Below are 57671 nucleotides of genomic sequence, written 5' to 3' on the forward strand. Positions count from 1 at the left end.
GACTTTCGGGTGAGCCATCACCACGTCTTCGATCTCGTTCGGGTACACGTTGAAACCCGAGACGATGATCATGTCTTTCTTGCGATCGACGATGCGCACAAAACCGTCCGGGTCGATCACAGCAATGTCGCCGGACTTGAACCAGCCTTCGGCATCCAGCACTTCGGCGGTGGCTTCGGGTTTCTGCCAGTAGCCCTTCATGATCTGCGGGCCCTTGATGCACAGTTCGCCGCGCTCGCCCAACGGTTGCTCGACGCCCTCGTCGTTGATGACTTTCAGCGTGGTGCCCGGCACCGGCAGGCCGACCGTGCCGATCCGCGATTTGTCGCCGTACGGGTTGGTGCACGCCACCGGCGAGGTTTCGGTCAGGCCGTAACCTTCGGTGATGCGGCAACCGGTCAGTTGCTCCCAGCGCTCGGCGGTGGCCTTGACCAGCGCGGTGCCGCCGGAGTTGGTGAGCTTGAGGCTGGAGAAATCCAGGGTCTTGAAGTCCGGGTGGTCCATCAACGCGACGAACAGCGTGTTGAGCCCCAGCAACGCCGAGAACCGCCAGTTTTTCAGCTCCTTGATGAAGCCCTTGATGTCTCGTGGGTTGGTGATCAGCACGTTGTGGTTGCCGGTCACCATCATGCACATGCAATTCGCCGTGAATGCATAGATGTGGTACAGCGGCAGCGGCGCGATCATCACTTCCTGCCCTTCGCGCAACAACGGCTGGCCGTCAGCGCCGAACTGGCCGAGGCAGGCGCGTGCCTGCTGCATGTTCGCCACCAGGTTGCCGTGGGTCAGCATCGCGCCCTTGGCCAGCCCGGTGGTGCCGCCGGTGTATTGCAGCACGGCGATATCGTTGAGGCCGGCGTTCAACGGCTTGATGCCCAGGCCCCGGCCCAGACGCAGCGCGCTCCTGAAGGAGATCGCCTGCGGCAAAGCGTAGTCCGGGACCATTTTCTTGACCTTGCTGACCAGCGTGTTGACCAGCCAGCCCTTGGCGGCAGGCATCAGGTCGCCCATCTTCGCTTCGATCAGGTACTGGATGTCGGTGTCGGCCAGCACTTCCTGGACCTTCTGCCCGAACACGTTCAGGTAAACCAGTGCCCGGGCACCGGAGTCCTTGAACTGATGACGCATTTCCCGCGCGGTGTACAGCGGGTTGGTGTTGACCACGATCAGCCCGGCGCGCAACGCACCGAACACGGCAATCGGGTAATGCAGGACGTTGGGCATCTGCACCGCGATGCGATCGCCGGGCTCCAGGTCGGTGTGGGCTTGCAGGTAACCGGCGAACGCGGCGCTGTAGCGTTCCAGTTCGGCGTAGGTCAGGGTGACGCCCATGTTGCTGAAGGCCGGGCGGTCAGCAAATTTTTTGCAGGAACGCTCGAACACCTCGATCACCGACTTGTAAGCCCCTTGTTCGATGTCCAGGGGTACGCCGGCCGGGCGTTTGTCATTCCAGAAATCAGGTTGCATTGTTCTTGTCCTCTTTACCTGAACCTATCCGGGGCCGCTTTTGTGTCACCTTTGAAAAAGCGGAGCTTCACGGACACTAGCAGCTATGGCGAATCAGGCAAATATGCCAACAACCGTCATTGACCGTGTGAATCTCGGTGCCGTGGTGCGGCCTGATCAGACGGCAAGCGCAGGATGCGCTATACAATGGGCCGAGCCCATGCAAAGGAATCGCCATGATCCACGACACCTTCTGGCTGACCGCGAGTGACCGCAGCCGCCTCTTCGTCAACCAGTGGCTGCCCGCAGCGCCGTTGAAAGCGGTGATCCTGCTGGCCCACGGCATGGCCGAACACAGCGGTCGCTATGCGCGCCTGGCAGAAAAGTGCTGCGCACAGGACTACGGTGTGTACGCGCCGGACCTGCGTGGACATGGCAAAACTGCCGAAAACGGGACACTCGGTCATTTCGCCGACGACGATGGCTGGTGCAAGGTGGTCGGCGACCTCGCCAGCCTCAATCAGCACATTGGCCAGCATCATCCCGGCGTGCCGATCGTGCTGCTCGGCCACAGCATGGGCAGCTACATCGCCCAGGCTTATCTGCTGCATCACAGCGCCAGCCTGCACGGCGCGGTGCTCAGCGGTTCGAACTTCCAGCCCGTGGCGCTTTATCGCGCGGCGCGGCAGATTGCCCGCCTGGAACGACTGCGCCAAGGGCCGAAGGGCCGTAGTGCGCTGATCGAATGGCTGTCGTTCGGCTCGTTCAACAAGGCCTTCAAACCGGCCCGCACCCGGTTCGACTGGCTCAGCCGCGACCCGGCGGAGGTCGATCTGTACGCCAACGACCCGCTCTGCGGCTTCCGCTGCACCAACCAACTGTGGATCGATTTGCTCGGCGGCTTGCAGCAAATCAGCAAAGCGTCCAATCTCGCTCAGATCGATCCGGGCCTGCCGTTGCTGGTGATAGGCGGTGAATGTGATCCGGTGAGCGAAGGCAAGCGTCTGAAAGATCTGGCCGATGCGCTACGCGCCGCGGGCAGCCAGAGCCTGCAACTGACGATTTACCCGCAGGCACGGCACGAACTGTTCAACGAGAGCAACCGCGATGAGGTGACGGCCGATGTGCTGGGCTGGATCGCACAAGCCCTGAGCCACCGCCGCCCGCCCCGATCCGAATAGTTTTTTTGTGGTTTTTTTATTTGTCACAGGAATTGAAACAGATGACCCAGGTTACCAACACCCCGTACGAAGCCCTCGAAGTCGGCCAGACCGCCAGCTACAGCAAGACGGTCGAAGAACGTGACATTCAGCTGTTCGCCGCCATGTCGGGTGACCACAACCCGGTGCATCTGGACGCCGAATTCGCCGCCGGCACCATGTTCAAGGAACGCATCGCGCACGGCATGTTCAGTGGCGCGTTGATCAGTGCTGCGGTTGCCTGCGAGTTGCCTGGGCCGGGGACTATTTATATCGGTCAGCAGATGAGCTTTCAGAAGCCGGTGAAGCTTGGCGACACGCTGACGGTGCGCCTGGAGATTCTGGAGAAGTTGCCGAAATTCCGTGTGCGCATTGCCACCCGCGTGTTCAACCAGCGCGATGAGTTGGTGGTGGATGGCGAGGCGGAGATTCTGGCACCGCGCAAACAGCAGACCGTGACGTTGACTAGTCTGCCGGCGATCAGCATCGGCTAAGTACGGCGCTCAACTGTAGGAGCCGGCTTGCTGGCGATGCGTACGCCTCGGTATCTCAAGGAAACCGCGTTGATCCCATCGCCAGCAAACCGGCTCCTACAGTGGCTGCGATCTTTTGATCTTATGGTCCTTCCTGCACCTGCACACTCGCCGTCATCCCCGAACTCAAATTGATCCCCTCGGGCACCTTGTCCAGTTTGATTCGCACCGGAATCCGCTGCGCCAGTCTCACCCAGTTGAATGTCGGTTCCACCTCCGCCAACAACTGTCCATCCGGTGTGGTGTTGCGATCGGTAATGCCGCGACTGATGCTTTCCACCTGCCCTTCCAGCACCTCGCCCGCGCTCATCAACCAGACCTTCACCGGATCGCCGACGCGAATCCGCGGCAGTTTGGTTTCTTCGAAATACGCCTGCACATAAAACGTTGAATCATCGATCAACGCCATCACCGGTTGCCCGGCATTCACGTAATTGCCCTGGGCCAAGCGCAGGTTGGTGATGTGGCCGCTGCGGGGCGCGTGGACCTGACTGCGGGCGAGGTTGAGTTCGGCGACCTTGGCTTCGGCCTGGGCTTCACGCAGTTCGCCACGAGCGATGCCGGCGTTGATTTGCGCATTCTCGCGCAGCTCGGCACTGATCGCTTGCGGGCCGAGGCTGGCGCGGCGGCTGGCTTCGCGCTCACGCAGGTTGAGTTGCTGTTGACGGGTCTGCACCACCGCTTGCGCCTTCTCCAGCGCCGCTTCGAAACGGTCGCGGTCAATGCTCAGCAACAGATCGCCGGCCTTCACCGGCTGGTTGTCGAAGGCCTTGAGTTCACGCACCCAGCCCGACACATCCGGGGCGATGACCACCACGTCGGCACGAATCCGCGCGTCCCGGGTCCACGGCGTGAGCATGTAGTACTGCCACAAATGGAAACCGGCAAAAATCGCCAGCGCCACCAGGCACAGGGTTACCGCGACACGCACGGGTGTACGCATGTTCAACTCCTTATAAAGGTCCGAGGACGACGGTGATCAGGGTCAATACACAGACGTACAAGGCGCAATCGAATAACGCTTCGTGCCAGATCCAGCGACCGGCCGGGGTCAGGCGCAACAGCAGGCGCAAGCCCCCGGTGACCAGCAGCGCCAGCACCACATAAATCAAAAACGGACTGAGCAGCACACCGCCCACCGACCATTCACGCAAGCCCATGGCTTTGCTCCTGTTGATGGCACCAGGCGCGCCAGCTGTTCTGCAATTGCAGCACCGCGCCCTGGGCCAGTTTCACCGGGTCGCTGGGTGGCAACGCGTACAAGGTTTTCAGGAATTCTTCGCTGGGTTGTTCCAACGCATCCGCGCAGTGGCCGGCCGGGCCTTGTTCGAGGATGTTTTCCAGTTGTTCGAGATAACGCCGCTGCGCGGCATTGACCGGTGCCTGCGCCGCCGCCAGGCTCAAGCGCAAATGCAGCAGCTCGTCACCAATATCGAGACCGAGCAAGCCGTCGTCCCAGCGGCTGCGCGCCGGTTCCGGCAGCTCCGGGTAGTGCCGCGCCAGTTGCAGCAAGCGGTCGGCCATGCGTCCGCCGAACCAGCTTTCGGCACCGCGCAGGTTGCGCCGGGTCAGGCGCACCAGGTCGTTGAGGGTCGCCGCCAGCAAACGCCGACCGTGCCACGTCGGGTTGCGCAGGATCAACAAGTGGAAGGCCAGCACCGCCGCACCGACGCCCACCACCATGGCTTGAGCGCTGTTGAAGAACGTCGCGACATCAAACTTCATCGCGTTGAGCGGTGACACCAGCACAATGAAATGCAGACAGAACGACGTGGCCGTGGCGCCGATCTGCGGCCTGGCCATGCCCAGCGCACCGAAAAACAATGGCACGCCCATGCCCATGCAGAGCAGCGCAAAACCACTCCATTGCGGCAGCAGAATCTGCCCGACGAAAAACGCCGCCGGGATCGCCAGGAAAATCCCGCGCATGAAACTCATGCCGATTTGCGCGCCGTTTTCGCGACTGGCGAACAGGCTGCACACCACACACGTCAGCACTAATGCGCCCGATGCGGCGGGCCATGCAGTGGCCAGCCAGAAACACGACACCACCAGAAACGCCAAGGCACTGCGCGCGCCGAACACCAGCGCCAACGACAGGTCGCGGTGCGGTGTCAGGGTGCGCGGCGGGTCGACGGTTTCCTTGCCCTCCTCCACCGCCGTCAATGCCGCGCTCGCCGCCATCGCGGTATCCATCAGCAAGGTAAAACGGACCAGACAGTAACTCTGCGCAGAGCTGATCTGCGGGTCATGGCTGGCGTCGAGCAAGCGCGGGCGCAAGGTTTGCAACATTGCGGTGTCCGGGCTGGCGAGCGCTTGCTGAACCTCGCTCATCCACGGCATCAATTGCTCGGCTTCCTGCGGTTCAAGCTGCTTCCACTGCCGGCGCACCGAGCGCGCAATGCGCAGCAACATCAACAGTTTCTGGCTCAATCCGCTGATGGCCCGCGCACGTTGCCGGCCCAGCCCGCCTTCGAACCAGGCATGTTCGCGCTGGGCATCCACCGCGACGATGCGGCCGAGGATTTCCAGCAGCCCCTTGCGCGCCTGACCGTCGCCGGCCAGGGTTGCGCGTGCGGCACTCATCCCACTCTGCCACGCCGTTCGCGCCTGATCCGCCAGTTGCCGTTCGACGCGCATCGGCCATAGCAGCGCGCTGGCGGCGGTGGCGCAGAGAATGCCCAGACAGATTTCCGTGCAGCGCGCCACGGCTTGGTCAAACACCGTCAGCGGGTGGCTGATGGCGGGCAATGCGATGATCGCCACCGTGTAACCAGCCAGCACAAACGAATAGGACCAGGCACTGCGCAGCAGCGTCGAACTCGCCGTACACAACCCGAGCCACAACGCCAATGCCAGCAGAAACAGCCACGGCGTCTGGGCGAACAGGCCCATGAACACCACCGACATGAACGTCCCGATCAGCGTCCCCAGCAGCCGCGCCAAACCCTTTTGCACCACCATCCCGGACAACGGCTGAGCGACGATGAACGCTGTCATCAACGCCCAGGCCGGTTGCTCAAGGCCCCAGCGCAATGCCAGCCAAAGTGCCAGGCCGCCACCGAGTAACGTCTTGATCGCGAACTGCAAGGCGCGGCGGTCAGGCGCGAATAAAGCCTGCAAAGTGATAGGCACGTAAAGCACTCTTGAAAGGACGATTTAACGATAGTCGGGTTCATCGAAGTGACCGGTAAATCAAATTATTAGCTGGCTATCTATCAGGCGTCCAGCGCTAAAACCCAGGCACAAAAAAACGCCAGGCTGGCTGGCGTTTTTGACAGGCTTTGCGTGCTTACGAGCGTGCGCGAGCCTGGTTGCGCAGGGCTTTCACCTGATCGTGATTGCGTTGCACGCCGTGATACTGACGTTCAACCAGGTCACGAATACCCACCAGGTTGTGCTTGTTGATTTTCTCGATGGCTTCTCGGTAAGCCTTCAGTGCATGGTCTTCACCGCGTTCGGCTTCGTTCAGCACGGCCTCTTCGTCCTTGCCGGTGAATACTGATTTCACGTCGACCCAGCGGCGGTGCAGGTCACCACTGACGCTGGTGGAAGTTTCCGGATCGCCGCCCATCGAACGCACCGCAGCCTGCAGTTCGGAAGCCGCAGTGGCGCAGTCGGTCGAGCGAGTGATGAACAGTGTTTTCAGTTCTGGATGCTTGATGTCTTCAGCGCAGGTCTTGAACCCTTCCTGACCGTCTTTGCTGGTTTCAATCAGGTCGTTGAGTACAGAGATCGCTTCTTTATTAATGTCGGTCATTTTTCAATTCCTTGCGGGTTGATGAAAGATGCAATAGGTATTGCACCCTGCATGCCAGCCTTGAACTGATAATTTATTTGTTAATTTTCAACAACTTAGTTTTAAAGAGAAAATCTGTATCCGTTTTTTTTGCATGATCTGTCAATTGGCCTGCATGCAGAATGCCTGTATTTTCCAAGGCTGTTGAATCAAGACGATCGATTGATGAACCCTGAAAAACTCGAACTGCTGATTACCCGCGAAATGCCCTTCGGCAAATACAAGGGCCGCATCATTGCCGACCTGCCCGGCCCCTACCTGAACTGGTTTGCCCGGGAAGGTTTCCCCCATGGCGAACTGGGTGGGCTGCTGGCCCTGATGCAGGAAATCGATCACAACGGCTTGTCGGAACTGCTTGAACCGCTGCGCGCCAAACACGGCAAACCCGCCCCTCGCCACTGAGCCGTCCCCATGCCCGATAACACCCGCCGTGCCCGTGATGAAATGTTCTGGCAAACCTTTGCCGACCGCTATGCCGTCGAACCCGGCCCGATCAACCTCGAGAACGGTTACTTCGGCCGCATGTCGCGCACGGTGATCGAGGAATACCAGCGCAACATCGAACTCATCAACCGCGGCAACTCGGTGCATGTGCGCCAGCGTTTCGAACAGGGTGAAAACCTGGCGATCGTGGGACGTCTCGCCGACCTGATGGGCGTAACAACCGAATCCGTCGCCTTCACCCGCAACGCCTCGGACGGCTTGCAATCGCTGATCCGCAATTACAATCGCCTGCAACCCGGTGACCAGGTGCTGATCTGCGACCTGGAATACGACACGGTCAAAGGCGCCATGCGTTGGCTGGCCCGGCATCGCGGCGTGGAAGTGATCGAGATCGAGCACGCCCACCCCGCCAGTTTCGACAGCCTGCTGGCGACTTACCGCGACGCCTTCGTGCGTTACCCAAAGCTCAAATTGATGGCCCTGACTCACGTCACTCACCGCACCGGCCTGGTGATGCCGGTGCAGGCGATTGCGGCCGCCGCCAGGGAACACGGGATCGACGTGATCCTCGACGGCGCCCATGCGCTCGGCCAGATCGAGTTCAGCCTCGATGACCTCGGCATCGCGTTCGCCGGTTTCAACCTGCACAAGTGGATCGGTGCGCCGCTGACCCTGGGCTTCATCTACATCGCCCCGGAGCGCCTTGCCGACATCGACCCGGACATGGGCGAGATGCATTTCCCGATCACCGACATTCGCGCCCGCACGCCGTACAGCACACCCAACATCCCGGCGTTGCTGACCCTGCCGCTGGTGTTCGAAGAACATCGGGCGATGGGCGGTTCTGCCGCCAAGGGCGCCCGGCTCAATTACCTGCGCAACCGCTGGGTCAACGCCGTACGTGACTTGCCGGGCATCGACGTCATGACCCCGGACGATCCGCGACTGTATTGCGGCATCACGTCGATGCGCTTTACCCGGCATGCCGACCAACAAGCAATGGCCGGGCGGCTGCTCAAGGACTTCAACCTGTTTACCGTGGTGCGCAGCGGCGCAGCGAGTGGCCCGTGCATCCGCATCACGCCGGGGCTGACCACCACTGCAGCAGACATGGATGCGCTGAGCGAGGCACTGAACGAGCTGCGCTGACGTCACACGGTGTACTTGTCAAAGTCCTCCGGCTTGAGCTGTGATGAAATCGCGAACGTGTCGATGCCAATGGTCATCTGCCCGAAAAAACCGTCTTCTTTCGAATCTCGACCGAGGGCGTGAATGTTCAGGGTCGAGGCTTCGCCACCCATGGTGGTGTAGAAATGGTCCTCGTCGTTGGTCAGCGCGGTGACGGTTCGGCCGCTGTATTCCCTGGCATTGAGCACCGAACGCGAAGCCACTTCGGGGAAGTACAGCTGGCCGACCCAGGCAACGTGGCGCTCTTCGAGATAGTTGTTGCCGGCGGTCACGCGAATCGCGACGTGTATGTGCAGCGCGCGACCGGCATAGAACCCAGGATAGATCGTGGTGAAACGCACGATGCCCTTCTGGTCGGTGAATTGCCCGCCGCGCAGATACGTTTCGTCGTCGGTACGCGGGATCGCGCCGATATCGCCGACATCGACTTCCTTGTCCGGGTTGACCTTGCTCCACCCCGAATAGGCGCCGCGGGCATTGCAATGCCAGATATCGACGATGGCCCCGTTGACGGGCTCACGGGTCATTGCATCGATGATCGTCAATCGCAGCACCAGCGGAATACCGTCCAGGCCTTCGCTGATGTTTCGTCTGATCAGTTTCGGGTTGCGAAAATACGGACCGGCGATCTGTTCGGGTGACAGCAGGTAAGCCGGTTGTGCGGATGTCACTGAGGTGTTGTCGTCCATGACGTTCTCTCTTCCATAAGATGAACGCAGGTTAACGCGGGACCGGCGGCGAGATGCGGTAACTATGTATCGCATGATGTCCTTGTAGGAGCGAGGCTTGCCCGCGAAGGCGTCGATACAGTCAGCATCGGATGTGACTGGACTGACGCCTTCGCAAGCAAGCTTTGCTCCTACGGGGGCTTTCTTTGGGCAAAAAAAAAACGGTGCACCGACCAAGCGCACCGTAAAGCCGTAGAACACACAACGAAGTGTTGGGTAAAAGCAGGTCAGTCCAGCAGCGCCAAGGCCTCGGCAGTGCATTCCTGAATGCGGGCCCAGTCGCCGTTCTTGATCCACTCCGGATCAAGCATCCAGCTACCGCCCACGCACATCACGTTTTTCAACGCCATGTAGCTCTTGATATTGGCCGGGCCGACGCCGCCAGTCGGGCAGAATTTCACTTCGCCAAACGGGCCGCCCAAGGCTTTGATTGCCGCAACGCCGCCGCTGACTTCCGCCGGGAACAGCTTGAAGCGGCGATAGCCCAGACCGTAGCCTTCCATGATGCCCGAGGCGTTGCTGATCCCTGGCAGCAGTGGAATCGGGCTGGCGACACTGGCTTCGAGCAGGTCACGGGTGATGCCCGGCGTCACGATGAATTGCGAACCGGCGGCTTCGGCAGCGGCCAGCATCTGGCGATCGAGCACGGTACCGGCACCGGTCACCAGTTCCGGACGCTGCTCGCGCAGGATCTGGATGGCCTTGAGGCCGAACTGCGAACGCAGGGTCACTTCCAGGGCTGTAAGACCACCGGCAGCCAGGGCGTCGGCCAATGGCAGCACGTCCTGTTCGCGAGCGATGGTGATCACCGGCAGAATCCGCGCCTTGGCGCAGAGGCTGTCGATCAGGGCAACTTTGTCCGCCATGGAAACGGTCGGGGATGGGGTTGTCATAGCGGCTGTTCCTTGGCTCATGGGCACCAGTAAATCTCTAACGTGGGTTGCAGAAACGCGCGGATCGGCATTTCGGCGACATCGTCACCGGCCAGCGCGAAACTCAGGGTGGTCAGCTTGGACTGACCGGAAATCGACAGAATCTTGTGTTTGGCCGAGGCCAGCAGCGCACGACTCATGGTCAGGCGCTGATGCGGCACGGTTGGCGCCAGCATCGGGTAGCAACGACGCTTGCCGTCGGTTTTCAAGGCATCGGCCAGGTTCGGGCTGTTCGGGAACAGCGACGCGGTGTGGCCGTCATCGCCCATGCCCAGCACCAGCACGTCAATCGTCGGCAGCTCGGCGAGCAGGCGATCAGCCTGTTCGGCCGCTTGCTCCAGGTTCGCGGTGGCGCTGTACAGGCTCAGGAACTGAGCCTTGGCCGCCGGGCCTTGCAACAGGTAACGCTTGAGCAGCCCGGCATTGCTGTCGGCATGTTCAACCGGCACCCAACGCTCGTCCGCCAGGCTGACCACCACGTTCGACCAGTCCAGCGTCTGCTTGGCCAGGTGCTGGAAAAACGCCACCGGACTGCGCCCGCCGGACACCACCAGCGTGGCCGTCCCTCGAGCATCGATCGCCTCGCTCAGTTGCCTGGCCACCTGCAGTGCCAGGCCTTCGGCCAGCAGCACCGGGCTTTTGAACGCATGGGCGCTGACGCCCTGCGGCAATTGCAAATTAGATATCGCCATACCACGACCTCCCGTCCCGCGTGATCAGAGCAATGGAGCTCATTGGTCCCCAGGACCCGGCCGCGTACGGCTTGGGCGCATCACCGGATTTTTTCCACCCGGCGATCAACTGGTCACACCACTTCCACGCGGCTTCGATTTCATCTTTACGGACAAACAGGTTCTGATTGCCACGCATCACTTCCAGCAACAACCGCTCGTAGGCATCGGGGATCCGTGCGCTGCGCCAGGTGTCGGAAAAATTCAGCTGCAACGGACCGCTGCGCAGCTGCATGCCCTTGTCCAGGCCTTGTTCTTTGGTCATCACACGCAAGGAAATGCCTTCGTCCGGTTGCAGGCGGATAATCAGCTTGTTGCTGATCTGCAGGCGCTGCTCCGGGGCGAAGATGTAGTGCGACGGTTCCTTGAAGTGGATAACGATCTGCGACAGCTTTTGCGGCATGCGCTTGCCGGTACGCAGGTAGAACGGCACGCCGGCCCAACGCCAGTTGCGGATGTCGGCACGCAGGGCGACGAAGGTTTCGGTGTCGCTCTGGGTGTTGGAATTCGGTTCTTCCAGATAGCCGGGAACTGATTTGCCTTCGCTGTAACCGGCGATGTACTGACCGCGCACCACTTGCGTGGTCAGGCCTTCCGGGCTGATCGGCGCCAGCGCCTTGAGCACTTTGACTTTCTCGTCACGGATGCTGTCGGCGGACAGGTCGGCCGGCGGGTCCATGGCGATCAGGCAGAGCAGTTGCAACAGGTGATTCTGGATCATATCCCGCAGCTGACCGGCCTTGTCGAAGTAGCCCCAGCGGCCTTCGATCCCGACCTTCTCGGCCACGGTGATTTCCACGTGGGAAATGTAATTCTGGTTCCACTGGGTTTCGAACAGGCTGTTGGCGAAACGCAGGGCGATGAGGTTTTGAACGGTCTCTTTGCCCAGGTAGTGGTCGATGCGGTAGGTGCGGTTCTCCGGGAAGAACTGCGCCACGGCGTCGTTGACCTTGCGCGAGGATTCGAGGTCCGAACCGATAGGCTTTTCCAGCACTACGCGGGTGTTCTCGGCCAGACCGACCTTCGCCAGGTTCTCGCAGATCGCGCCGTAAACGGCGGCCGGCGTGGCGAAATAGGCAATCACCCGCTGGGCGCTGCCGGCCAGTTCGGCCAGGGCGAGGTAATCGTCAGCCTTGAGGAAATCGACGTGCAGGTAGCTCAAACGAGACAGGAAGCGCTCGACCACCGCCTCGTCCAGCTCTTTGGCACCGACGTAGCGGCGCAGCTCGGACGCGATGAACGCCAGATGCTCCTGTTCGCTACCGGGCTCACGGGCCAGCGCGATGATGCGCGTGTCCTCATGCAGCAGGCCTGCGCCATCGAGTTGATAGAGGGCAGGAAACAGCTTGCGCAGGGCCAGATCGCCAAGCGCGCCGAACAAGGCAAAGGTGCACGGTTCAACCGTAATCGAAGGCATGATGTTTGTTCTTTTATCAAGTTAAGCTACAAATACCTTTTTTCAAGGCATCGCTCAAGAGAAAATGTAGTAATAACCACAACATTTTCGCAAAATACAGATTCCGAGTGGTGGTCGGTTGGAGCCATCAGTAGGATAGGCCACCGCTTGGGGCCCTATCAAAGGCCCAATTTGCATAGCAACACCCTTATTTGCATCGCAGTGCACTCTTGTAGGTGCACCAAGGAAATCATATGGACCGCGTGCGAAATTTACTGGAACAGATCCAGAATCGCCTTGAAGACCTGAACAAGGCGGAACGCAAAGTCGCCGAAGTGATCCTGCTCAACCCACAGCAGGCCACCCGGTTCAGCATCGCCGCCCTCGCCCAGGCCTCCAAGGTCAGCGAGCCGACGGTCAACCGTTTCTGCCGTTCGTTCGGCGTCAGCGGCTACCCGGAACTCAAGCTTCAGCTCGCCCAGAGCCTGGCCAGTGGCGCGGCGTATGTCAGCCGTGCGGTCGAGGCCGACGACAATCCGGAAGCCTATACCAAGAAGATTTTCGGCAGCGCCATCGCGTCGCTGGACAGTGCCTTGCAGGCGCTGGACCCGAACCTGATCAGCCGCGCCGTCGACTTGCTGATCCAGGCCCGGCAGATCCACTTCTTCGGCCTCGGCGCCTCAGCCCCGGTGGCGCTGGATGCGCAGCACAAATTCTTCCGCTTCAACCTGGCCGTCACCGCCCATGCGGACGTGCTGATGCAGCGCATGATTGCCTCGGTGGCCCACACGGGCGAGTTGTTCGTGATCATTTCCTACACCGGCCGCACCCGCGAGCTGGTGGAAGTGGCGCGTATCGCCCGGGAAAACGGTGCATCGGTGCTCGGCTTGACCGCCGAAGGTTCGCCGCTGGCCAAGGCCAGTACCTTGAGCCTGAACATTCCACTGCCGGAAGACACCGACATCTACATGCCGATGACTTCGCGGATCATTCAGCTCACCGTGCTGGACGTGCTGGCGACCGGCATGACGTTGCGCCGTGGCGTGGATTTCCAGCCGCATTTGCGCAAGATCAAAGAAAGTTTGAATGCGAGCCGGTATCCGATTGGGGATGAGTTTAATTAATCAGGTTTGAGTAGTTTGTCGGCTGATAGTCCGTCTTCGCGGGCAAGCCTCGCTCCTACAGGTTCAGGGTGACCTGTAGGAGCGAGGCTTGCCCGCGAAGAGGCCAGCGGCAACACCGCGAACCCTGAACTAAACCCCCACCCGCGCCTGCAAACTCAAATGCGCCTTCTGCCCCGGTGCCAGGCTCAGGCTATCGGTCCCGCCGCTCGCCGCTTCCACACACACAAACTCGGAAATCTCGTTCCAGCTCACGCCCAATAGCGGACGCGTCCCCGGATGCCAGACCACTGTGTCCGCATCATCCCCGGTATCGATGCACAACTGCCGCTGCCAGGCGTGGTCCTTGAGCTGCAATTCGCCGTCATGCTGGAACACCCGCTGACAGCCACCCTCTACCCGCAACTCGCCTTCCTGCTGACAAACCTGGCGGTTCAACTGATCGTAACCTTGCGCCCCGTCGAGCCCAGACAGCGCTATCTCACCGACATCACCAATACGCCAATAGGCGTGCAATGCCTGACTCAATTGGCACGGCAGGCTGTCCTGATGCTCGGTGCTCAGGCGCAACTCCATGCGTTCGCCAAGGTGCGCATGCAGGTCCACTTGCCAGTCGCACAACTGCAATTGCCAGTGCAGGCGCACGCCGTCATCGTCATGACGGCTGTCGAGCAGCTTCCAGTCCAGCAAGCGTGCCCAACCATGGGACGGCCAGGCGTTTTCGCTCGGATGGCGGCCATACCACGGCCAGCACACCGGCACGCCGCCGCGAATCGCACCGACATGCGGCCACTTCGCCGCGCACCAGAGCCAGGGCTTCTGGCCCTTGGGCTGAAAGTGCAGCAACTGCGCGCCCTGACGACTGAACACCGCCTGACACAGCGGGTGATCGATCACCAGAACGTCGCGCATCTGATAGCGCTCCCACGCAAACACCGGACGTTCGCGCAAGGATTTGAAGAAGCGTTGTAGCGGATGCTCATGCATGTGCCACGGTCCTGAAAATCAGCTGTCACCGGGGTGCGCCGCCCCCAAAAAAAAGCGGACAGCCTGGGCTGTCCGCAAAAATGCGCACATAGAGAGGAGCTTATCGCAACAGCGTTAGAACACCGACTGAATTTTCAGGCCGGCGACCAGCGCGTTATCGACTTCATCCACACCGCCCGGGTGAGTGATGTATTGCAGGTTGGGACGCACGGTCAGCCAGTTGGTAACGTGGAAGCCGTAGTTGATCTCGTAGTTGTATTCGGTGGTACGCAGTGGCGAGAACCGTGGATCGTTGTAGTCCGTGACATTGTTGGCGGCGTTGACCAGCTCGGCGTTTTTCTTCACGTCATCGTTGACATGAATACGCGCGAAACCGATACCGACGTCATCTTTCGGACGGGCATCGAACGGGCCTTTGTACACAAACATCAACGACTGGTAGTTGTCGACGAAGTTGGTGTCCTTGTCGTGGAACGTGGCGTTGGCCGAAACGGTCAGGCCGCGGCTCTTGTCACCGTTGTGGTCGGTCAGCTGTTGCTGCGCCACGAACCAGTAGCCGGACTTGCTGTCGTGGCTGCGGTAAGCGTTGCCGCTGGTGGCAGCATCAGCACCGTTGTCGTCTTCACGAACGTCATCGGCATCGGCCGTGCTTTTGTAGTAACCGACACGGTATTCGCCCGGCAGGTTGTTAGGGTTAGGCAACCAGACCAGTTCGACCGGCAGGACGGTGCCGTTGGTACCACTGCCGCTGAGCTTGAAGCCGTTACCGTGCTCCAGTTGCGACGTGTTCTGGTTGTACGCGCCGATCTGCGCATAGAACTCAGGCGAGATGTTGTACTTCACGCGGACCGCAGCCTGCATGACCGGCCAGTTGTACCAGATGTTGGTCGCCCAGTTACCCACCTGGGAACCGCAGAACGCCAGGTTCTGGAACTCGCAAGGGAAGGTGTTGAAGTCTTCGCCTTCGCCGAAGTAACCGGCCTTGACGTCCAGTTTGCCGTCGAGAAACTGGTGCTTGATCCACAACTGGGTCAGACGGACCATATGGCCGCGACCGTAGACTTCCTGGGAGGAACTCAAGGTGCCGGCACGCGGGTCGCCGACACGGTCATTGGAGATGTTTTCGCCGTTACGGTTGGTCAGCTGGATCTTCGCCTGGGTGTTATCCCAGCCCCACAGTTTTTGCAGGTCCAGTGCCACGCCCAAACCAAACTGGTCGGCATAACGCGCTGTCTTGTCGTCGTTGAAGCCGCCGTGAAGGTTGCTGCCCACTTCACCGACGTAGTCCATTTTGATGTCGATGCCTTGCTCGATCAGCTTGGTCCGCTCACCACCCCAATCACCGGTCATCCATTCGGAATCGGCGCTGAACGCGTCAGCCGCGTGCACACTACCGGCCAACATCATTGCCGCAATTGCCGACAACTGGCAGATAAGCTGAGCGTTGTTGTTCTTCTTCATCCCTACATCCTCGTTTTATTGTTATTAACTGTTTTTATCTAACGCGGTTACATCGGTTGCGATGCGCGACAGGCCGCCCACCGCATATCCCCCCTGTAGGAGCCAGGCTTGCCGGCGAAGGCGTCACTGAAATCGCTTTCGCTGGCAAGCCTGGCTCCTACAGTTTTTGATCTTCAGCGGTTTTTGAACTGGGTGACGTTGGCGCTGTGAACTTCGGTTTTTGGCAGACCGGCCACCCCCAGGCGCTCCCCGGTCTTGGCATCGAACAGCAGCACTTTCGATGGATCGAATTGCAGGGTCAGTGTCTCGCCCACGGCCGGCGCAACGTCCGGTGCCAGGCGGCAGCAGACTTTGGTGTCGTTGAGATTGACGAATACCAGCGTGTCCGGACCGGTCGGTTCGGTGACCTGCACTTCGGCGCGAATGGTCGGCAAACCATTGGCCTCGCTGCCCGCCAGCACGATCTGCTCAGGGCGCATGCCGAGGATCACTTCGCGATCTTCCAGACCGGCGTCCTGCATGCCCAACGGCAATTCGCAGCGCGCCTGACCGCTGTCGAGCAGCGCCAACAGACGACCGTCCTTGCGTTGCAAACGCAGGGGAATGAAGTTCATCGGCGGCGAACCAATGAAGCTCGCCACGAACAGGTTGGCCGGGTTGTTGTAGATGTCTTTCGGCGTGCCGAACTGCTGAATGATCCCGTCCTTCATCACCGCCACTTTGTCGCCCAGCGTCATCGCTTCGATCTGGTCGTGGGTCACGTAGACCGTGGTGGTTTTCAGGCGCTGGTGCATCAGTTTCATTTCGGTGCGCATCTCGACGCGCAGCTTGGCGTCGAGGTTGGACAGCGGTTCGTCGAACAGGTAAATCTTCGGCCGACGCGCCAGGGCACGGCCCATCGCCACACGCTGTTGCTGACCACCGGAGAGCTGGCCGGGCTTGCGGCTCAGCAGGTGCTCGATCTGCAATAGCTTGGAGACGCGAGCGACTTCTTCGTCGATTTCGGCGGCGGGCATTTTGCGAATCTTCAGGCCGAAGGCGATGTTGTCGCGCACGCTCATGGTCGGGTACAGCGCGTAGGACTGGAACACCATGGCGATGTCGCGATCCTTCGGGCTCATGCCGCTGATGTCGGCGTCATCCACCAGGATCGCGCCGCCGCTGATGGTTTCCAGGCCGGCGATGCAGTTCATCAGCGTGGATTTACCGCAGCCCGACGGACCGACCAGGATCAGGAATTCCCCGTCATCGATCTTCAGTTCGATGTTTTTCAGGGTGTCCGGCAAACCGGCGCCGTAGGTCTTGTTGACGTTGCGTAATTCGAGAGTTGCCATGTTTCTACCCCTTGACCGCGCCGGACGTCAGCCCACGCAGGAAATACTTGCCAGCGAATATGTAGACCAGCAGTGTCGGCAGCCCGGCGATCATCGCGGCGGCCATATCAACGTTGTATTCCTTGGCCCCGGTGCTGGTGTTGACCAGGTTGTTCAGGGCCACGGTAATTGGCTGGGCATCGCCACTGGCGAAGACCACGCCGAACAGGAAGTCATTCCAGATCTGGGTGAACTGCCAGATCAGGCAGACCATCACGATCGGGATCGACATCGGCAGCAGGATCTTCCAGAAAATCGTGAAGAAGCCTGCGCCGTCCAGGCGTGCAGCCTTGACCAGCGCATCCGGGATGCTCACGTAGTAGTTACGGAAGAACAGCGTGGTGAACGCCAGCCCGTAGACCACGTGCACCAGCACCAGACCGGTGGTGGTGTTGGCCAGGCCGAACTTGCCGAGGGTGAACGAAGCCGGCAGCAGCACGGTCTGGAACGGCAGGAAGCAGCCGAACAGCAGCAGGCCGAAGAACAACTGCGAGCCACGGAAGCGCCACATCGACAGCACGTAGCCGTTCATGGCACCGATGAAGGTCGAGATAAAAACCGCCGGCACGGTGATTTTCACCGAGTTCCAGAAGTACCCGCCGACCACGTCCCAGGCCTTGATCCAGCCGATGCCGTCAATGACGGTCGGCCAGCTCAGCAGGTTGCCGGTACGGATGTCTTCCGGGGATTTGAAGCTGGTCAGCAGCATCACGATCAGCGGAATCAGGTACACCGCAGCGGCCAGCAGAAGCGTGGCGTAAATCGCGATGCGGCTGAAACTCAGCGTTGGTTTTCCGAGTTGATTAGTCATGGCGTTTGCCTCGCAGCTCGGAGTACAGGTACGGCACGAGGATGGTCAGCACGGCACCGAGCATCAGCATGGCGCTGGCCGAACCGATGCCCATCTGGCCACGGCTGAAGGTGAAGGAATACATGAACATCGCCGGCAGGTCGGACGAGTAGCCGGGACCGCCCGCCGTCATCGCCGCCACCAGGTCGAAGCTCTTGATCGCGATGTGCGCGAGGATCATGAAGGCGCTGAAAAACACCGGGCGCAGGCTCGGCAGGACGATCTTCAAATAGATGGTCGGCAGGCTCGCACCGTCGACTTGCGCGGCACGGATGATCGATTGATCGACACCGCGCAGACCGGCCAGGAACATCGCCATCACAAACCCGGAGGCTTGCCACACGGCAGCGATCACCAGGCAGTACACCACGCGATCCTGATCCACCAGCCAGTCGAGACGGAAGCCTTCCCAGCCCCAGTCACGCAGCATCTTGTCCAGGCCCAGGCCAGGGTTGAGCAGCCATTTCCAGGCCGTACCGGTGACGATCATCGACAGCGCCATCGGGTACAGGTAAACGGTGCGAATGAAGCCTTCCTTGCGAATGCGCTGGTCCAGCAGCACCGCGAGGAACACGCCCAATACCAGGCTGATGCCGATGAACATGCCACCGAAGAGCGCGAGGTTCTTGCTCGCGACCCACCAGCGATCGTTGTCCATCAGGCGCATGTATTGCTGCAGGCCGACCCATTTGTAGCTCGGCATGAAGCTGGAATTGGTGAAGGACAGTATGAATGTCCAAATGATGTAACCGTAGAAACCAACCAACACGATGAGCATGCTTGGCGCGAGTACCAACTTGGGTAACCAGCGTTGCAGCGCATCGAACGGTGAGGCTTTGCTGAAAACCGCCACAGAGCTCATCGGGATAATCCATTGGAGAAGTGAGTATCTGTAGGAGCGAGGCTTGCCCGCGAAGGCGGCGTAACTGTCGACAACTCTGTTGAATGTCAGACTGCTTTCGCGGGCAAGCCTCGCTCCTACAAGGGGAACGGTCCCAGAAAATTGCCGCAGGCGAGCCTGCGGCCTCAGGGATTACTGGGCGGCTTTGACAGCCGATGCCAGTTGGGCGCTGGCCTTGGCCGGGTCAGCGTCCTTGTCGTTCATGAAGTTGGTGACCACGTCGAAGATCGCGCCTTGCACGGCCAGGGAAGTGGCCATGTTGTGCGCCATGCTTGGTTGCAGGCCGCCGGTCTTCTCGTCCGCCAGGAAGTCCTTGGCGGCGGTTTGAGCGCAGGCGTCGAAACCGAGCTTGTCCATCTCGTTCAGCATGTCGGTACGGACCGGGATCGAACCCTTGTTGATGCTGAAGACTTTCTGGAAATCGGTACCCAGAGCAACCTTGGCCAGGTCTTGCTGGGCGGCGATGTCACCCTTGCGATCAGCTTTCAGCTTGAATACAGCCATCGAGTCGATGTTGTAGGTGAAGGCTTTTTCGGTGCCCGGGAACGGCACGCACTGGTAGTCCTTGCCGGCGACTTTCTTCGCCGCAGTCCATTCGCTTTTCGCCCAGTCGCCCATCATCTGCATACCGGCCTTGCCGTTGATGACCTCGGCGGCAGCGATGTTCCAGTCACGACCGGCGCGGTTCGGGTCCATGTAGCCGGTGAGTTTTTTCAGCTCGGTGAACGACTTGGTCATTTCCGGCCCGGACAGGGTTTTCTGATCCAGGTCTACCAACGCTTTTTTGTAACCGTCGGCGCCCATGACCGAGAGCACCACGTCTTCAAACACGGTGCTGTCTTGCCAAGGCTGACCACCGTGGGCGAGCGCGATGAAGCCGGCGGCTTTGAGCTTGTCGCCGGCGGCGTAGAATTCTTCGAGGGTGGTCGGGGCTTTGTCGATCCCGGCTTTCTTGAACACTTCCGGGTTGATCCACAGCCAGTTCACACGGTGAATGTTCACCGGAACGGCCACGTAGTCGCCTTCGTATTTGACGGTGTCGGAGACTTTCTTGATCAGCAGGTTATCCCAGCCTTCGGACTTGGAAACGTCTTTCAGGGTGTCGGTGCTGAGCAGGCCAGTGCTGCCCCACTCCTGGATGTCCGGCCCCTTGATCTGGGCAACGCCCGGCGGGTTACCGGCGACTGCGCGGCTTTTCAGTACGGTCATGGCCGTGGAACCGCCACCACCGGCGACTGCGCCGTCCTTCCAGGTGAAGCCGTCTTTTTCGACTTGAGCCTTGAGGACATCGACCGCTGCTTTTTCACCACCCGACGTCCACCAGTGAACAACTTCCACCGAACCTTTGGAATCGGCGGCAAGGCCACTGAGAGGAAATGCACTGAGGGGAAGCAGCGACGCGAGAGAAATGACAGTAGCGAGGCGAGAAATCGCATTCATCTAGTAGTACCTTTCTTGTTGTTATGCATGCAAGTCTGGTGCTTGCGCTGCATAGGATTTTAAACAGGAGTCATCCCCTCGCAGGTAACGAAGGGACGCGTGAATGTCACCGCATGGTTACATAGAACCGCTCTGGGACAGACTCGCCAAGGCACTGGCCATGCTCGGCGCCAGCGGCAGGCGCGGAATCAACACGGCTTGCCAGGCGTGATAGAGATCGGGTTTGCCGGCCCAGATATCGGCGCTCGGACGGTTCTGCGGATCGAGCTCGTGATACCAACTGCCCTCGCAGCGGTCGATGAAATGACTGTCACAAAATTCCCAGAACAGTCGGTACCAGGTTTCATATTGCTCATCGCCCGTGCGTTTAAGCAGCGCGCTGGCGGCGGCGCTGGCTTCGCAATGGGTCCAGTGCAAGCGATGGCGAACCACCGCGCGGTTATCCCAATCGAGGGTGTAGACAATCCCGGGTAGCCCATCGACATCCCAGCCATGGCGGCAGTTGTGCTCGAAGAGTTTTTGCGCGTCAGTGGCGAGCCAACCGGGCGTCAGCATCCCGGCCTGTACTCGCGCAGCTTCGAGGTGCAGCAACAGCCGGGCCCATTCGAAGCCGTGTCCCGGCGTGGTGCCGTAAGGACGGAAACCGTCGGCCGGGTTGTCGTGGTTGTAGTCGCGCAACGGCTGCCAGTCGCGGTCGAAATGTTCGACCACCAGGTAATCGTTGGCGGCGGCGTGACCATGGATCACGCGCTCGACGATCCGTTGCGCGCGGCACAACCAGCGATTGTCTTGCGTGACATCGGCCAGCGCGAGGAAGGCTTCGGTGGCGTGCATGTTGCTGTTGGCGCCGCGATAACGTTCCTCTTCACGCCAGTCGCGATTGAAGGATTCGCGCATTGCGCCCTCCTCCTCGCTCCAGAAATACGTGTCGATGATGTGGATCGCGTCATCGAGCAAGGCCTGTGCACCGGGACGCTGCGCCACCACGGCGGAACTGGCGGCCAGGGCAACGAAGGCGTGCAGGTAAGCGGCCTTGCCGGTGTTGTCGTCAAGGGGATGCGCGGTGGCGAACCAGCCACCATGCTCGGCATCGCGCAACGGCCCGCGAAGGGCATTGATGCCGTGATCCACCAGCTCGGCGAAACCCGGCAGGCCCTGGATGTGCGCCATGGCGAAGCTGTGGGTCATGCGCGCGGTGTTCATGGTTTCGGCATGGGCGTTGGTCGGGAGACAGCCCTTTTCGTCGAGATTGCCGAAGCCCTCGGGGAGCTTCGATGCCTTGGCGAATGCCAGCAGGCGCAGGCCTTCGGCGGCGAGCCATTGCTGATGGGCCGGTGCGTTCAGCCAACTGCTGAAAGCGGGTTGGAAGGTGTCCATGGGGTGCCTTTTTTGTTGTTATGACTGCGGGCAGTCTAAACAACGGGCGGTGGCGGGCTTGTAACGAAGGGGGCGAGTTATGTCACCGAATGGTGACATTTTGTAGGAGCCAGCTTGCTGGCGATGGCGTTTTCAATGACGCTATCGCCAGCAAGCTGGCTCCTACAGGGATTTGTGTTTTTTCAGTCGATTGATCGAGGCAATTGGAGCGTCACCCGCAACCCACCTTCACGCAGGTTTTGCAGGCTGACTTCCCCGCCATGGCTATGGGCAATGTTGCGCGCAATGCCCAATCCCAACCCATAACCCTGCTGCTGCCCGGCCAGACGAAAGTGCGGCTCGAACACCTGCTCCAGCCGCTGCTCCGGCACACCCGGCCCTTCGTCATCGACATGCAGGACAAACGCGTTCTCGTCGTCATCGATGTGTAGGTGCGCGTTCTGACCGTACTTCAAGGCGTTGTCGATCAGGTTGCCGATGCAGCGCTTGAGCGCCAGCGGTTTACCCGGATACGCCGCCAGCGCCCGCCCCTGCTGGGTCACGCGACCATTGCCGTTAGGCGCCAGATACGGTTCCACCAGGCAATCGAGCACATGGTTGAGGTCCACCTGTTCGATGTTTTCGTGGATGTCAGTGTCTTTCACGCATTGCAGCGCGCCTTTGACCAGCAGCTCCAGCTCATCGAGATCTCGTCCGAATTTGGCTTGCAGCTTTTCGTCTTCCAGCAATTCGACACGCAGGCGCAAGCGGGTAATCGGCGTGCGCAAATCATGGGAAATCGCGCTGAACAACTGGCTGCGTTCAGTCAGGTAACGGCTGATACGTTCGCGCATCGCATTGAAGGCGCGCCCCACTTCCACCACTTCACTGCCGCCGCCTTCGGCCACCGGCTCGACTTCCGCCCCGAGGGACATGTCCCGCGCAGCCCGTGCCAAACGCTTGAGCGGCCGGCTCTGCCAGTGCACCAGCAGGCCGATGAACAACAGCAAAAAGCCGCTGGTGAGGACGATGAACCAGACTTGCTGCGCCGGCAGGCCTTGCTCTTCAAGGCTGGTGTAGGGCTCGGGCAACAGCGAGGCGATGTACAGCCACTCGCCCGGCGCCATCTGGATTTGCGTGACCAGCACCGGCGGATTCACCGGCTCCAGGGTCAGTGCGTAATGCGCCCAGGAACGCGGCAGCTCATCCAGTTTCAGGCCACCGTTGAAGATCCGCAGGTCTTCGGGGCTGACGAAGGTCACCGAGATATCGGTGTCCTGGCCGAGCGACTGGCGCAGCACTTCGTCCACGGCTTTGAGCACCGCCGCTTTGCGCGGGGTGATCGGCAGCACTTCCATGCCAAGCGGTTTGTCGTTGAGGGTCACCACAAAACGGGTGCCGCCCATGCTGCGCAACTGGTCAAGCACCAGCGGCCTGAACGCCACCGGCAACGAGCGAAAATAACTGACACTGGCGGTCATCGAATGGGCAAGGCTACGGGCGCTGGTGACCAGGCCTTCCAGCTGCGTGGCACGCAATTGCGAAACCCAGATCACGCTCGACAACGTCTGCGCGAACAACACCGCCAGCAAGGTCAGCAGCAGCATCCGCCCGAGCAGCGAACGCGGGACCGGGATCTTTGCCGCGAGCTTGCGCAACACCTCAGTGACCATTGCTGGCAACCACATTGGCCGCCAACTGATAACCGCTGCCGCGCACGGTGCGAATCAGTCGCGGCGGTTTTTCGGTATCGCGCAGGCGTTGGCGCAAACGGCTGACGGCCATGTCGACGATCCGGTCCAGCGGCATCAGGTCGCGGCCACGGGTGGCGTTGCCGATGGTGTCGCGGTCGAGGATTTCCTGGGGGTGATCGAGGAACAGTTTCAGCAGGGCGAAATCGGCGCCGGAGAGAATCACTTCTTCGCCATCGATGTGGAACAGCCGATGGCTGACCATGTCCAGTCGCCAATCATCAAAGGCCAGCACTTCACTGCCGGAACGTTCCTGGCCGAATTGCGCACGACGCAACAAGGCTTTGATCCGCGCCTGCAATTCACGGGGGCTGAAGGGTTTGCCGAGGTAGTCGTCGGCGCCCAGTTCCAGGCCGATGACGCGGTCGGCTTCGTCGGAGCTGGCGGTGAGCATGATGATCGGCACTTGCGCCTGACGCGGGTGCTGGCGGATCCAGCGGCAGAGGCTGAAGCCGTCTTCGTCGGGCAGCATCACGTCGAGGATCACCAGATCGCTCGGCGCATCGTTCAACGCCTGGCGAAAACCGGCGCCGTCGGGCGTGGTACGTACCTGGAAACCCGCGCGGGTCAGGTAGGTGTCCAGCAACTCGCGTATCTCTTGATCGTCATCGACCAACAAAATCGACTTGTTGACTGAGCTCACGGGGCGGCGTCCTTGTTGTTTGAATTGGAGGATTATGCCTGATCGATCATAAATCTATGTGTCTGTTCCGGCCTCTTCGCGGGCAAGCCTCGCTCCTACAGGTTGCTCCGGTGCTTCTGTAGGAGCGAGCGGTGCGGCGTCCGACTTGCCCGCGAAGAGAACGACGCGGTCCTTATGCCTGGTCGAGGGCCACACCCGCACCCACCAACCCGGAATACGGCGCCGTCACCAGCCACACCGGAATCCCCTTGAAGTAATCGCTCATGCAACCCTTGTCGGCAAAGCACCGCGCAAAACCGCTTTCGAGGAAGAAATCGGCAAACCGCGGGATCACCCCACCGACGATAAACACGCCACCGCGCGCGCCCGTGGTGAGCACGTTGTTGCCCGCCACGCGACCGAGCCAGCAACAGAACTGTTCCAGCACTTCCAGCGCAATCGGATCACCCGCCAGGCCGGCGGCGGTAATCGCTTCCGGCGTTTCGAGCACAGGCGTATGCCCGTCCACCGCGCAAATCGCCCGATAGACGCGCGGCAAGCCGCTGCCACTCAACGCCGTTTCCGCGCTGACATGCCCAATCTCGTTGAAGATGTGCTGCCACAACTGAGTTTCACGCGGGCTGCTCAACGGCAAATCGACGTGGCCACCCTCGCCCGGCAATGCAGCAAAACGCCCTTCGCCGAGATCGAGCAAAGTACCGACGCCCAACCCCGTGCCCGGGCCAATCACCACCGCCGGGCGCAACGGTTCCGGCGTGCCTTCGCAAACCACGCGGAATTCGCCCGGCTGCAAACGGGTCATGCCCAGCGCCATCGCCGAGAAGTCGTTGACCAACAGCAGTTGCTCGACTTGCAAGGTCTGGCAGAACGCCTTGCGACTGAGGCGCCAGTGATTGTTGGTGAACTTGAATTCATCACCGCTCACCGGGCCGGCCACTGACAGACACACGGAACCAATCGAACCCGGCGCCAGCCCCTGCCCGTTCAGATAGACGCTGATCGCCTCTTCCGGGCTGGGAAAATCTGCCGTTGCCAGCACCTGGACCGATTCCAGCTGCTGGTTTTTCCACAACGCGAAACGTGCGTTGGTCCCACCGATGTCACCGACCAAAGCCAGTTTCAATTAAGCGTCTCCAGGGCAGAAGTAAAGGCGCTGGCGCCCTGCTCTGCGGAGCTGAAGGCCATGCGCATGAAACCAAACAGCTCGCGACCGGTGCCAATGTTGTTGCCCAACAGGCCCTTGGCAGGTTCGCGCGCTGCGAATTCTTCGGCGTCAACCTTAAGCTCCAGAGTGCCTTTGACGCCATCGACGCGGATGATATCGCCCTCTTGGACTCGCGCCAAAGCGCCGCCCACGTAAGCTTCGGGGCTGACGTGAATCGCCGCCGGGATTTTCCCCGAGGCGCCGGACATGCGTCCGTCGGTGACCAGCGCGACTTTGAAGCCGCGATCCTGCAGCACGCCGAGGAACGGCGTCATTTTGTGCAGTTCCGGCATGCCGTTGGAGCGCGGGCCCTGGAAGCGCATCACCGCGACAAAGTCCTTCTCCAGTAAACCGGCCTTGAACGCATCGGCCAGATCCTGTTGATCCTGGAACACCATTGCCGGTGCTTCGACGATCTGGTTTTCCAAGGCGACTGCCGAGACTTTCATCACGCCACGACCGAGGTTGCCTTCCATCACGCGCAAGCCGCCCTCGGGCGAAAACGCACGCGCCACCGGGCGCAGGATGGTTTCATCGAGGCTGTCGGTGACGCCTTCGCGCCATACCAGCTCACCGTTATCGAGGAACGGTTCCTTGGTGTAGCGGCTCAGGCCGTGGCCCAGAACCGTGTTGACGTTTTCGTGGAGCAGGCCGGCTTCCAGCAGTTCGCGGATCAGGAACGACATGCCGCCCGCCGCCTGGAAGTGGTTGATGTCGGCTTTGCCGTTCGGGTAGACGTGGCTCAGGGTCGGCACGACTTCGGAGAGGTCGGCCATGTCCTGCCAGGTCAGTTGAATGCCCGCCGCCATGGCAATCGCCGGCATGTGCAAAGTGTGGTTGGTCGAACCGCCGGTGGCGTGCAGCGCCACGATGGAGTTGACCAGCGAACGCTCATCGACGATTTCGCCGATCGGCATGAAGTTGCCATTCTGCTTGGTCAGGCGCGTGACCTGATGCGCCGCTTCGCGGGTCAGGGCATCGCGCAACGGCGTGTTCGGGTTGACGAAAGAAGCGCCCGGCAAGTGCAGGCCCATGACTTCCATCAGCAACTGGTTGGTGTTGGCGGTGCCGTAGAAGGTGCAGGTGCCGGGGCTGTGGTAGGAATTCATTTCCGATTCCAGCAGCTCTTCACGCGAGGCCTTGCCTTCGGCATAGCGCTGACGCACATCGGCTTTCTGCTTGTTGGAAATGCCCGAGACCATCGGCCCGCCCGGTACGAAAATCATCGGCAGATGACCGAAGCGCAACGCGCCCATCATCAGGCCCGGCACGATCTTGTCGCAGATGCCGAGCATCAGCGCGCCATCGAACATGTTGTGGGAAAGGGCAACAGCGGTGGACAGCGCGATCACTTCACGGCTTGGCAGGCTCAGTTCCATGCCCGGCTCGCCTTGGGTCACGCCATCGCACATCGCCGGGGTGCCGCCGGCGAACTGGCCGACGGAGCCGATTTCGCGCAGGGCTTTTTTGATCAGTTCAGGAAAGACTTCGTACGGCTGATGCGCCGAGAGCATGTCGTTATATGACGAAACAATCGCGATGTTCGCGGAGTTCATCATTCGCAGGCTGTTCTTGTCTTCGGTGCCGCAACCGGCCACGCCATGGGCGAAGTTGGCGCATTGCAGCTTGCCGCGCATCGGACCGTCGCTGGCCGCACCGCGAATGAGCGCAAGGTAAGCCTCGCGGGTTGCGCGGCTGCGGGCGATAAGCCGTTCGGTGACCTCAAGGACGCGGGGATGCATGTGTAGAACTCCAGGCTAACGGATGTGGCGACCTGATTGTCTATGCTGAACAAGAGCCGTTGTTGATGGGATGACAAACGGCTTTCTTGATCATTCGGACCAGTTGATTCAGGTCACTCGTTGTAGATTGAACAAAATATTGCCACTAAAAAGGCTTGTTTTCTATTTTTATGCGAATAATCTTGTAATTCCAACAACAAAACGACGGCGGCCCTGTTAAATGACTCTTCGAATCGCAATCAATGGTTTTGGCCGTATCGGCCGCAACGTCCTTCGCGCACTGTATACCCAAGGCTACCGTCAGGATTTGCAGATCGTTGCAATCAATGACCTGGGCGACAGCGCGATGAACGCTCATCTGCTCAAGTACGACACTGTTCACGGCACGTTCGACGCCGATGTCCAGCATGATCAGGAAAGCCTGACCGTCAATGGCGACCGGATTTCCGTCAGCGCCATTCGTAACCCGGCCGAGCTGCCTTGGGCCGCGGAAAAGATTGATGTCGTGTTCGAATGCACCGGTTTGTTCACCGACCGGGCCAAAGCCGCCGCGCATATTACGGCCGGCGCGCGCAAAGTGATCATCTCTGCACCGGCCAAAGGCGCCGACGCCACCGTGGTGTATGGGGTGAACCACGACATTCTGCGCCAATCGCACCAGATTATTTCCAACGCGTCGTGCACCACCAACTGCCTGGCCCCGGTGGCCCAGGTGCTGCACCGCGAACTGGGCATCGAAAGTGGTTTGATGACCACCATCCACGCCTACACCAACGATCAAAACCTGACCGACGTCTACCACACCGACCCGTACCGCGCCCGTTCGGCCACCCAGAACATGATCCCGAGCAAGACCGGTGCGGCCGAAGCGGTCGGCCTGGTGCTGCCGGAACTGGCGGGCAAACTGACCGGCATGGCCGTGCGTGTGCCGGTGATCAACGTGTCGCTGGTGGACCTGACCGTGCAACTGAAGCGCGAGGCGTCGGCCGATGAAGTGAATGCGCTGCTCAAGGAAGCCAGCCAGCATTCGAAGATTCTGGGCTACAACACGTTGCCGCTGGTCTCGAGCGACTTCAACCACAACCCGCTGTCGTCGATCTTCGACGCCAACCACACCAAGTCCAGCGGCAAGCTGCTCAAGGTTCTGGCCTGGTACGACAACGAATGGGGCTTCTCCAACCGCATGCTCGATAACTGCCTGGCGCTGTGCAACGCTGAGTAAGTTGGCGTCCGGAATACCGCTATCGCCGGCAAGCCGGCTCCTACAAGGTTGCGGCGTACCCGGTCCCTGTAGGAGCCGGCTTGCTGGCGATGGCGGCCTCATGAACACCATCGTCGGTAACCTACCTACGGAACATCCCATGATCGGTATCAGCTTCACGCAAAAAACCGTCGCCGCGCGCAAACGCATCGCCCTGGTCGCCCATGACCACTGCAAGGTGTTCCTGCTGGACTGGGCCGAGCGGCACAAAGACAAACTCGCGCAACATGAACTGGTCGCCACCGGCACCACGGGTTTGTTATTGCAACAACGCCTCGACCTGCCCGTGGAAAGCATGATCAGCGGCCCCTTGGGCGGCGACCAGCAACTCGGCGCACAAATCGCCGAGCAGCGGGTCGACATGCTGGTGTTCTTCTGGGACCCGTTCGAACCGCAACCCCATGACCCGGACATCAAGGCGTTGCTGCGGGTCGCGGCTGTCTGGAACATTCCCGTCGCCTGCAATGAATGCAGCGCCGACTACCTGCTCAGCAGCCCGTTGATGGATCAGGCGCATTCACATCGCATTCCCGATTACGCGACCTATTTGCTGGGCCGCGCATAAACCTTCACAAATCAGGACTTGACCATCGTAGCGGATGATAAGCATTATCATTTGATCAAAATGGATCAGGTCCTCCCGTGAGTCAATCGCGCTTCAATCATGTCTTCATCGCCCAGCGCGTCTCTCTGCTGCGCACGCTGGAGCGGATGGTCAACAATCACAGCACCGCCGAAGACCTCTTGCAGGAGACCTACCTGCGCGTGACCCGTGCGCTCAGCGAACGGGCCATCGACCACCTTGAACCCTTTGTTTTCCAGACCGCCCGCAACCTGGCGCTGGACCATTTGCGTGCTCGGCGCATTCAGTCCCGGACGATGCTCGACGACGTGCCGATGGACGTGGTGGAAAGCATTGCCGCACCGGCCAGCAGTGCCGAGGATGCCGCCCATGCCAAACAATTGCTGGAGCGTTTGAACGTGAGCCTCAGTGAACTCAGCGCCCGTCAGCAGCAGATTTTCATTCTCAGCCGTTTGCACGGGCACAGCTATCTGGAGATTTCCGAGAAGCTCGGCGTGTCATTGAGCACGGTGCAAAAGGAGTTGAAGCTCATCATGGCCATCTGCATCGGTGTCGCCGAACGGTTAAACGGCGACTGAGCAAGCAAGGCTTTGCTACCCTTGCCCACTTTCAAGCTCCACTAAAAAACAGCCGTGCACAGACACTGCCGAGGAAACACCGTGACGGACACCCACCGCTCCCCTCCGCCCTCCCCGGCGCGGGACTCCGCAAGTGCGATGGACCAGGCCCTGGACTGGCTGATCGTGCTGGGCAGTCCGAGCGAAGAACAGTCTCGCCAGTTCCAGGCATGGCTGGACGCCGACCCTTTGCATGCGCAAGCGTTCGCCAAGGCCCAGGCCATCTGGGACGGCCCGCAAGTCGTGCAATGCGCGCAGCACCTGGCCGCGCTGCCACCCAAAGTCACCGTGTTGTCGCGCCTGCGCCCGCACTGGAAACCGTTGGCCACTGCTGCCGTGTTGATCCTCGGCCTGTTCAGTTTCAGCAACCTGCCCCTGCGTCTCCAGGCCGATCACCTGACGGTGGTCGGTGAGCGTCAGCGCCTGCAACTGGAGGACGGCTCGAAAGTCCTGCTCAATACCAACTCGGCGTTTTCCAGCACCATCAACGATCAGCAGCGCGTCGCCCGCCTTTATCAGGGCGAAGCGTTTTTCGAAGTGCCGGCCCATCGCGGCCAGCCGCTGGAAATCGACGCCGGACCGGTGAAGGCCAGCGTGCACGACACCGCGTTTGCGGTGCGCTACCTCGATGGCGTGACGCAGGTTCAAGTGCAGCGTGGCGATGTCGACTTGCGGGCGACCCGCGACGACGCACGGATTCGCCTGTCTGCCGGCGAAAGCATCCGCATCGGCCCCAACGGTTTCGACCGGCCGGCCAGGCTCGACGCCGCGACTGACCTGGCCTGGGTCCAGGGCCGACTGGTGTTCGAAAACTGCCCGATGAGCCAGGTGCTGGCGGAACTGCGTCGCTACTACCCAGGCTGGATCATCAACAACAACGAGCAGTTGGCCGACGTCGCCGTGACCGGCAATTACCGTCTCGACCAGCCGCTGGACGTGGTCCGCTCCCTGGCGCACATCACCTCGGCGCGGCTCCAGGAATATCCGGCGCTGGTGATCCTGAACTAAATGAGAATTATTTTTACTCGATAGCTGAAGCTCGTACGTCTCGTTATAGCCAATGCAATTGATTCGCATCTTCATATGCCAATCAGCACCTATAAAGATTCGTGCGACTCGGAGCGCTATCGATGTCCTCTCGCCTTACCCGCCACTCCTCTTCACCGTCCCGCGTGCTCTCGCTGCTGACCGCCGCCATCCTCATGGCTGGTAGCGCGCCGCTGATGGCCGCCACCGCCGCCGAACAACCGACGCGCAACATGGGCGATTACGCGTTTGCGATCCCGCAACAGTCGCTGGTCTCGGCACTCAATGCCTTTACCGCGGTGACGGGCTGGCAGGTCGGCTTGCCGGCAGAACTTGGGCAAGGCGTGGCCTCGCCGGGTGTGCGCGGGTCCTTGTCGCCGGAGAAAGCCCTGGATCGCCTGTTGGTGGGGACCAACCTGAGCTATCGCAAACTGGGCAACAACAACATCGTCCTGGAAAAGCGCCCGAGCAGCGGCGCGCTCAATCTGCAACAGGTGACCATCAGCGCCACCCGCCAGGAACAAACCGTGGAAAGCGTGCCGGGCACCGTCACCGTTCACACCCGCGAAGAGCTGGACCGCAACAACGTCAACACCATCAAGAACCTCGTGCGTTACGAACCGGGCGTTTCGGTCGGTGGTGCGGGCCAGCGCGGCGGGATCAGCGGCTACAACATCCGCGGCATCGACGGCGACCGGATCCTGACCCAGGTCGATGGCGTCGAAGTGCCCAACGATTTCTTCAACGGCCCTTACGCCAAGACCCAGCGCAACTACGTCGACCCGGAGATCATCAAACGCGTCGAAATCCTCCGCGGGCCGGCCTCGGTGCTGTACGGCAGCAACGCCATCGGCGGCGCGGTCAGCTATTTCACCCTCGACCCGGACGACATCATCAAACCCGGCAAAGACGTCGGCGCCCGCCTGAAAACCGGCTACAGCTCCGCCGACGAGAGCTGGCTGAAGTCCGCGACTGTGGCTGGCCGCGCCGATCAGTTCGATGGCTTGCTGCATTACAGCCAGCGCGACGGTCATGAAACCGAATCCTACGGCAGCAACAACGGCACCGGCCTGGCGCGCACTGCGGCCAACCCGGAGGACGTGCGAACCTACAACGTGCTGGCCAAGATCGGCTGGAACTACAACGAAGATTCGCGCCTGGGCCTGACGTATGAAAAGTACAAGGACGACCGCGACACCGATCAGAAAAGCGCCTACGGCGGTCCGTTCGACAAAGGCCAGCCGGCGATTCCGGCCAGCGTCCTGCCGGGCGGCATGTACCAGTGGCGCACCGGTAACGACACCGTCACCCGCGAGCGTTTCGGCCTGGAACACAGCTTCGCCCTCGACAGTCTGCTGGCAGACAACGTCAAGTGGAGCCTGAACCACCAGGTCGCCAAGACCGACCAGAGCACCGAAGAGTTCTACTACCCGATCTCACGCAAAGTGCTGCGCACCCGCGAAACCCTTTATGAAGAAAAGCAGTGGGTGTTTGACGCGCAACTGGACAAGGCTTTCAGTCTTGCCGACACCGAGCACCTGCTGACCTACGGCACCACGATCAAGCAGCAGAAAGTCACCGGTTCGCGCAGCGGCAACGGCACCTGCCTCGCGGTCTTTGGCTCCTGCCGAACCCTCGGCGCCGTCAGCACCGCAGACGTGCTGAAAAAATCCAGCGACTTCCCCGATCCGACCGTCAACACCTACAGTTTGTTCGCCCAGGATCAAATCAGCTGGGACAAATGGACCTTCCTGCCGGGGCTGCGCTACGACTACACCGAGCTCAAGCCGCACATCACCCAGGAGTTCTTGAACACCGTGGCGGCCGATGGCCGCGGCACCGTCAGCAACGACTCAAAAACCTGGCATCGTGTGTCGCCGAAATTCGGCCTGACCTACGCCCTGACCGACCAGTACACCTGGTATGGCCAGTACGCCGAAGGTTTCCGCACACCGACCGCCAAGGCGTTGTACGGGCGCTTCGAGAACACCACCACCGGTTATCGCGTGGAACCCAACCCGAACCTCGACCCGGAAACCAGTAAAGGTTTTGAAACCGGTCTGCGCGGTCAATTCGAATCGGGCTCCTTCGATGTGGCTGTGTTCTACAACAAGTACCGCGACTTCATCGAAGAGGATGCCATCTCCCCCGGTTACAACGAGCTGACCTTCCAGAGCGCCAACATCAAGCGCGCCACGATCAAGGGCGCAGAGGTCAAGGGACGTCTGAACCTCGACGTCTTCGGCGCGCCACAAGGTCTGTACACCCAGGGCTCGGTGGCCTACGCCTACGGTCGCAACAATGACAACGGCGAACCGATCAACAGCGTCAACCCGCTGACCGGCGTGTTCGGCCTCGGTTACGACCAGGACAACTACGGTGGTTTGCTCAGCTGGACGCTGGTGAAAAAGAAGGATCGCGTCGACGACACCAAATTCAAGTCGCCGGACGGCGTCAGCAGCCAGTTCAAATCGCCGGGCTTCGGCGTGCTGGACCTGACCGGTTTCTACAAAGTGACGGACGACGTGACCGTCAGCGCCGGGGTCTACAACCTGACCGACAAGAAGTACTGGCTGTGGGATGACGTGCGCGGTTACGACGGCGTCGGCGAGGCTTCGGTCCTCAGCCCGGCCAACCTTGATCGCCTGACTCAGCCGGGTCGCAACTTCGCGGTCAATCTGGTCTGGGACATCTGACCCTGCACGCTCACTGCGCGGCTTTTTATAGAGCCGCGCGGTGAGGTTTTTTTACGCTCAGGCGTCTTCTTGTTCGTCTCGTTACCAAGCGCCTCTTTTCTTCAAGGATTTCTCATGACTAACCAGGACACTGCTCAACGCCCGGCTTTGCGCTCGCAACGCTTGAACCAGATCACCCATGAGCCCCACACCAAACTCGATGCACTGGTCAAAGCCCACGCGCCGTTCGAAACCCAGGCCAATTTCGCCCGTTTCGTGGTGGCGCAGTATCTGTTCCAGTCGGAGCTGGTGGCGCTGTACAACGATGCCGAACTGATCGCCATCGTTCCCGATCTGGCGGCGCGCTGCCGTGCCGAGGCGGCCAAGGCAGACCTGGCCGATCTGGACACCGAAGTGCCGGCGCCTGTCGCGGGTGCAGTGAACACCCCGAGCAAAGCCGAAGCGCTGGGTTGGTTGTTTGTGTCCGAAGGCTCGAAGCTCGGTGCAGCGTTCCTGATCAAACGGGCTGTCGGCCTGGGCCTGAGCGAGACCTTCGGTGCCCGTCACCTCGGCGAACCGGCCGGTGGCCGCGCTGAAGGCTGGAAAAGCTTCGTCAAGACGCTGGACGGTCTGGAACTCACCGAGCAGGAAGAAGCCGAGCTGGATAAAGGCGCAATTAATGCGTTCAACCGCTTCACCGTGTTGCTGGAACACGCCTACGCCACCATCCCCGAACTCGCCTGATAACCCCGCCCTTGTAGGAGCGAGGCTTGCCCGCGAAGAACGATAACGCGGTTTTTCTGACAGACCGCGTTATCGTTCTTCGCGGGCAAGCCTCGCTCCTACAGGTCATAAATCGATCTTATGACTCGCCCCTCCTCCAAACTCGCCCGTTTCCTGTTCGGTCTCTTGGCCTACATCAGCCTAGCCATCGGCCTGATCGCCATCGTCGTGCCTGGCCTGCCGACCACCGAGTTCGTCCTGCTCGCCGCCTGGGCCGCGACCAAGAGTTCGCCGCGCCTGAGTGCCTGGCTGGAAAACCATCGGCTGTTCGGTCCGATCCTCTGCAACTGGCGCAACGGCAAAATCGTTGCGCGTCGAGCCAAGGTCAGTGCCACCGTGAGCATGCTGCTGTGCGCCGGGTTGATGCTGGTCATGCTCGATCACGGTTGGCCGGTTTACCTCGCCATCGCCGGCATGAGCCTGGGCAATCTGTGGATCTGGTCACGACCGGAATCACTGCCGCAAACCACCTGACACACTCCGCGATTTATCCCCGTTTTAAAGCGCTTTTCGGCACATTTTTCCGCGCAAACGTTCAACCATGACCGTTCGTCGGAGTCACCTTCATGCATCCTCGCCCCACGCCGATGCGCAGAGATTGGCGCTGAATGGATTTGGCGAACCGGGTCGACCTCGACTCGCAGCCAACACTTCATCCCTTCGCGAGTTCGTCCTATGTTCGACTCTCTGTCCATCCGCCTGAAAATCGTTCTGCTCTCCGGTCTATGCCTGCTGGGCGTGGTCGTCCTGATCGTCAGCATGAACTTCTACCAGACCAACCAGAACGATGAGCTGGTCAGCGCCTCCAGCAGCAAAATGCTCACCAACAGCGTGCAAGACCTGCTTCAGGCCAAGGCTGCCGAGCAAGCGGTGCGTGTGCAGAAAACCTTTGGCGAAAGCCTGTTGGTGGTGACCGCCCTGGCGGACCAGATCAAGGACATGCGCACCCTGGCCGCCAAGCGCTCGCTTGAGGCCGGCGCCCTGCGTGAAGAGTTGAACCAGAGCCTGAAAACTGCCTTCGAGCGCAACAGCAAAGTGCTGGGGATCTGGCTGGCGTTCGAACCCAACGGGCTGGACGGCAAGGACAGCGAGTTCGCCAATGACGCCGCTCGCCAGTCCAACGAAGCCGGTCGTTTCGCCAGTTACTGGAGCCGCGCCGGTGGTACCGCGCTCAACACGATCATGGTCGAAGACGACATGACCAAAACCACCTTGAGCCTCAGCGGCACGCCTTACAACAGCTGGTACACCTGCCCTCGCGACAACAAGCGCACCTGCTTGCTGGACCCGTACGCCGACACCGTCGGCGGCAAGGAAATGCTGATGACCACCATTTCCGTTCCGCTGCTGGTGGACGGCAAATCCATCGGTGTAGTCGGTGTGGACATCGCCCTCGACGCCCTTCAGGCAGCGGCTGTCGATTCCCAGCGTGATCTGTTCAACAGCGCCGGGCACATGCTGATTGTCTCTGGCAGCGGCGTGCTCGCCGCTTACAGCGTCGACGCGAGCAAGGTCGGCAAAAGCATCGGTGAGACCCTGGGCGCAGAAGGCAAGGATGTCCTGCAATTGCTCAGCGGCGGCGCACCGAAAATCCTCGAACAAGGTGATTTGATTCGTGCGGTGTACCCGGTCAGCCCGATCAGCGATTCCAAAGCCTGGGGCGTGGTGATCGACCTGCCCAAGCAAGTGCTGCTGGCCGATTCGGTGAAGCTGCAAACGGTGCTCGATGATGCCCAGCAAAGCGGCACAATCAAAGCCGTGCTGGTGGCGGTCGCTGCCGGCCTCGTCGGCCTGCTGCTGATCTGGCTCACCGCTTCGGGCGTGACCCGGCCGATCAACAGCGTCGCCGAGATGCTCAAGGCCATTGCCAGCGGCGACGGCGACCTGACCCAGCGCCTGCATTACAGCAAGCAGGACGAACTGGGCGAACTGGTGAGTTGGTTCAACCGCTTCCTCGACAAGCTGCAACCGACCATCGCGCAGATCAAACAGAGCATCACCGATGCCCGTGGCACCGCCGACCAGTCTTCGGAAATCGCCCGCCAGACCAGCGAAGGCATGCAGGTGCAGTTCCGCGAAATCGACCAGGTCGCCACCGCGTCCAACGAAATGAGCGCCACGGCCCATGACGTCGCCAACAGTGCGTCGAACGCGGCAAACGCTGCCAAGGGCGCTGACCAGTCGGCTCGCGATGGCATGTCGATCATCGAACGCAGCACCCGCGACATCAATCAACTGGCCGACGAAGTCAGCAAGGCGGTGACCGAAGTCGAAGCGCTGGCGGTCAACAGCGAGCAGATCGGTTCGGTGTTGGAAGTCATCCGCAGCATCGCCGAGCAAACCAACCTGCTGGCGCTCAACGCCGCCATCGAAGCCGCCCGTGCCGGCGAGAGCGGTCGCGGTTTTGCGGTGGTGGCCGATGAAGTGCGCAACCTGGCCAAACGCACGCAGGATTCGGTGGAAGAGATTCGTATCGTCATCGAACGCATCCAGACCGGCACCCGCGGCGTGGTCGCTACCATGCATTCGAGCCAGACCCAGGCGCACAGCAACGCCGGACAGATTCAACAAGCGGTGCAAGCCTTGAGCAAAATCAGCGACGCGGTCACGGTGATCAGCGACATGAACCTGCAAATCGCCAGCGCCGCCGAACAACAAAGCGCCGTGGCCGAAGAGGTCAACCGCAACGTCTCGGCGATCCGCACCGTCACCGAAACCCTGACCGGCCAGGCCACCGAATCGGCGCAGATCAGCAGCCAGCTCAACTCCCTGACCACCCACCAGATGAAATTGATGGATCAGTTCCGCGTATAACGCCACATCGCAAATCCCTGTAGGAGCGAGCGATGCGGCGATCCGACTTGCCCGCGAATGTGTCGACGCGGTGTGTCAGGCAGACCGCGTTATCGTTCTTCGCGGGCAAGCCTCGCTCCTACAGGTTTCACCCGCATCATCAGCTGTTTGATCTATGCTCGGCCTCTCGTTCCGGAGGGCCTTCGATGACTGATTTACTCACGTCCATTCAAGCCGCACTCGGCTTGCCCCACACCCCGATTCCGTTCACCTCGAAGGGCGCCCTGCCCTCGGCGTTCGCCGTCACTGACCTGGCGAGCGCCAGCATTGCCGCTGCCGGCCAGGCGGTCAGCGAGTTACTGCACCAGCACACCGGTCGTTTGCCCAACCTTGAAGTCGACCGTCGCCTCGCGTCTTTCTGGTTCGCGACGTCGATCCGTCCCGTCGGCTGGAGCGTTCCTCCACTCTGGGACCCGGTGGCCGGCGACTACCCGACCAGCGACGGCTGGATCCGCCTGCACACCAACGCGCCTCATCACCGTGCGGCGGCCGAAAAAGTGCTCGGCGCCTGTGCCGACCGCGCCGCCGTGGCGAGCAAGGTTGCGCAATGGGCGAAAACCGATCTGGAACACGCCGTGGTCGAGGCCGGTGGCTGTGCCGCCGAAATGCGCAGCTGGGCGCAATGGCAGGCGCATCCCCAGGGCCTGGCGGTGAATTCTGAACCACTGATTCAGTTCAGCGCCGGCAACCCTGAATCGTCGCCATCGTGGCAAGGATCGGTGGCACGACCACTGGCCGGAATCAAGGTGCTGGATTTGACCCGCGTGCTTGCCGGCCCGGTCGCCAGTCGCTTTCTTGCCGGCCTCGGCGCCGACGTTTTGCGCATCGACCCACCGACCTGGAACGAGCCCGGTGTGGTGCCGGAAGTCACCTTGGGCAAACGCTGCGCACGCCTGGACTTGCATGACCCGGCAGATCGCATCCTGTTCGAAAGCCTGCTCAAGGACGCCGACATTCTGCTCCACGGCTACCGCGCCGATGCGCTGGAACGGCTGGGTTACGGCGTCGCCGAACGACAGGCACTCGCGCCCGGCCTGATCGACGTCTGCCTGAATGCCTACGGCTGGAGCGGACCATGGCAGAACCGCCGCGGCTTCGACAGCCTGGTGCAGATGAGCAGCGGGATTGCCGAAGCGGGGATGCAATGGAAGAAGACGGACAAGCCGACGCCGTTGCCGGTGCAGGCGCTGGATCATGCCACCGGGTATTTGATGGCGGCTGCGGCGATCACGTTATTGGGACGGGGTGGGTCGGCACGGTTGTCGCTGGCGCGGACGGCGAAATTGTTGATTGAACAGGGTGCGGGGACGAGTGAGCTGCTGCGGGCAGAGGATGAAAACGATCAGGACTTGCTGGTTGAACAGACGCCCTGGGGGCCGGCGCATCGGCTTCATGTGCCACTGAAAATCACCGGGACGCCGTTGCAGTGGGCGATTCCGGCGTCTGAATTGGGTTCACATCGCGCGCAGTGGTGGTGACTTTCAAATAGCTATCGCCGGCAAGCCGGTCTCGCTCCCACACTGGATCACCGTCGATCACAAAACCTGTGGGAGCGAGACCGGCTTGCCGGCGATAGCGGTCGAACAGTCACTAAAAATCCCGGATCAGCTCAGTCCGCCCGACTCAGTGATGTCCACAAAAGCTGCGCCGCATACCCTCGACAAGGCCGCCAACCCTCGGCCCGCGCCAACAACTCCCGAGCCGTCACCCGCTCCCCCTCAAGCGCCGACAACGCATTGATCAACCCCACATCCCCACCCGGAAACGCATCCATCTCGCGCAATTGTCGCAAGGCAATGTACTGCGCCGTCCAGTCGCCAATCCCGTGCAACGCCAGCAACCGCGCCACACCACCCTCACGCCCCGGTTCAAACAATAACGGATCATCAAGCAACGCCTGGGCCACACCCGACAACGTCCGGCCCCGGCTTTTCGGCATGCCCAGCGCCGCCAGATCCGCCTGCGCCAATACATCAGCCGCCGGGAACACCTGCGTGATACCGGGCAAAACCGACGCCAAAGGCGGCCCATATTGCACCACCAGTTTCCCCGCCAACCTGATCGCCGCAACCACGCTGATCTGCTGCCCCAACACCGCACGAATCGCCAGTTCCAGACCGTCCCACGTCCCCGGAACTCGCAACCCCGGCCGCTCGGCGATCAACCGCGCCATCAACGGGTCAGCCTCCAGCGGCCGATGAATCGCCGCTAAATCCGCATCCAGATCAAACATCCGCCGCAACCGCGCAACGATCTCCGGCACCGCCGTCGGGTCAGGAAAATCCAGCGTCACTTCCAGCGCATCGCCCGCCACCGGCCTTATCGAAAACGTGCCGTGAGCGCCGTCCAGGCCAATGCTGCGCGAATACACGCCATCCACCACCGTTTCCATTCCCGCCACGGCCCGCGCCGACAAGAAGCCCAGCATCGCCAGCCAGTCATAGGGCGGCTGATAGGCCAGCCGCAACCTCACAACGACAGAAATCCGCTGTACAAGCCATACGCCGCCAAACCGGCGCCGCTGATGACCGCGGTAAATATCCCTTTCTCGATCGCTGTAAACAGCGGTTCACCCTGCTCGCGTTTGGCCTTGGCGAACAGAATCACCCCCGGCGCGTACAACAACGCCGACAGCAGCAAATACTTGACCCCGCCGGCGTACAACAGCCACACCGCATAACTCAGCGCGATGCCGCCGATCAGCAAGTCCTTGGTGCGCTCCGCCGACGCGTGCTCGTACGTTTCGCCGCGCCCGCTCAACAACACCGCATACGCTGCCGACCACAGATACGGCACCAGAATCATCGACGACGCGAGGTAGATCAGGCTGGTGTAAGTCCCGGCGGAAAACAGCGTGATCAGCAGGAAAAGCTGGATCATCACGTTGGTCAGCCACAGCGCATTGACCGGCACATGGTTGGCGTTTTCCTTTTTCAGGAAGGCCGGCATGGTCTTGTCCTTGGCCGTGGCAAAGAGGATTTCGGCACAGAGCAGCGCCCAAGAGAGCAACGCGCCGAGCAGCGAAATCGCCAGGCCAATGCTGATCAACAACGCGCCCCAGGGCCCGACGATATGTTCCAGCACCGCCGCCAGTGACGGGTTCTGCAGGTTGGCCAGTTCCGGTTGGCTCATGATCCCCAACGACAACACGTTCACCAGCACCAACAGCGCCAGCACGCCAATAAAACCGATGACCGTCGCCCGGCCGACATCCGAACGTTTTTCCGCCCGCGCCGAATACACACTGGCGCCCTCGATGCCGATGAACACAAACACGGTGACCAGCATCATGTTGCGCACCTGATCCATCACGCCGCCGAAATTCGGGTTGCTGCGGCCCCAGATGTCACGGGTAAAGATGTCGGCCTTGAACGCCACGGCGGCGATGACGATGAACATGATCAGCGGCACGATCTTGGCCACGGTGGTCAACTGATTGATGAACGTCGCCTCCTTGATCCCGCGCAGCACCAGAAAATGCACGGCCCACAGCAGGACCGAGGCGCAACCGATGGCGATGGGCGTGTTGCCCTGGCCAAACACCGGAAAGAAGTACCCGAGAGTGCTGAACAGCAGAACGAAGTAACCGACGTTGCCCAGCCAGGCGCTGATCCAGTACCCCCACGCGGACGAGAAACCCATGTAGTCGCCGAACCCTGCCTTCGCGTAGGCGTACACCCCGGAATCCAGCTCGGGTTTGCGATTGGCCAGCGTCTGGAACACGAAGGCCAGCGTCAGCATTCCGACGGCGGTGATGGCCCAACCGATCAATATCGCGCCGGCATCGGCACGGGCGGCCATGTTCTGCGGCAAGGAAAAGATCCCGCCGCCAATCATCGATCCAACCACCAGCGCGATCAGTGCGCTCAGGCGAAGTTTTTGCGTCGGTTGCGACATGCCTGCGTCTCCATTTTTCCCGATGTGACCGGGGAATGACCACGGCCGGGAAACCGTCACATGGTTGGTTTTAACTAAATAGGTACAGCGTAATAACGTTTATTAGAAAACGCCAAGTCATGTCCGTTATTTATAGCGGATGATTCTATTAGCGTCTTGGCAAAGAGCGAATTTGTGGGTCAATCTTAATTAATCGATTCCATACCTGAAACCGGCGTCAAAAATTTGCGGAACGCGGAAAACGAACTAGCGTAAAAGTTCCAAGCAATTGGAGTTATTCCTTTTGTATGAGTCGAGGCCTCTGGACCGGGCTTTTCCGGAAATACCGTTATGCCCGGAAAAGGTTCATAAGTCTTTCATTAACAATGGAATGTAGCCATGCACTGATCTAAGTCAGCTGACTGAATTGCTAACAGAACTACTCTGTTGTCTCTCTTCTCCTGCATTGGAGTCATGCAATGTCTGAATCCCCCGGAAAACTGAAACTCGGTGCACTTGTTGCGTTGGTTGTCGGCTCTATGATCGGTGGCGGGATCTTTTCTTTGCCCCAGAACATGGCCGCCAGTGCCGACGTCGGCGCGGTGCTGATCGGTTGGGCCATCACTGCCGTAGGCATGCTGACACTCGCCTTCGTGTTCCAGACACTCGCCAATCGCAAACCTGACTTGGACGGCGGGGTCTACGCGTACGCCAAGGCCGGATTCGGCGACTACATGGGTTTCTCCTCCGCGTGGGGTTACTGGATCAGTGCCTGGCTCGGTAACGTCGGTTACTTCGTCCTGCTGTTCAGCACCCTCGGCTACTTCTTCCCGATCTTCGGCGAAGGCAATACCGTTGCCGCTGTGATTGGTGCATCGCTGCTGCTCTGGGGCGTGCACTTCCTCGTGCTGCGCGGGATCAAGGAAGCGGCGTTCATCAACCTGGTGACCACCGTCGCCAAGGTCGTGCCGCTGCTGCTGTTTGTGCTGATCGCGATCTTCGCCTTCAAGCTCGACATCTTCACCGCTGACATCTGGGGCGTGAAAAACCCCGACCTGGGCAGCGTGATGAACCAGGTGCGCAAAATGATGCTGGTCACCGTCTGGGTGTTCATCGGCATCGAAGGCGCGAGCATCTTCTCGGCGCGGGCGGAAAAGCGCAGCGACGTTGGTAAAGCCACCGTGATCGGCTTCATCACCGTGCTGTTGTTCCTGGTGCTGGTGAACGTGCTGTCGCTGGGCATCATGACCCAACCGGAACTGGCGAAACTGCAGAACCCGTCGATGGCCGCGGTGCTGGAGCACGTGGTCGGTCACTGGGGCGCGGTGCTGATCAGCGTCGGCCTGATCATTTCCCTGCTCGGTGCGTTGCTGTCATGGGTGCTGTTGTGTGCGGAGATCATGTTCGCCGCCGCCAAGGACCACACCATGCCGGAATTCCTGCGCAAGGAGAACGCCAACCATGTGCCGGTCAATGCCTTGTGGCTGACCAACGCGATGGTGCAGCTGTTCCTGATCATCACGTTGTTTTCCGCCAGTACTTACCTGTCGCTGATCTACCTCGCCACTTCAATGATTCTGGTGCCGTATCTGTGGTCCGCGGCTTATGCACTGCTGCTGGCGGTGCGCGGCGAGAGTTATGAAAACGACTCGGGCGAACGCTCGAAGGATTTGCTCATCGGTGCCATCGCGGTGATCTACGCGGTCTGGCTGGTCTACGCAGGGGGCACCAAATACTTGCTGTTGTCTGCCCTGCTCTATGCGCCCGGGGTCATCCTGTTCGCCAAGGCCAAGCGAGAACTCGGCAAACCGATTTTCACCAACGTCGAGAAGCTGATTTTTGCAGCCGTCATCGTGGGCGCCCTGGTGGCAGCTTACGGGCTGTATGACGGCTTCCTGACCCTGTAATACCCGATTGTTTTGTCATCTGGAGGATCACTGTAATGACCACGGAAAAAGTTAAGTACGGCGTACATTCCGAAGCCGGCAAACTGCGCAAAGTCATGGTTTGCTCCCCCGGCCTGGCCCACCAGCGGCTGACCCCGAACAACTGCGACGAACTGCTTTTCGATGATGTGCTGTGGGTCGCCCAGGCCAAGCGTGACCATTTCGATTTCGTCACCAAGATGCGTGAACGCGGGGTCGACGTGCTGGAAATGCACAACCTGCTGACCGACATCGTCGCGATTCCTGAAGCCCTCGACTGGATTCTGGAACGCAAGGTCACCGCCAATTCGGTCGGCTTGGGGTTGATCGATGAAACGAAGTCATGGCTGCGCAGCCTGGAGCCGCGCAAGATCGCTGAGTTCCTGATTGGCGGCGTCTCCGCCGATGACCTGCCGGACAGTTTCGGCGGCAAGACCATCCAGATGTTCCGCGATTTCCTCGGCCACTCCAGCTTCATTCTGCCGCCGCTGCCCAACACCCAGTTCACCCGCGACACCACGTGCTGGATCTACGGCGGCGTGACGCTGAACCCGATGTACTGGCCGGCGCGCCGTCAGGAAACCTTGCTGACCACCGCCATCTACAAATTCCACCCGCAGTTCACCAACGCCGACTTCGAAATCTGGTACGGCGATCCGGACCAGGAACACGGCAGTTCCACCCTTGAAGGCGGCGACGTCATGCCGATCGGCAACGGCGTGGTGTTGATCGGCATGGGCGAACGCTCATCCCGTCAGGCCATCGGCTTGTTGGCCCTGAACCTGTTCAAGAACAAGGCCGTGGAAAAAGTCATCGTCGCGGGTCTGCCGAAGTCCCGCGCAGCCATGCACCTGGACACCGTGTTCAGCTTCTGCGACCGCGACCTGGTGACGATTTTCCCGGAAGTGGTGAACCAGATCGTCGGCTTCACCCTGCGCCCGGATGAAGGCAAACAAGGGGGCATCGACATCCGTCGCGAAGAAGGCAACTTCCTCGACGTGGTGGCCAAGGCATTGAACCTCAAAGCGTTGCGCGTGGTGGAAACCGGCGGCAACAGCTTCGCCGCCGAACGCGAGCAGTGGGACGACGGCAACAACGTGGTGGCCGTGGAACCCGGCGTGGTCATCGGTTATGACCGCAACACCTACACCAACACCCTGCTGCGCAAGGCCGGTGTGGAAGTCATCACCATCAGCGCCGGTGAACTGGGACGCGGCCGTGGCGGCGGCCACTGCATGACCTGCCCGATCATCCGCGACCCTATCGACTACTAAACGACCATCCCCCCGGCCGCACTGACCCGGTAGCGGCCGGGCCGATTACCGAACTCAAGGAGAATCATCATGGCGTTCAACATCCACAACCGTAACCTGCTCAGCCTGGAGCACCACACGCCCCGTGAGCTGCGTTACCTGCTCGACCTGTCCCGTGACCTCAAACGCGCGAAGTACACCGGCACCGAGCAACAACACCTCAAAGGCAACAACATCGCGCTGATCTTCGAAAAAACCTCGACCCGCACCCGTTGCGCCTTCGAAGTCGCGGCCTATGATCAGGGCGCCAATGTCACCTACATCGACCCGAATTCCTCGCAAATCGGCCACAAGGAAAGCATGAAGGACACCGCCCGAGTACTGGGGCGCATGTACGACGCTATCGAATACCGTGGCTTCAAGCAGGAAATCGTCGAAGAACTGGCCAAGTTCGCCGGCGTGCCGGTGTTCAACGGGCTGACCGACGAGTACCACCCGACGCAAATGATCGCCGACGTGCTGACCATGCGTGAACACGCGGACAAGCCGATCCACGAAATCAGCTACGCCTACCTGGGCGACGCGCGCAACAACATGGGCAACTCGCTGCTGCTGATCGGCGCCAAGCTGGGCATGGACGTGCGCATCTGCGCGCCGAAAGCCCTGTGGCCCCTTGATGACCTGGTCTCGCGCTGCAAGAAATACGCGGAAGAAAGCGGCGCCCGCATCACCTTGACCGAAGACCCGAAAGCAGCGGTCAAGGGCGTGGACTTCATCCACACCGACGTTTGGGTGTCGATGGGCGAGCCGGTCGAAGCCTGGGCTGAACGCATCCAGCAACTGTTGCCCTACCAGGTCAACGCGGAACTGATGAAAGCCACCGGCAACCCGCGCACCAAGTTCATGCACTGCCTGCCGGCGTTCCATAACAGTGACACCAAGGTCGGTAAACAGATTGCCGAGCAGTATCCGCACCTGTCCAACGGCATCGAGGTCACCGATGACGTGTTCGAGTCGCCAGCGTGCATCGCCTTCGAGCAAGCGGAAAACCGCATGCACACGATCAAGGCGATCCTGGTGTCGACCCTGGCTGACCTGTAACGGCTGACCCGGTTCCTGCGCTAACCCTGTAGGAGCCGGCTTGCTGGCGATGGCATCACCGCGGTGCATCTGACAGACCGAGGAGATGCCATCGCCAGCAAGCCGGCTCCTACAAGGGTCCGCTCCGGGTCGCTCGCCATCTCTTTGTTTAGAAGGACTGAATCATGCGTATCGTCGTTGCTCTGGGCGGTAACGCCCTGCTCCGCCGTGGTGAACCCATGACCGCGGACAACCAACGCGCCAACATCCGGATCGCCACCGAACAGATCGCCAAGATCCATGCCGGCAACGAACTGGTCATCGCCCACGGCAACGGCCCGCAGGTCGGCCTGCTGTCGTTGCAGGCGGCGGCCTACACCTCGGTGTCGCCTTACCCGCTGGACGTGCTCGGCGCCGAAACCGAAGGCATGATCGGCTACATCATCGAACAGGAACTGGGCAACCTGCTGGACTTCGAAGTGCCCTTCGCCACGCTCCTGACCCAGGTCGAAGTCGACGCCAACGACCCGGCCTTCCAGAACCCGACCAAACCCATCGGCCCGGTGTACGCCAAGGCCGAAGCAGAAAAACTCGCCGCCGAAAAAGGCTGGGCGATTGCCCCGGACGGCGACAAATTCCGCCGCGTGGTGGCCAGCCCGAGACCGAAACGCATCTTCGAAATCCGCCCGATCAAGTGGCTGCTGGAAAAAGGCAGCATCGTGATTTGCGCCGGCGGTGGCGGCATTCCGACCATGTACGGCGCTCATGGCAAGCTGCAAGGCGTGGAAGCGGTGATCGACAAAGACCTGTGCTCGGCGCTGCTGGCCGAACAGCTGGACAGCGATTTGCTGGTGATTGCCACCGACGTCAGCGCGGCCTTCATCGACTACGGTAAACCCACACAAAAGGCCATCGGCCAGGCGCACCCGGACGAAATGGAAAAACTCGGCTTCGCCGCCGGCTCCATGGGACCCAAGGTTCAGGCAGCCTGCGAGTTCGCGCGCCATACTGGAAAGGTCGCGGTGATCGGTTCACTCTCGGACATCGAGGCGATCGTCCAGGGCACGGCCGGCACCCGCATCAGCACGGCAAAACCTGGCATTACTTATTTATAAGGAGAACCGTCAATGGCACAGTTCGAGCCCGGTCACCTGCACATTGAGCGCCATGCACTGACACCGGACGATGTCAGCTACAACGTGCACCTCGACTATGAAGTCAGCAAGAATCCCAAGGGGGAGAAAGGAATTCAGTTCACCCTGCATGGCAGTATTCAAGGAAAGGACGTGAAGGAGCCCTTCTTTCTGCGCAAGGAGGAAGCCTACAACTTCGCCAACAACGTAACGAAAATCGCCGAGAAGTACGGGATTCCGAAGACCCATAGTCAGATCGGCTCGGTCCACAAGCATTACGATCTGATGTTCGAAGACATCCGCAAGCAGCTGGATATGAAATCCGGCGACCCGGTGAACATCGAACACTTCGAATAACCCACGCCCCTGCACAACACAAAACCTGTAGGAGCCAGCTTGCTGGCGATAGCATCGCCTCGGTGAATCAGACAAACCGAGGTGATGCTATCGCCAGCAAGCTGGCTCCTACAGAGTGGCGATCCCATCAGCGGATTTCACCTGAACCCCTCCTCCAAGGCATACTTGCCACCCTCCGCACTCCAGAACCCAATACCGCCCCATGCGTATCCACGTCAGCTTCATCGACCGCGTCGGCATCACCCAGGAAGTCCTGGCCCTGCTCGGTGGGCGCAATCTCAATCTGGATGCGGTGGAAATGGTTCCGCCCAACGTCTACATCGACGCCCCGACCCTGAGCCCGGACGTGCTCGAAGAGCTGCACGACGCCTTGCTCAGCGTGCGCGGCGTGCAGGCGATGACGGTGGTCGACATCCTTCCCGGCCAACGTCGGCACTTGCAACTCGATGCGCTGCTCGCGGCCATGACCGACCCGGTACTGGCCCTGGACAGCGCCGGCAAGGTGCTGCTGGCCAACCCGGCATTGATTGCCTTGTACGGTCGCGAACCGGCCGGTGAAAGTGTCGCTGACCTGTTTGCCGATCCCGCATTGCTCGACGCCCTGCTGGAACATGGCTTTCGTCTGCCGCTGCGGGAGATCACCGTCAACGGCCAGACCTTGTTGCTGGACGCCACGCCGATCACCGACGCCGGCGCCCTGCTGACGCTGTATCAACCGAACCGCATCGGCGAACGCCTCTCGGCGCTGCACCACGACCATGCCGAAGGGTTCGATGCGCTGCTCGGCGAATCCCCGGCGATTCGTACGCTCAAGGCCCGCGCGCAGCGGGTTGCAGCCCTCGATGCGCCGCTGTTGATCCAGGGCGAAACCGGCACCGGCAAAGAACTCGTCGCCCGGGCCTGTCACGCCATCAGCGCGCGGCACAGTTCACCGTTCCTGGCACTGAACTGCGCGGCATTGCCAGAGAACCTCGCCGAAAGCGAGCTGTTCGGCTACGCCCCCGGCGCCTTCACCGGCGCGCAACGGGGCGGCAAGCCGGGGCTGATGGAATTGGCCAACCAGGGCACGGTGTTTCTCGATGAGATCGGCGAAATGTCGCCGTATTTGCAGGCGAAATTGCTGCGTTTCCTCAACGACGGCAGTTTCCGTCGGGTGGGCGGTGATCGTGAAGTGAAGGTCAACGTGCGGATCCTCAGCGCCACGCACCGCGATCTGGAAAAAATGGTCAGCGAAGGCTCGTTCCGCGAAGACCTGTTCTATCGCCTCAACGTGCTCAACGTCGAAGTCCCGCCGCTGCGCGAACGCGGCCAGGACATTCTGCTGCTGGCGCGCTATTTCATGCAGCAGGCCTGCGCGCAGATTCAGCGACCGGTGTGTCGCCTGGCGCCGGGCACTTACCCGGCGTTGCTGGGCAACCGCTGGCCGGGCAACGTGCGGCAACTGCAGAACGTGATCTTTCGCGCCGCGGCGATTTGCGAAAGCAGCCTGGTGGACATCGGCGACCTCGACATCGCCGGCACTTCCGTGGCGCGCCAGAGCGACACAGAAGTCGACAGCCTGGAGCAGGCGATGGAAGAGTTCGAAAAGACCCTGCTGGAAAAACTCTACGTCAGCTACCCCTCCACGCGGCAACTGGCCAGCCGCCTGCAAACCTCCCACACCGCAATTGCCCATCGGTTGCGTAAGTACGGCATTCCCAACAAGCCGTGAGGCTGAGAATACGATCTCGTTCTCAACACAAAACCACTGTAGGAGCGAGCCTGCTCGCGATAGCGGAGTATCAGTCGATACAAATGGTGACTGACCCTCCGCTATCGCGAGCAGGCTCGCTCCCACAGGTTTTGTGTCCAGCCTGAAAGGCTCTTCAAAAACGACCTCCATCTGTACTGAAAGCGCTACAGCGGAACGATATCGATACACCCTCATCGGATCACCGCTGCACAAGGCTTTGATCCACCTATACTTTTTTGTTCGCACTCGACTGTAGCGATTTCGCTACACCGATAAAAAAACCATCCTCAAAACAAACTCCTAACCAATTGATTTATAACAATAAAATCAAATTGGCCGCGAAATTGCTTAGTAACCACTCATAAATCAGGGCTTACGCCCAAGCATTCAATCGCGTCCACCAGACGAGTCTGGCCCCCTTAGGAGTTTCCATGAGCGAGTTGCGTTTTACTGAAGATCACGAATGGCTGCGTACCGAAGCTGATGGCTCCGTCACCGTCGGCATCACCGCTTTCGCGCAGAACGCCTTGGGCGACGTGGTTTTCGTACAACTGCCTGAGCTGCAGTCCTACGACAAAGGCGCAGAAGCCGCCACCGTGGAATCGGTAAAAGCCGCCAGCGGCGTGTACATGCCACTCGACGGTGAAGTGCTGGAAGTGAACCCGGCGCTGGACAGCAGCCCGGAACTGGTCAACGAAGATCCGCTGGGCGAAGGCTGGTTCTTCCGCTTCCAGCCAACTGACGCCTCGGCTGTCGCCAAACTGCTGGATCAGGACGCCTACGACCGTCTGATCAAAGCCAACGCCGAAGCCTGAGGAGCACGCACATGACTCAAATCAATCTGAGCACTGCCAACGAATTCATCGCGCGCCACATCGGCCCGCGTTCCGGCGATGAGCAAGCGATGCTCAACAGCCTCGGTTTCGACTCGCTGGAAGCCCTGAGCGCCAGCGTCATTCCGGACAGCATCAAAGGCACCAGCGTGCTCGGCCTCGAAGACGGCCTGAGCGAAGCCGACGCCCTGGCGTTGATCAAAGGCATCGCTGCCAAGAACCAGCTGTTCAAGACTTACATCGGCCAGGGCTACTACGGCACCCACACACCGTCGCCGATCCTGCGCAACCTGCTGGAAAACCCGGCCTGGTACACCGCCTACACCCCGTACCAGCCAGAAATTTCCCAGGGCCGTCTCGAAGCGCTGTTGAACTTCCAGACCCTGATCAGCGACCTGACCGGCCTGCCGATCGCCAACGCATCGCTGCTCGACGAAGCCACTGCCGCCGCCGAAGCCATGACCTTCTGCAAGCGCCTGAGCAAGAACAAAGGCAGCCACGCGTTCTTCGCCTCCGTGCATTGCCACCCGCAAACCCTCGACGTGCTGCGCACCCGTGCAGAGCCATTGGGCATCGACGTTGTTGTCGGCGACGAGCTTGAACTGACTGACGTGACGCCGTTTTTCGGCGCCCTGCTGCAATACCCGGCCAGCAACGGTGACGTCTTCGACTACCGTGCACTGACCGAGCGTTTCCACGCTGCCAACGCACTGGTTGCCGTCGCTGCCGACCTGCTGGCCCTGACCGTGCTGACCCCGCCGGGCGAGTTCGGTGCCGACGTGGCCATCGGCAGCGCACAACGCTTCGGCGTGCCGCTGGGCTTCGGTGGCCCGCACGCGGCTTACTTCTCTACCAAAGATGCGTTCAAGCGCGACATGCCGGGCCGTCTGGTCGGTGTCTCCGTGGACCGTTTCGGCAAGCCGGCCCTGCGCCTGGCCATGCAGACCCGCGAGCAACACATCCGCCGCGAGAAGGCCACCAGCAACATCTGCACCGCGCAGGTTCTACTGGCCAACATCGCCAGCATGTACGCCGTGTATCACGGCCCGAAAGGCCTGACGCAAATTGCCAACCGCATTCATCACCTGACCGCGATCCTCGCCAAGGGCTTGAGCGCACTGGGCCTGACCGTCGAGCAAGCCAGCTTCTTCGACACCCTGACCCTGAACACCGGCGCCAACACCGCCAAACTGCATGACAAGGCGCGTGCGCAGCAGATCAACCTGCGCGTAGTCGATGGCGAGCGTCTGGGCCTGTCCCTCGACGAAACCACTTCGCAAGCTGACGTCGAAACCCTGTGGGCCTTGTTCGCCGACGGCAAAGCACTGCCGGACTTCGCTGCTATCGCAGCAGCAGTGGTCAGCGCGATCCCTGCTGCGCTGGTCCGCCAATCGCCGATCCTCAGCCACCCGGTGTTCAATCGTTATCACTCGGAAACCGAGCTGATGCGCTACCTGCGCAAGCTCGCCGACAAGGACCTGGCCCTGGATCGCACCATGATCCCGCTGGGTTCGTGCACCATGAAACTCAACGCCGCCAGCGAAATGATCCCGGTGACCTGGGCTGAGTTCGGTGCCCTGCACCCGTTCGCCCCAGCCGAGCAAAGCGCCGGCTACCAGCAACTGACCGACGAACTGGAAGCGATGCTCTGCGCCGCCACCGGTTACGACTCGATCTCGCTGCAACCGAACGCCGGTTCGCAAGGTGAATACGCCGGTCTGCTGGCCATTCGTGCTTACCACCAGAGCCGTGGCGAAGACCGTCGCGACATCTGCCTGATCCCGTCGTCCGCCCACGGCACCAACCCGGCCACCGCCAACATGGCTGGCATGCGCGTGGTCGTGACCGCCTGCGACGCCCGTGGCAACGTCGACATCGAAGACCTGCGCGCCAAGGCCATCGAGCACCGCGAACACCTCGCTGCGCTGATGATCACTTACCCGTCGACCCACGGCGTGTTCGAAGAAGGCATCCGCGAAATCTGCGGCATCATTCATGACAACGGCGGCCAGGTGTACATCGACGGCGCCAACATGAACGCGATGGTCGGCCTCTGCGCGCCGGGCAAGTTCGGCGGCGACGTGTCCCACCTGAACCTGCACAAAACCTTCTGCATCCCTCACGGTGGTGGCGGCCCGGGCGTCGGCCCGATCGGCGTGAAATCGCACCTGACCCCGTTCCTGCCGGGCCACGCCCAGATGGATCGCAAGGAAGGCGCGGTCTGCGCAGCACCGTTCGGCAGCGCGAGCATTCTGCCGATCACCTGGATGTACATTCGCATGATGGGTGGCGCGGGTCTCAAGCGTGCATCGCAGTTGGCGATCCTCAATGCCAACTACATTTCCCGTCGCCTCGAAGAGCACTATCCAGTGCTGTACACCGGCAGCAACGGCCTGGTTGCGCACGAATGCATCCTCGACCTGCGTCCGTTGAAAGACAGCAGTGGCATCAGCGTCGATGACGTTGCCAAGCGCCTGATCGACTTCGGCTTCCACGCCCCGACCATGTCGTTCCCGGTCGCCGGCACGCTGATGATCGAGCCGACCGAAAGCGAATCCAAGGAAGAACTGGACCGCTTCTGCGACGCCATGATCCGCATCCGCGAAGAAATCCGCGCAGTGGAAAACGGCACCCTGGACAAGGACGACAACCCGCTGAAAAACGCCCCGCACACTGCGGCGGAACTGGTCGGCGAGTGGTCCCATCCGTACAGCCGTGAGCAAGCGGTGTACCCGGTCGCGTCGTTGATCGAAGGCAAATACTGGCCGCCGGTCGGTCGCGTCGACAACGTCTTCGGTGATCGCAACCTGGTTTGCGCTTGCCCGTCGATCGAAAGCTACGCTTAAACCAATAAGGGGCGGGTTCGCTCGCCCCCATTTAGCAGAACGCCACAAAACCCTGTAGGAGCTGGCTTGCCAGCGATGAGGGCCTGACCGTCACCACAGAGGTGACTGACGGATCGTCATCGCCGGCAAGCCAGCTCCTACAGGGACCGTGTCTAGTCACAAGATTCTCGCCAATTCCTATAACAAGAAACCGGAGAACAACCATGTCGTTAAGCGTGTTCGACCTGTTCAAGATTGGCATCGGCCCCTCCAGCTCCCATACCGTCGGCCCGATGCGCGCTGCTGCGCGTTTCGTCGAAGGTTTGCGCCGTGAAGGGCTGCTGGCCGCGACCACCTGCGTCAAAGTCGAGCTCTACGGCTCGCTCGGCGCCACCGGCAAGGGCCATGGCAGCGACAAGGCTGTGCTGCTCGGTCTGGAAGGTGAACACCCGGACACCGTGAACACCGAAACCGTCGCCGCCCGTCTGCAAGACATTCGTGGCAACGGTCGCTTGAACCTGCTCGGCGAACACAGCATTGCGTTCAACGAGAAAGAACACCTGGCGATGATCCGCAAACCGCTGGCCTATCACCCCAACGGCATGATCTTCCGCGCATTCGACGCGGCGGGCCTGCAGATCCGCAGCCGCGAGTACTACTCGGTCGGCGGCGGTTTCGTCGTCGATGAAGACGCCGCCGGCGCCGACCGCATCGTCGAAGACGCCACGCCCCTGACCTTCCCGTTCAAAAGCGCCAAGGACCTGCTCACTCATTGCACCACTTACGGCCTGTCCATCAGCCAGGTGATGCTGACCAACGAAAGCGCCTGGCGCCCGGAAGCGGAAACCCGCGCCGGCCTGCTGAAAATCTGGCAAGTGATGCAGGATTGCGTCGACGCCGGTTGCCGCAACGAAGGCATCCTGCCCGGCGGTTTGAAGGTCAAGCGGCGGGCGGCAGCGCTGCATCGGCAACTGTGCAAAAACCCCGAATCGTCGCTGCGTGATCCGTTGTCGGTGCTGGACTGGGTCAACCTGTACGCCTTGGCGGTCAACGAAGAAAACGCCAATGGCGGACGCGTGGTCACCGCGCCGACCAACGGCGCGGCGGGCATCGTCCCGGCGGTTTTGCACTACTACATGCGCTTCATCCCCGGCGCCAACGAAGACGGCGTCGTACGTTTTCTGCTGACGGCTGCCGCCATCGGCATTCTCTATAAAGAAAACGCCTCGATCTCCGGCGCAGAAGTCGGTTGTCAGGGTGAAGTCGGCGTGGCCTGTTCGATGGCAGCCGGCGCGTTGTGCGAAGTGCTTGGCGGCACCGTGCAGCAAGTGGAAAACGCCGCCGAAATCGGCATGGAACACAACCTCGGCCTGACCTGCGACCCGATCGGTGGGCTGGTGCAAGTGCCTTGCATCGAGCGCAACGCCATGGGTTCGGTGAAAGCCATCAATGCGGTACGCATGGCCCTGCGCGGCGACGGTCAACACTTCGTCTCGCTCGACAAGGTCATCCGCACCATGCGCCAGACCGGCGCCGACATGAAAAGCAAATACAAGGAAACCGCCCGTGGCGGTTTGGCGGTCAACATTATCGAGTGCTGATGCGCGCTCTCTGCATCTGCACACTTTTTCAGGAGCTGGATATGTCCACCGAACAACTGTTGAAAACCCCGTTGCACGCACTGCACATCGAACTCGGCGCCCGCATGGTGCCGTTTGCCGGCTATGACATGCCGGTGCAGTACCCGCTGGGCGTCATGAAGGAACACCAGCACACCCGTGACCAGGCCGGGCTGTTCGATGTTTCGCACATGGGCCAGATCCGCCTGACCGGCGCCAATGCCGCCAAGGCCCTGGAAACCCTGGTGCCGGTGGACATTATCGACCTGCCAGTGGGCATGCAGCGCTACGCCATGTTCACTAACGAGACGGGCGGCATCCTCGATGACCTGATGGTCGCCAACCTCGGTAACGACGAACTGTTCCTGGTGGTCAACGCCGCCTGCAAGGATCAGGACCTCGCGCACCTGCGCAAACACATCGGCGACCAATGCACCATCGAGCCGCTGTTCGAAGAGCGCGCACTGCTGGCCCTGCAAGGTCCGGCCGCCGTCACGGTGCTCGCGCGCCTGGCGCCGGAAGTGGCGAAAATGACGTTCATGCAGTTCGCCCGCGTGAAGCTGCTGGGCGCGGACTGCTTTGTCAGCCGCTCGGGTTACACCGGCGAAGACGGTTTCGAAATCTCCGTGCCGGCAGCCAATGCCGAAGCGTTGGCCCGCGCCCTGCTGGCCGAACCGGAAGTCGCGGCCATTGGCCTGGGCGCTCGTGATTCGCTGCGTCTGGAAGCCGGCCTGTGCCTCTACGGCCACGATATGAACACCGACACCACTCCGATTGAAGCGAGCCTGCTGTGGGCCATCTCCAAGCCTCGACGTGCCGATGGCGCGCGGGCCGGCGGCTTCCCTGGCGCTGAAACCGTGTTCGCCCAGCAGCAAGCCGGTGTCAGCCGCAAGCGCGTAGGCCTGTTACCGCAGGAACGCACACCCGTGCGCGAGGGTGCAGAAATCGTCAACGAAGCAGGCGAGATCATCGGTAGCGTTTGCAGCGGCGGTTTCGGTCCGACCTTGAGCGGTCCTTTGGCCATGGGTTACCTCGACAGCGCATACATCGCCATCGACACACCTGTGTTCGCAATTGTTCGTGGGAAAAAGGTACCTTTGCTTGTAAGCAAAATGCCATTCGTTGCACAACGCTACTATCGCGGTTGATTGACTGTTTCTATAAGTAACGCGGTTGCGTTAACAGTGCACTAATGTGTAACGCAACCGCCATAAAACAGTGCAAGCTTTCGTTTATGAACGCTGCTTATAACAATCGAAAACAATTGAACCGCCGCATCGAATAAGCCGGAACTAGTGAAACACTAATGGCCAGCAACCTGAGTAAAACCGGGCCTCTCACAGGGCTTGTTTTTTCTCCCGTAGTTGGCGTAGAGTTTGTTCACTGTGTTTGCATGGGTCGCTTGGAATCGTGACCTGGGCAGTAGCCTACAAGTTAGCTACATCCCGTTCGACGTCTTCTTACTCTCCTGCAACCAGCCCCAGTACTCTTTCATGAGAAGGAGACTGTCATTAATTTTTGCGTCAAAGGAAATAAGAAATGTCCCAACGTCAGAGCGGTACCGTCAAGTGGTTTAACGACGAGAAAGGTTTTGGTTTTATCACTCCAGAAAGCGGTCCGGATCTGTTCGTGCATTTCCGCGCTATTCAGGGCAACGGCTTCAAGAGCCTGAAAGAAGGCCAGAAAGTGACCTTCATCGCCGTGCAAGGCCAGAAAGGCATGCAGGCTGACGAAGTACAAGCAGAAGCCTAACCTTCTGTTACGAAAAAGCCCCTGATGCTGACATCAGGGGCTTTTTTGTGCGCGTAAATCCGTAAAATGGCTTCTTTTTCCGTCGAGAGCCCTGCCATGTCGAAACACCTGCTCAACCCTCAGGGCGACTTTCCCGCCGCGACCCTGGGCCGTCGCCTGGCAGCGATGTTCTATGACTTTCTGTTGTGCACTGCCCTGCTGATCGTCACCAGCGGCCTCTACAAGATGATCCAGATGGCGATCATCGGCGAAGACAAAATGCGCACCTTGACCGAAGCCGGCGCACTGGACGGTGATCCGTTGCTGTCGACGGTGTTGTTGTTCGTGCTGTTCGGCTTCTTCGCCAAGTTCTGGACCTGGTCCGGGCAGACCCTGGGCATGCAGGTATGGTGCATCCGCGTGCAGAACGCCGATGGCTCATCCATCAGCCTGTGGCAGGCACTGCTGCGTTTTGTCGTGTCGATCGCATCCTTGCTGTGCGTCGGCCTTGGATTCATCTGGTCGTTGTTCGACAAACAGAAACGTAGCTGGCATGACATCTATTCGGGCACCCAGCTGGTGCGGATCCCGAAGAAGACCAAATAATCGGATAGCGTAAAACCATTGTGGGAGCGAGCCTGCTCGCGATGACGGAGTGTCAGCCGACATTAATGTTTGCTGACATTCCGCCATCGCGAGCAGGCTCGCTCCCACAGGTTTTTCAATTTGCCTGACAGCTATCAGGCGTTCCCGGCCAGCTTCATCCGCGCAGCCTGAGTGAAGTCGAGCATCCGCTTCAACGGGCGAATCGCCTGAGGGATCAACGCCGGATCGACAAAGATCTCGTTCGCCCCTTCCTTCAAGGCCTTCAGCGTGCGCTCAAGCGTATTCATCGCCATCCACGGGCAGTGCGCGCAACTGCGGCACGCCGCGCCGTTACCCGCTGTTGGCGCCTCGATGAACACCTTGTCCGGGCACAACTGCTGCATCTTGTAGAAGATGCCACGGTCGGTGGCAACGATAAGCGTCTTGTTCGGCAGGCTCTGCGCCGCTGCGATCAACTGACTGGTGGAACCGACAGCGTCCGCCAGCTCGATCACCGAGGTCGGTGATTCCGGGTGCACCAGAATCGCCGCGTCCGGGTACAGCGCTTTCATGTCTTCGAGCTGCTTGGACTTGAACTCTTCGTGAACGATGCAGGCCCCGTCCCACAGCAACATGTCCGCACCGGTCTGGCGCTGAATGTAGGTGCCCAGGTGCTTGTCCGGGCCCCAGATGATCGTTTCGCCGTTATCCATCAGGCTTTCAACGATCTCCAGCGCACAACTTGAGGTCACAACCCAGTCCGCCCGGGCCTTGACCGCTGCAGAGGTGTTGGCATACACCACCACGGTACGTTCCGGGTGCTGATCGCAGAACGCCGAGAACTCGTCCACCGGGCAACCCAGGTCCAGCGAACAGGTCGCTTCCAGGGTCGGCATCAGCACACGTTTTTCAGGGTTGAGGATCTTGGCGGTTTCGCCCATGAATTTCACACCGGCGACCACAACGGTCTTGGCCGGGTGAGCATTGCCGAAACGGGCCATCTCCAGCGAGTCGGAGACACAGCCACCGGTTTCTTCAGCCAGGGCTTGAATAACCGGATCACAATAGAAGTGTGCAACCAGCACCGCGTCCTGAGCCTTGAGCTCGGCAGCAATGGCAGCGCGATAATAGGCCTCTTCCTCGACCGTCAGCGGCTTGGGCTGCTTGGCGTCGAGGTGGGCTTGAACCAGAAGGCGTTCGGAAATCTGCGTCATGTTCGCAAGACCTGCAAGCGCTTACGCGCGAAAGTCGAGTATACACCCGGCTCCAGACCCTTCAGGGGTACCGCCGGGAAAGTGAGTATTCATCAGGCATGGACAGCGTTGAAGCTGCGCAAGGCTACAGAATATCCCCTGGAGACAAAAGACCATTTCAAGCTGATTCCGATACACAACGCCTTGCCGGTCATGATTCTTGAAGCGAGAAATCTGCCAGTACTAACAGATTGAGTGGTGGCGGACGATTAAAAACCCGGCCACCACCGCTTTTCGGTGCACGAATCAAAATAACTTGATGGTGATCCAGCCGTTATCCTTGAATTGAGCATCTAGCACTTTGACATCCCCATCCATGGGCAGTTTTTTGCAAATCACGTTTGCGGGGAAATCCCTTTGCTTTTCAAGCGGCACATACTTCTGTCCCGAAAACGCTTTGATCGAAGCGTCAAAATAGTCAACTTTCAACGATGAATCGCCTTGTG

The 57671-nt window shown here is 60.5% G+C and carries 49 protein-coding genes and 2 pseudogenes (2 of these 51 cut by a window edge); 27 read left to right on the forward strand and 24 right to left on the reverse strand.

What is annotated here, in order from left to right; translation table 11 throughout:
- Positions 1 to 1467, reverse strand: partial view of a long-chain-fatty-acid--CoA ligase FadD2 gene (fadD2, locus tag J4E42_RS13675; RefSeq protein WP_008032992.1) — the 5' portion only. The gene continues 222 nt to the left of window position 1, outside the view; 1467 of the gene's 1689 nt are visible here — the first part of the coding sequence; the start codon lies at positions 1465 to 1467; its stop codon lies off the left edge, out of view.
- 215 nt (positions 1468 to 1682) lie between these two features.
- On the opposite strand from fadD2, the gene J4E42_RS13680 reads away from it, so the two are divergent.
- Both J4E42_RS13680 and J4E42_RS13685 read left to right on the forward strand, forming a co-directional pair.
- The gene (locus tag J4E42_RS13680; RefSeq protein WP_008032991.1) at positions 1683 to 2627 is read left to right on the forward strand and encodes an alpha/beta hydrolase; all 945 of its coding nucleotides are present in this window, start codon (positions 1683 to 1685) and stop codon (positions 2625 to 2627) included.
- Between the two features lie 41 nt (positions 2628 to 2668).
- The gene (locus J4E42_RS13685) at positions 2669 to 3139 is read left to right on the forward strand and encodes a MaoC family dehydratase (protein WP_008032990.1); all 471 of its coding nucleotides are present in this window, start codon (positions 2669 to 2671) and stop codon (positions 3137 to 3139) included.
- A gap of 121 nt (positions 3140 to 3260) precedes the next feature.
- Here the strand turns inward: J4E42_RS13685 and J4E42_RS13690 are convergent, their stop codons facing one another.
- The 4 genes from J4E42_RS13690 to J4E42_RS13705 form a co-directional block, all read right to left on the reverse strand.
- Complete coding sequence (locus J4E42_RS13690; RefSeq protein ID WP_207285446.1) at positions 3261 to 4121, reverse strand: efflux RND transporter periplasmic adaptor subunit; 861 nt, start codon at positions 4119 to 4121, stop codon at positions 3261 to 3263.
- 10 nt (positions 4122 to 4131) lie between these two features.
- Positions 4132 to 4338: a DUF1656 domain-containing protein gene (locus J4E42_RS13695; RefSeq protein WP_207285447.1), complete on the reverse strand. Its 207-nt coding sequence runs from the start codon at positions 4336 to 4338 to the stop codon at positions 4132 to 4134.
- A complete protein-coding gene (locus J4E42_RS13700; protein WP_207285448.1) occupies positions 4325 to 6313 on the reverse strand; it encodes an FUSC family protein in 1989 nt (662 codons plus the stop codon). The genes J4E42_RS13695 and J4E42_RS13700 overlap by 14 nt, the downstream gene beginning before the upstream one ends.
- 157 nt (positions 6314 to 6470) lie before the next feature.
- Positions 6471 to 6938 (reverse strand): PA2169 family four-helix-bundle protein, encoded by a 468-nt coding sequence (locus tag J4E42_RS13705; protein WP_207285449.1) that lies wholly within the window; start codon positions 6936 to 6938, stop codon positions 6471 to 6473.
- 204 nt (positions 6939 to 7142) lie between these two features.
- Here J4E42_RS13705 and J4E42_RS13710 point away from each other — a divergent pair, with 204 nt between their 5' ends.
- Together J4E42_RS13710 and J4E42_RS13715 are read left to right on the forward strand one after the other, a co-directional pair.
- Positions 7143 to 7379: a DUF3820 family protein gene (locus J4E42_RS13710; RefSeq protein WP_003213031.1), complete on the forward strand. Its 237-nt coding sequence runs from the start codon at positions 7143 to 7145 to the stop codon at positions 7377 to 7379.
- A 9-nt stretch (positions 7380 to 7388) separates the two neighbouring features.
- A complete protein-coding gene (locus tag J4E42_RS13715; RefSeq protein ID WP_207285450.1) occupies positions 7389 to 8570 on the forward strand; it encodes an aminotransferase class V-fold PLP-dependent enzyme in 1182 nt (393 codons plus the stop codon).
- Positions 8571 to 8572: 2 nt separating this feature from the next.
- Here the strand turns inward: J4E42_RS13715 and J4E42_RS13720 are convergent, their stop codons facing one another.
- The 4 genes from J4E42_RS13720 to zwf form a co-directional block, all read right to left on the reverse strand.
- A complete protein-coding gene (locus tag J4E42_RS13720) occupies positions 8573 to 9298 on the reverse strand; it encodes an intradiol ring-cleavage dioxygenase (protein WP_207285451.1) in 726 nt (241 codons plus the stop codon).
- Positions 9299 to 9564: 266 nt separating this feature from the next.
- Complete coding sequence (locus tag J4E42_RS13725; RefSeq protein WP_008032978.1) at positions 9565 to 10230, reverse strand: bifunctional 4-hydroxy-2-oxoglutarate aldolase/2-dehydro-3-deoxy-phosphogluconate aldolase; 666 nt, start codon at positions 10228 to 10230, stop codon at positions 9565 to 9567.
- Positions 10231 to 10247: 17 nt separating this feature from the next.
- Positions 10248 to 10961 carry a 6-phosphogluconolactonase gene (gene pgl / locus J4E42_RS13730; protein WP_008038595.1) on the reverse strand — a complete coding sequence of 238 codons (714 nt, stop codon included), beginning with the start codon at positions 10959 to 10961 and terminating at the stop codon, positions 10248 to 10250.
- On the reverse strand, positions 10948 to 12417 hold the full coding sequence (zwf, locus tag J4E42_RS13735; protein WP_008032976.1) for a glucose-6-phosphate dehydrogenase: 1470 nt from the start codon (positions 12415 to 12417) through the stop codon (positions 10948 to 10950). The genes pgl and zwf overlap by 14 nt, the downstream gene beginning before the upstream one ends.
- Before the next feature lie 242 nt (positions 12418 to 12659).
- Here zwf and J4E42_RS13740 point away from each other — a divergent pair, with 242 nt between their 5' ends.
- Complete coding sequence (locus J4E42_RS13740; protein WP_177318169.1) at positions 12660 to 13520, forward strand: MurR/RpiR family transcriptional regulator; 861 nt, start codon at positions 12660 to 12662, stop codon at positions 13518 to 13520.
- A gap of 129 nt (positions 13521 to 13649) precedes the next feature.
- On the opposite strand, the gene J4E42_RS13745 is transcribed toward J4E42_RS13740, so the two are convergent.
- From J4E42_RS13745 to edd, 11 genes are all read right to left on the reverse strand, one after another.
- Positions 13650 to 14504, reverse strand: coding sequence for a D-hexose-6-phosphate mutarotase (locus J4E42_RS13745; RefSeq protein WP_008038602.1), 855 nt, complete (start codon positions 14502 to 14504; stop codon positions 13650 to 13652).
- A gap of 114 nt (positions 14505 to 14618) precedes the next feature.
- Complete coding sequence (locus J4E42_RS13750; protein WP_008038605.1) at positions 14619 to 15965, reverse strand: carbohydrate porin; 1347 nt, start codon at positions 15963 to 15965, stop codon at positions 14619 to 14621.
- A gap of 173 nt (positions 15966 to 16138) precedes the next feature.
- Positions 16139 to 17299, reverse strand: a complete 1161-nt coding sequence (locus J4E42_RS13755; RefSeq protein WP_207285452.1) for an ABC transporter ATP-binding protein — start codon at positions 17297 to 17299, stop codon at positions 16139 to 16141.
- Between the two features lie 4 nt (positions 17300 to 17303).
- Complete coding sequence (locus tag J4E42_RS13760; protein WP_008032971.1) at positions 17304 to 18149, reverse strand: carbohydrate ABC transporter permease; 846 nt, start codon at positions 18147 to 18149, stop codon at positions 17304 to 17306.
- Positions 18142 to 19050 (reverse strand): carbohydrate ABC transporter permease, encoded by a 909-nt coding sequence (locus J4E42_RS13765; RefSeq protein ID WP_008032969.1) that lies wholly within the window; start codon positions 19048 to 19050, stop codon positions 18142 to 18144. Before J4E42_RS13765 ends, J4E42_RS13760 begins: the two co-directional genes overlap by 8 nt.
- Positions 19051 to 19221: 171 nt before the next feature.
- Positions 19222 to 20529 carry an ABC transporter substrate-binding protein gene (locus J4E42_RS13770; protein WP_008032967.1) on the reverse strand — a complete coding sequence of 436 codons (1308 nt, stop codon included), beginning with the start codon at positions 20527 to 20529 and terminating at the stop codon, positions 19222 to 19224.
- A gap of 117 nt (positions 20530 to 20646) precedes the next feature.
- Complete coding sequence (locus tag J4E42_RS13775) at positions 20647 to 21906, reverse strand: AGE family epimerase/isomerase (RefSeq protein ID WP_207285453.1); 1260 nt, start codon at positions 21904 to 21906, stop codon at positions 20647 to 20649.
- Between the two features lie 182 nt (positions 21907 to 22088).
- Positions 22089 to 23558 (reverse strand): ATP-binding protein, encoded by a 1470-nt coding sequence (locus tag J4E42_RS13780; protein ID WP_008038610.1) that lies wholly within the window; start codon positions 23556 to 23558, stop codon positions 22089 to 22091.
- On the reverse strand, positions 23548 to 24279 hold the full coding sequence (locus J4E42_RS13785) for a response regulator (protein ID WP_008031015.1): 732 nt from the start codon (positions 24277 to 24279) through the stop codon (positions 23548 to 23550). Before J4E42_RS13785 ends, J4E42_RS13780 begins: the two co-directional genes overlap by 11 nt.
- A gap of 172 nt (positions 24280 to 24451) precedes the next feature.
- On the reverse strand, positions 24452 to 25402 hold the full coding sequence (locus J4E42_RS13790) for a glucokinase (RefSeq protein WP_008031013.1): 951 nt from the start codon (positions 25400 to 25402) through the stop codon (positions 24452 to 24454).
- A complete protein-coding gene (edd, locus tag J4E42_RS13795; protein ID WP_207285454.1) occupies positions 25399 to 27225 on the reverse strand; it encodes a phosphogluconate dehydratase in 1827 nt (608 codons plus the stop codon). The genes J4E42_RS13790 and edd overlap by 4 nt, the downstream gene beginning before the upstream one ends.
- A 220-nt stretch (positions 27226 to 27445) precedes the next feature.
- On the opposite strand from edd, the gene gap reads away from it, so the two are divergent.
- The 10 genes and pseudogenes from gap (at position 27446) to J4E42_RS13840 (ending at position 38501) form a co-directional block, all read left to right on the forward strand.
- Positions 27446 to 28447: a type I glyceraldehyde-3-phosphate dehydrogenase gene (gene gap, locus J4E42_RS13800; RefSeq protein WP_008031008.1), complete on the forward strand. Its 1002-nt coding sequence runs from the start codon at positions 27446 to 27448 to the stop codon at positions 28445 to 28447.
- Positions 28448 to 28586: 139 nt separating this feature from the next.
- A complete protein-coding gene (locus J4E42_RS13805) occupies positions 28587 to 29051 on the forward strand; it encodes a methylglyoxal synthase (protein WP_008038633.1) in 465 nt (154 codons plus the stop codon).
- A gap of 77 nt (positions 29052 to 29128) precedes the next feature.
- The gene (locus J4E42_RS13810; RefSeq protein WP_008038635.1) at positions 29129 to 29647 is read left to right on the forward strand and encodes an RNA polymerase sigma factor; all 519 of its coding nucleotides are present in this window, start codon (positions 29129 to 29131) and stop codon (positions 29645 to 29647) included.
- A gap of 81 nt (positions 29648 to 29728) precedes the next feature.
- Positions 29729 to 30694 carry a FecR domain-containing protein gene (locus J4E42_RS13815; protein WP_207285455.1) on the forward strand — a complete coding sequence of 322 codons (966 nt, stop codon included), beginning with the start codon at positions 29729 to 29731 and terminating at the stop codon, positions 30692 to 30694.
- Between the two features lie 122 nt (positions 30695 to 30816).
- Positions 30817 to 33408 carry a TonB-dependent receptor gene (locus J4E42_RS13820; RefSeq protein ID WP_207285456.1) on the forward strand — a complete coding sequence of 864 codons (2592 nt, stop codon included), beginning with the start codon at positions 30817 to 30819 and terminating at the stop codon, positions 33406 to 33408.
- Between the two features lie 114 nt (positions 33409 to 33522).
- The gene (locus J4E42_RS13825) at positions 33523 to 34131 is read left to right on the forward strand and encodes a biliverdin-producing heme oxygenase (RefSeq protein WP_207285457.1); all 609 of its coding nucleotides are present in this window, start codon (positions 33523 to 33525) and stop codon (positions 34129 to 34131) included.
- 120 nt (positions 34132 to 34251) lie between these two features.
- Entirely contained in the window at positions 34252 to 34644 is a 393-nt protein-coding gene (locus tag J4E42_RS13830; protein ID WP_192229111.1) for a YbaN family protein, read from the forward strand.
- Positions 34645 to 35109: 465 nt separating this feature from the next.
- Positions 35110 to 36078 (forward strand): annotated as a pseudogene (locus J4E42_RS29725) (chemotaxis protein); the annotation flags it as partial.
- 378 nt (positions 36079 to 36456) lie between these two features.
- Positions 36457 to 36984, forward strand: a pseudogene (locus tag J4E42_RS29730) (methyl-accepting chemotaxis protein); the annotation flags it as partial.
- 185 nt (positions 36985 to 37169) lie between these two features.
- Positions 37170 to 38501 carry a CoA transferase gene (locus J4E42_RS13840; protein WP_207285458.1) on the forward strand — a complete coding sequence of 444 codons (1332 nt, stop codon included), beginning with the start codon at positions 37170 to 37172 and terminating at the stop codon, positions 38499 to 38501.
- Positions 38502 to 38632: 131 nt separating this feature from the next.
- On the opposite strand, the gene J4E42_RS13845 is transcribed toward J4E42_RS13840, so the two are convergent.
- Positions 38633 to 39496, reverse strand: a complete 864-nt coding sequence (locus J4E42_RS13845) for a DNA-3-methyladenine glycosylase (RefSeq protein ID WP_207285459.1) — start codon at positions 39494 to 39496, stop codon at positions 38633 to 38635.
- On the reverse strand, positions 39493 to 40920 hold the full coding sequence (arcD, locus tag J4E42_RS13850) for an arginine-ornithine antiporter (protein WP_008027826.1): 1428 nt from the start codon (positions 40918 to 40920) through the stop codon (positions 39493 to 39495). Before arcD (J4E42_RS13850) ends, J4E42_RS13845 begins: the two co-directional genes overlap by 4 nt.
- Positions 40921 to 41378: 458 nt before the next feature.
- On the opposite strand from arcD (J4E42_RS13850), the gene arcD (J4E42_RS13855) reads away from it, so the two are divergent.
- From arcD (J4E42_RS13855) to J4E42_RS13910, 12 genes are all read left to right on the forward strand, one after another.
- A complete protein-coding gene (gene arcD / locus J4E42_RS13855) occupies positions 41379 to 42806 on the forward strand; it encodes an arginine-ornithine antiporter (protein ID WP_008038651.1) in 1428 nt (475 codons plus the stop codon).
- Positions 42807 to 42841: 35 nt separating this feature from the next.
- Entirely contained in the window at positions 42842 to 44098 is a 1257-nt protein-coding gene (gene arcA / locus J4E42_RS13860) for an arginine deiminase (RefSeq protein WP_008027822.1), read from the forward strand.
- Between the two features lie 69 nt (positions 44099 to 44167).
- Complete coding sequence (locus J4E42_RS13865; RefSeq protein ID WP_008027820.1) at positions 44168 to 45178, forward strand: ornithine carbamoyltransferase; 1011 nt, start codon at positions 44168 to 44170, stop codon at positions 45176 to 45178.
- A 164-nt stretch (positions 45179 to 45342) separates the two neighbouring features.
- On the forward strand, positions 45343 to 46272 hold the full coding sequence (gene arcC / locus J4E42_RS13870; protein ID WP_008027818.1) for a carbamate kinase: 930 nt from the start codon (positions 45343 to 45345) through the stop codon (positions 46270 to 46272).
- A 12-nt stretch (positions 46273 to 46284) separates the two neighbouring features.
- A complete protein-coding gene (locus J4E42_RS13875) occupies positions 46285 to 46647 on the forward strand; it encodes a DUF5064 family protein (RefSeq protein WP_008027817.1) in 363 nt (120 codons plus the stop codon).
- Between the two features lie 202 nt (positions 46648 to 46849).
- Positions 46850 to 48358: a sigma-54-dependent transcriptional regulator gene (locus J4E42_RS13880; protein ID WP_008027814.1), complete on the forward strand. Its 1509-nt coding sequence runs from the start codon at positions 46850 to 46852 to the stop codon at positions 48356 to 48358.
- A gap of 452 nt (positions 48359 to 48810) precedes the next feature.
- Positions 48811 to 49194 carry a glycine cleavage system protein GcvH gene (gcvH, locus tag J4E42_RS13885; RefSeq protein ID WP_008027813.1) on the forward strand — a complete coding sequence of 128 codons (384 nt, stop codon included), beginning with the start codon at positions 48811 to 48813 and terminating at the stop codon, positions 49192 to 49194.
- Between the two features lie 11 nt (positions 49195 to 49205).
- Positions 49206 to 52058: an aminomethyl-transferring glycine dehydrogenase gene (gene gcvP, locus J4E42_RS13890; protein ID WP_008038654.1), complete on the forward strand. Its 2853-nt coding sequence runs from the start codon at positions 49206 to 49208 to the stop codon at positions 52056 to 52058.
- A gap of 203 nt (positions 52059 to 52261) precedes the next feature.
- Complete coding sequence (locus J4E42_RS13895) at positions 52262 to 53638, forward strand: L-serine ammonia-lyase (RefSeq protein ID WP_008038656.1); 1377 nt, start codon at positions 52262 to 52264, stop codon at positions 53636 to 53638.
- 41 nt (positions 53639 to 53679) lie between these two features.
- Positions 53680 to 54804, forward strand: a complete 1125-nt coding sequence (gcvT, locus tag J4E42_RS13900; RefSeq protein WP_207285460.1) for a glycine cleavage system aminomethyltransferase GcvT — start codon at positions 53680 to 53682, stop codon at positions 54802 to 54804.
- Positions 54805 to 55195: 391 nt separating this feature from the next.
- Positions 55196 to 55408: a cold-shock protein gene (locus tag J4E42_RS13905; protein ID WP_007977299.1), complete on the forward strand. Its 213-nt coding sequence runs from the start codon at positions 55196 to 55198 to the stop codon at positions 55406 to 55408.
- Positions 55409 to 55504: 96 nt separating this feature from the next.
- The gene (locus tag J4E42_RS13910; RefSeq protein ID WP_008038661.1) at positions 55505 to 55993 is read left to right on the forward strand and encodes an RDD family protein; all 489 of its coding nucleotides are present in this window, start codon (positions 55505 to 55507) and stop codon (positions 55991 to 55993) included.
- 134 nt (positions 55994 to 56127) lie between these two features.
- Here J4E42_RS13910 and nadA read toward each other — a convergent pair whose 3' ends face one another.
- Both nadA and J4E42_RS13920 read right to left on the reverse strand, forming a co-directional pair.
- Positions 56128 to 57186, reverse strand: coding sequence for a quinolinate synthase NadA (nadA, locus tag J4E42_RS13915; RefSeq protein WP_008027802.1), 1059 nt, complete (start codon positions 57184 to 57186; stop codon positions 56128 to 56130).
- Positions 57187 to 57471: 285 nt separating this feature from the next.
- Positions 57472 to 57671 carry the end of a hypothetical protein gene (locus tag J4E42_RS13920; protein ID WP_207285461.1) on the reverse strand. Its footprint extends 1399 nt past the window's final position, so the window shows 200 of its 1599 coding nt (coding positions 1400-1599); its start codon lies off the right edge, out of view; it ends in the stop codon at positions 57472 to 57474.

Source organism: Pseudomonas sp. FW300-N2A2, from assembly GCF_017351735.1.
Lineage (GTDB): Bacteria > Pseudomonadota > Gammaproteobacteria > Pseudomonadales > Pseudomonadaceae > Aquipseudomonas > Aquipseudomonas migulae.

Bases quoted from the DNA above. Each gene is read 5' to 3' on its own strand.
- J4E42_RS13745 (WP_008038602.1), bottom strand. From the start codon at position 14,504: ATGCATGAGCATCCGCTACAACGCTTCTTCAAATCCTTGCGCGAACGT.
- J4E42_RS13820 (WP_207285456.1), top strand. From the start codon at position 30,817: ATGTCCTCTCGCCTTACCCGCCACTCCTCTTCACCGTCCCGCGTGCTC.
- J4E42_RS13725 (WP_008032978.1), bottom strand. From the start codon at position 10,230: ATGACAACCCCATCCCCGACCGTTTCCATGGCGGACAAAGTTGCCCTG.
- J4E42_RS13710 (WP_003213031.1), top strand. From the start codon at position 7,143: ATGAACCCTGAAAAACTCGAACTGCTGATTACCCGCGAAATGCCCTTC.
- gap (WP_008031008.1), top strand. From the start codon at position 27,446: ATGACTCTTCGAATCGCAATCAATGGTTTTGGCCGTATCGGCCGCAAC.
- J4E42_RS13750 (WP_008038605.1), bottom strand. From the start codon at position 15,965: ATGAAGAAGAACAACAACGCTCAGCTTATCTGCCAGTTGTCGGCAATT.
- J4E42_RS13905 (WP_007977299.1), top strand. From the start codon at position 55,196: ATGTCCCAACGTCAGAGCGGTACCGTCAAGTGGTTTAACGACGAGAAA.
- zwf (WP_008032976.1), bottom strand. From the start codon at position 12,417: ATGCCTTCGATTACGGTTGAACCGTGCACCTTTGCCTTGTTCGGCGCG.
- gcvP (WP_008038654.1), top strand. From the start codon at position 49,206: ATGACTCAAATCAATCTGAGCACTGCCAACGAATTCATCGCGCGCCAC.
- J4E42_RS13865 (WP_008027820.1), top strand. From the start codon at position 44,168: ATGGCGTTCAACATCCACAACCGTAACCTGCTCAGCCTGGAGCACCAC.
- J4E42_RS13780 (WP_008038610.1), bottom strand. From the start codon at position 23,558: ATGGTCACTGAGGTGTTGCGCAAGCTCGCGGCAAAGATCCCGGTCCCG.
- J4E42_RS13775 (WP_207285453.1), bottom strand. From the start codon at position 21,906: ATGGACACCTTCCAACCCGCTTTCAGCAGTTGGCTGAACGCACCGGCC.
- gcvT (WP_207285460.1), top strand. From the start codon at position 53,680: ATGTCCACCGAACAACTGTTGAAAACCCCGTTGCACGCACTGCACATC.
- J4E42_RS13910 (WP_008038661.1), top strand. From the start codon at position 55,505: ATGTCGAAACACCTGCTCAACCCTCAGGGCGACTTTCCCGCCGCGACC.
- J4E42_RS13760 (WP_008032971.1), bottom strand. From the start codon at position 18,149: ATGACTAATCAACTCGGAAAACCAACGCTGAGTTTCAGCCGCATCGCG.
- J4E42_RS13765 (WP_008032969.1), bottom strand. From the start codon at position 19,050: ATGAGCTCTGTGGCGGTTTTCAGCAAAGCCTCACCGTTCGATGCGCTG.
- J4E42_RS13755 (WP_207285452.1), bottom strand. From the start codon at position 17,299: ATGGCAACTCTCGAATTACGCAACGTCAACAAGACCTACGGCGCCGGT.
- J4E42_RS13825 (WP_207285457.1), top strand. From the start codon at position 33,523: ATGACTAACCAGGACACTGCTCAACGCCCGGCTTTGCGCTCGCAACGC.
- J4E42_RS13715 (WP_207285450.1), top strand. From the start codon at position 7,389: ATGCCCGATAACACCCGCCGTGCCCGTGATGAAATGTTCTGGCAAACC.
- J4E42_RS13895 (WP_008038656.1), top strand. From the start codon at position 52,262: ATGTCGTTAAGCGTGTTCGACCTGTTCAAGATTGGCATCGGCCCCTCC.
- J4E42_RS13840 (WP_207285458.1), top strand. From the start codon at position 37,170: ATGACTGATTTACTCACGTCCATTCAAGCCGCACTCGGCTTGCCCCAC.
- J4E42_RS13880 (WP_008027814.1), top strand. From the start codon at position 46,850: ATGCGTATCCACGTCAGCTTCATCGACCGCGTCGGCATCACCCAGGAA.
- arcA (WP_008027822.1), top strand. From the start codon at position 42,842: ATGACCACGGAAAAAGTTAAGTACGGCGTACATTCCGAAGCCGGCAAA.
- J4E42_RS13805 (WP_008038633.1), top strand. From the start codon at position 28,587: ATGATCGGTATCAGCTTCACGCAAAAAACCGTCGCCGCGCGCAAACGC.
- J4E42_RS13705 (WP_207285449.1), bottom strand. From the start codon at position 6,938: ATGACCGACATTAATAAAGAAGCGATCTCTGTACTCAACGACCTGATT.
- J4E42_RS13680 (WP_008032991.1), top strand. From the start codon at position 1,683: ATGATCCACGACACCTTCTGGCTGACCGCGAGTGACCGCAGCCGCCTC.
- J4E42_RS13720 (WP_207285451.1), bottom strand. From the start codon at position 9,298: ATGGACGACAACACCTCAGTGACATCCGCACAACCGGCTTACCTGCTG.
- edd (WP_207285454.1), bottom strand. From the start codon at position 27,225: ATGCATCCCCGCGTCCTTGAGGTCACCGAACGGCTTATCGCCCGCAGC.
- gcvH (WP_008027813.1), top strand. From the start codon at position 48,811: ATGAGCGAGTTGCGTTTTACTGAAGATCACGAATGGCTGCGTACCGAA.
- J4E42_RS13875 (WP_008027817.1), top strand. From the start codon at position 46,285: ATGGCACAGTTCGAGCCCGGTCACCTGCACATTGAGCGCCATGCACTG.
- arcD (WP_008027826.1), bottom strand. From the start codon at position 40,920: ATGTCGCAACCGACGCAAAAACTTCGCCTGAGCGCACTGATCGCGCTG.
- arcC (WP_008027818.1), top strand. From the start codon at position 45,343: ATGCGTATCGTCGTTGCTCTGGGCGGTAACGCCCTGCTCCGCCGTGGT.
- arcD (WP_008038651.1), top strand. From the start codon at position 41,379: ATGTCTGAATCCCCCGGAAAACTGAAACTCGGTGCACTTGTTGCGTTG.
- pgl (WP_008038595.1), bottom strand. From the start codon at position 10,961: ATGGCGATATCTAATTTGCAATTGCCGCAGGGCGTCAGCGCCCATGCG.
- J4E42_RS13830 (WP_192229111.1), top strand. From the start codon at position 34,252: ATGACTCGCCCCTCCTCCAAACTCGCCCGTTTCCTGTTCGGTCTCTTG.
- J4E42_RS13770 (WP_008032967.1), bottom strand. From the start codon at position 20,529: ATGAATGCGATTTCTCGCCTCGCTACTGTCATTTCTCTCGCGTCGCTG.
- J4E42_RS13685 (WP_008032990.1), top strand. From the start codon at position 2,669: ATGACCCAGGTTACCAACACCCCGTACGAAGCCCTCGAAGTCGGCCAG.
- nadA (WP_008027802.1), bottom strand. From the start codon at position 57,186: ATGACGCAGATTTCCGAACGCCTTCTGGTTCAAGCCCACCTCGACGCC.
- J4E42_RS13695 (WP_207285447.1), bottom strand. From the start codon at position 4,338: ATGGGCTTGCGTGAATGGTCGGTGGGCGGTGTGCTGCTCAGTCCGTTT.
- J4E42_RS13690 (WP_207285446.1), bottom strand. From the start codon at position 4,121: ATGCGTACACCCGTGCGTGTCGCGGTAACCCTGTGCCTGGTGGCGCTG.